Source organism: Pseudarthrobacter oxydans, from assembly GCF_013314975.1.
Classification (GTDB): Bacteria; Actinomycetota; Actinomycetes; order Actinomycetales; family Micrococcaceae; genus Arthrobacter; species Arthrobacter oxydans.
The window spans coordinates 1-57,007 of sequence record NZ_JABTYH010000023.1; the positions used below are offsets into that span (position 1 = coordinate 1).

50 protein-coding genes, 1 pseudogene and 2 riboswitches (1 of these 53 cut by a window edge) are annotated in these 57,007 nt (G+C 64.1%); of the genes and pseudogenes, 18 read left to right on the forward strand and 33 right to left on the reverse strand.

The window, feature by feature from the left end:
* Positions 1-1,508: 1,508 nt before the first annotated feature.
* From HTS88_RS14625 to HTS88_RS14640, 5 genes are all read right to left on the reverse strand, one after another.
* Positions 1,509-2,060 carry a recombinase family protein gene (locus HTS88_RS14625; RefSeq protein ID WP_174179584.1) on the reverse strand — a complete coding sequence of 184 codons (552 nt, stop codon included), beginning with the start codon at positions 2,058-2,060 and terminating at the stop codon, positions 1,509-1,511.
* Between the two features lie 278 nt (positions 2,061-2,338).
* Positions 2,339-4,135, reverse strand: a complete 1,797-nt coding sequence (locus tag HTS88_RS14630; protein WP_246256349.1) for a DUF2326 domain-containing protein — start codon at positions 4,133-4,135, stop codon at positions 2,339-2,341.
* Positions 4,135-4,371 carry an ABC-three component system middle component 8 gene (locus tag HTS88_RS22415; protein WP_343044978.1) on the reverse strand — a complete coding sequence of 79 codons (237 nt, stop codon included), beginning with the start codon at positions 4,369-4,371 and terminating at the stop codon, positions 4,135-4,137. The genes HTS88_RS14630 and HTS88_RS22415 overlap by 1 nt, the downstream gene beginning before the upstream one ends.
* Positions 4,355-5,320: an ABC-three component system protein gene (locus HTS88_RS14635; protein WP_174179588.1), complete on the reverse strand. Its 966-nt coding sequence runs from the start codon at positions 5,318-5,320 to the stop codon at positions 4,355-4,357. The genes HTS88_RS22415 and HTS88_RS14635 overlap by 17 nt, the downstream gene beginning before the upstream one ends.
* Positions 5,321-5,545: 225 nt before the next feature.
* Complete coding sequence (locus HTS88_RS14640) at positions 5,546-6,751, reverse strand: hypothetical protein (RefSeq protein WP_174179590.1); 1,206 nt, start codon at positions 6,749-6,751, stop codon at positions 5,546-5,548.
* Positions 6,752-6,968: 217 nt separating this feature from the next.
* Between HTS88_RS14640 and HTS88_RS14645 the strand changes: the two genes are divergently transcribed.
* Both HTS88_RS14645 and HTS88_RS14650 read left to right on the forward strand, forming a co-directional pair.
* Positions 6,969-8,018, forward strand: coding sequence for a hypothetical protein (locus HTS88_RS14645; protein WP_174179592.1), 1,050 nt, complete (start codon positions 6,969-6,971; stop codon positions 8,016-8,018).
* Positions 8,019-8,035: 17 nt separating this feature from the next.
* The gene (locus tag HTS88_RS14650; protein WP_174179593.1) at positions 8,036-8,596 is read left to right on the forward strand and encodes a hypothetical protein; all 561 of its coding nucleotides are present in this window, start codon (positions 8,036-8,038) and stop codon (positions 8,594-8,596) included.
* A gap of 94 nt (positions 8,597-8,690) precedes the next feature.
* On the opposite strand, the gene HTS88_RS14655 is transcribed toward HTS88_RS14650, so the two are convergent.
* Positions 8,691-10,589, reverse strand: coding sequence for an ABC transporter ATP-binding protein (locus tag HTS88_RS14655; RefSeq protein ID WP_174179595.1), 1,899 nt, complete (start codon positions 10,587-10,589; stop codon positions 8,691-8,693).
* On the reverse strand, positions 10,586-12,229 hold the full coding sequence (locus tag HTS88_RS14660) for an ABC-F family ATP-binding cassette domain-containing protein (protein ID WP_174179598.1): 1,644 nt from the start codon (positions 12,227-12,229) through the stop codon (positions 10,586-10,588). Before HTS88_RS14660 ends, HTS88_RS14655 begins: the two co-directional genes overlap by 4 nt.
* 250 nt (positions 12,230-12,479) lie before the next feature.
* Between HTS88_RS14660 and HTS88_RS14665 the strand changes: the two genes are divergently transcribed.
* A complete protein-coding gene (locus HTS88_RS14665; RefSeq protein WP_174179600.1) occupies positions 12,480-13,217 on the forward strand; it encodes a hypothetical protein in 738 nt (245 codons plus the stop codon).
* Positions 13,214-13,951: a hypothetical protein gene (locus tag HTS88_RS14670; protein ID WP_174179602.1), complete on the forward strand. Its 738-nt coding sequence runs from the start codon at positions 13,214-13,216 to the stop codon at positions 13,949-13,951. The genes HTS88_RS14665 and HTS88_RS14670 overlap by 4 nt, the downstream gene beginning before the upstream one ends.
* A 247-nt stretch (positions 13,952-14,198) precedes the next feature.
* Here the strand turns inward: HTS88_RS14670 and HTS88_RS14675 are convergent, their stop codons facing one another.
* From HTS88_RS14675 to HTS88_RS14715, 10 genes are all read right to left on the reverse strand, one after another.
* The gene (locus tag HTS88_RS14675) at positions 14,199-17,243 is read right to left on the reverse strand and encodes an alpha-mannosidase (protein ID WP_174179605.1); all 3,045 of its coding nucleotides are present in this window, start codon (positions 17,241-17,243) and stop codon (positions 14,199-14,201) included.
* 196 nt (positions 17,244-17,439) lie between these two features.
* Positions 17,440-18,315, reverse strand: a complete 876-nt coding sequence (fdhD, locus tag HTS88_RS14680; RefSeq protein ID WP_174179607.1) for a formate dehydrogenase accessory sulfurtransferase FdhD — start codon at positions 18,313-18,315, stop codon at positions 17,440-17,442.
* An 81-nt stretch (positions 18,316-18,396) separates the two neighbouring features.
* Positions 18,397-19,773 carry a molybdopterin molybdotransferase MoeA gene (locus HTS88_RS14685; RefSeq protein WP_174179609.1) on the reverse strand — a complete coding sequence of 459 codons (1,377 nt, stop codon included), beginning with the start codon at positions 19,771-19,773 and terminating at the stop codon, positions 18,397-18,399.
* A complete protein-coding gene (locus HTS88_RS22195) occupies positions 19,770-20,063 on the reverse strand; it encodes a DUF6457 domain-containing protein (protein ID WP_251423884.1) in 294 nt (97 codons plus the stop codon). Before HTS88_RS22195 ends, HTS88_RS14685 begins: the two co-directional genes overlap by 4 nt.
* A 16-nt stretch (positions 20,064-20,079) precedes the next feature.
* The gene (gene mobA / locus HTS88_RS14690; RefSeq protein ID WP_343044979.1) at positions 20,080-20,724 is read right to left on the reverse strand and encodes a molybdenum cofactor guanylyltransferase; all 645 of its coding nucleotides are present in this window, start codon (positions 20,722-20,724) and stop codon (positions 20,080-20,082) included.
* A gap of 40 nt (positions 20,725-20,764) precedes the next feature.
* Complete coding sequence (locus HTS88_RS14695) at positions 20,765-21,265, reverse strand: HNH endonuclease (RefSeq protein WP_174179610.1); 501 nt, start codon at positions 21,263-21,265, stop codon at positions 20,765-20,767.
* 273 nt (positions 21,266-21,538) lie between these two features.
* Positions 21,539-22,318 (reverse strand): NlpC/P60 family protein, encoded by a 780-nt coding sequence (locus HTS88_RS14700; RefSeq protein ID WP_174179612.1) that lies wholly within the window; start codon positions 22,316-22,318, stop codon positions 21,539-21,541.
* 159 nt (positions 22,319-22,477) lie between these two features.
* Positions 22,478-23,173, reverse strand: a complete 696-nt coding sequence (locus tag HTS88_RS14705; RefSeq protein WP_174179614.1) for a C40 family peptidase — start codon at positions 23,171-23,173, stop codon at positions 22,478-22,480.
* A gap of 70 nt (positions 23,174-23,243) precedes the next feature.
* A riboswitch (cyclic di-AMP (ydaO/yuaA leader) is annotated at positions 23,244-23,417 on the reverse strand.
* A gap of 136 nt (positions 23,418-23,553) precedes the next feature.
* Positions 23,554-24,378 (reverse strand): M23 family metallopeptidase, encoded by an 825-nt coding sequence (locus HTS88_RS14710; RefSeq protein ID WP_174179685.1) that lies wholly within the window; start codon positions 24,376-24,378, stop codon positions 23,554-23,556.
* A gap of 10 nt (positions 24,379-24,388) precedes the next feature.
* Positions 24,389-24,605: riboswitch (cyclic di-AMP (ydaO/yuaA leader) on the reverse strand.
* A gap of 131 nt (positions 24,606-24,736) precedes the next feature.
* Complete coding sequence (locus HTS88_RS14715; RefSeq protein ID WP_174179616.1) at positions 24,737-25,432, reverse strand: iron-dependent transcriptional repressor DtxR; 696 nt, start codon at positions 25,430-25,432, stop codon at positions 24,737-24,739.
* 280 nt (positions 25,433-25,712) lie between these two features.
* On the opposite strand from HTS88_RS14715, the gene serC reads away from it, so the two are divergent.
* A complete protein-coding gene (gene serC, locus HTS88_RS14720) occupies positions 25,713-26,843 on the forward strand; it encodes a phosphoserine transaminase (protein ID WP_174179618.1) in 1,131 nt (376 codons plus the stop codon).
* A gap of 154 nt (positions 26,844-26,997) precedes the next feature.
* Here the strand turns inward: serC and HTS88_RS14725 are convergent, their stop codons facing one another.
* On the reverse strand, positions 26,998-27,657 hold the full coding sequence (locus HTS88_RS14725) for a DUF3027 domain-containing protein (RefSeq protein WP_246256346.1): 660 nt from the start codon (positions 27,655-27,657) through the stop codon (positions 26,998-27,000).
* Between the two features lie 6 nt (positions 27,658-27,663).
* The gene (locus HTS88_RS14730) at positions 27,664-28,047 is read right to left on the reverse strand and encodes a cold-shock protein (RefSeq protein WP_066273868.1); all 384 of its coding nucleotides are present in this window, start codon (positions 28,045-28,047) and stop codon (positions 27,664-27,666) included.
* A 225-nt stretch (positions 28,048-28,272) separates the two neighbouring features.
* On the opposite strand from HTS88_RS14730, the gene HTS88_RS14735 reads away from it, so the two are divergent.
* The 5 genes from HTS88_RS14735 to HTS88_RS14755 all read left to right on the forward strand — a co-directional run bounded on the left by HTS88_RS14735 (position 28,273) and on the right by HTS88_RS14755 (position 35,323).
* A complete protein-coding gene (locus HTS88_RS14735) occupies positions 28,273-28,506 on the forward strand; it encodes a hypothetical protein (protein WP_174179620.1) in 234 nt (77 codons plus the stop codon).
* A 10-nt stretch (positions 28,507-28,516) separates the two neighbouring features.
* A complete protein-coding gene (locus tag HTS88_RS14740) occupies positions 28,517-31,021 on the forward strand; it encodes a helicase-associated domain-containing protein (protein ID WP_174179622.1) in 2,505 nt (834 codons plus the stop codon).
* A complete protein-coding gene (locus tag HTS88_RS14745; protein WP_174179623.1) occupies positions 31,018-32,664 on the forward strand; it encodes a DNA repair helicase XPB in 1,647 nt (548 codons plus the stop codon). The genes HTS88_RS14740 and HTS88_RS14745 overlap by 4 nt, the downstream gene beginning before the upstream one ends.
* A 170-nt stretch (positions 32,665-32,834) precedes the next feature.
* A complete protein-coding gene (locus tag HTS88_RS14750; RefSeq protein WP_174179625.1) occupies positions 32,835-33,296 on the forward strand; it encodes a hypothetical protein in 462 nt (153 codons plus the stop codon).
* Positions 33,297-33,304: 8 nt separating this feature from the next.
* On the forward strand, positions 33,305-35,323 hold the full coding sequence (locus HTS88_RS14755) for a multicopper oxidase domain-containing protein (RefSeq protein ID WP_174179627.1): 2,019 nt from the start codon (positions 33,305-33,307) through the stop codon (positions 35,321-35,323).
* 12 nt (positions 35,324-35,335) lie between these two features.
* Here HTS88_RS14755 and HTS88_RS14760 read toward each other — a convergent pair whose 3' ends face one another.
* Positions 35,336-36,205 (reverse strand): FHA domain-containing protein, encoded by an 870-nt coding sequence (locus tag HTS88_RS14760; protein ID WP_174179629.1) that lies wholly within the window; start codon positions 36,203-36,205, stop codon positions 35,336-35,338.
* A 5-nt stretch (positions 36,206-36,210) separates the two neighbouring features.
* Positions 36,211-36,468 (reverse strand): hypothetical protein, encoded by a 258-nt coding sequence (locus tag HTS88_RS14765; protein WP_066273863.1) that lies wholly within the window; start codon positions 36,466-36,468, stop codon positions 36,211-36,213.
* Positions 36,469-36,676: 208 nt separating this feature from the next.
* On the opposite strand from HTS88_RS14765, the gene HTS88_RS14770 reads away from it, so the two are divergent.
* The 4 genes from HTS88_RS14770 to HTS88_RS14785 all read left to right on the forward strand — a co-directional run bounded on the left by HTS88_RS14770 (position 36,677) and on the right by HTS88_RS14785 (position 39,865).
* A complete protein-coding gene (locus HTS88_RS14770) occupies positions 36,677-37,177 on the forward strand; it encodes a DUF427 domain-containing protein (protein ID WP_174179631.1) in 501 nt (166 codons plus the stop codon).
* 72 nt (positions 37,178-37,249) lie between these two features.
* On the forward strand, positions 37,250-37,960 hold the full coding sequence (locus HTS88_RS14775; protein ID WP_104186151.1) for a response regulator transcription factor: 711 nt from the start codon (positions 37,250-37,252) through the stop codon (positions 37,958-37,960).
* Between the two features lie 2 nt (positions 37,961-37,962).
* Entirely contained in the window at positions 37,963-39,471 is a 1,509-nt protein-coding gene (locus HTS88_RS14780) for a sensor histidine kinase (RefSeq protein ID WP_174179633.1), read from the forward strand.
* 106 nt (positions 39,472-39,577) lie between these two features.
* Complete coding sequence (locus HTS88_RS14785; protein WP_174179635.1) at positions 39,578-39,865, forward strand: WXG100 family type VII secretion target; 288 nt, start codon at positions 39,578-39,580, stop codon at positions 39,863-39,865.
* A 5-nt stretch (positions 39,866-39,870) separates the two neighbouring features.
* Here HTS88_RS14785 and HTS88_RS14790 read toward each other — a convergent pair whose 3' ends face one another.
* Positions 39,871-40,833 (reverse strand): ribonuclease HI family protein, encoded by a 963-nt coding sequence (locus tag HTS88_RS14790; protein ID WP_174179636.1) that lies wholly within the window; start codon positions 40,831-40,833, stop codon positions 39,871-39,873.
* 204 nt (positions 40,834-41,037) lie between these two features.
* On the opposite strand from HTS88_RS14790, the gene HTS88_RS14795 reads away from it, so the two are divergent.
* Positions 41,038-42,345 (forward strand): ABC transporter substrate-binding protein, encoded by a 1,308-nt coding sequence (locus tag HTS88_RS14795; protein WP_174179637.1) that lies wholly within the window; start codon positions 41,038-41,040, stop codon positions 42,343-42,345.
* An 84-nt stretch (positions 42,346-42,429) separates the two neighbouring features.
* Here HTS88_RS14795 and groL read toward each other — a convergent pair whose 3' ends face one another.
* The 5 genes from groL to HTS88_RS14820 form a co-directional block, all read right to left on the reverse strand.
* Entirely contained in the window at positions 42,430-44,064 is a 1,635-nt protein-coding gene (gene groL, locus HTS88_RS14800) for a chaperonin GroEL (RefSeq protein ID WP_066273856.1), read from the reverse strand.
* A gap of 287 nt (positions 44,065-44,351) precedes the next feature.
* Positions 44,352-45,626 carry an ABC transporter substrate-binding protein gene (locus HTS88_RS14805; protein WP_174179638.1) on the reverse strand — a complete coding sequence of 425 codons (1,275 nt, stop codon included), beginning with the start codon at positions 45,624-45,626 and terminating at the stop codon, positions 44,352-44,354.
* The gene (locus HTS88_RS14810; protein ID WP_139028133.1) at positions 45,623-45,829 is read right to left on the reverse strand and encodes a cold-shock protein; all 207 of its coding nucleotides are present in this window, start codon (positions 45,827-45,829) and stop codon (positions 45,623-45,625) included. The genes HTS88_RS14805 and HTS88_RS14810 overlap by 4 nt, the downstream gene beginning before the upstream one ends.
* A gap of 192 nt (positions 45,830-46,021) precedes the next feature.
* Positions 46,022-46,669, reverse strand: coding sequence for a LytR C-terminal domain-containing protein (locus HTS88_RS14815; protein WP_174179639.1), 648 nt, complete (start codon positions 46,667-46,669; stop codon positions 46,022-46,024).
* A gap of 50 nt (positions 46,670-46,719) precedes the next feature.
* Entirely contained in the window at positions 46,720-47,049 is a 330-nt protein-coding gene (locus HTS88_RS14820; protein WP_174179640.1) for a DUF3263 domain-containing protein, read from the reverse strand.
* A 141-nt stretch (positions 47,050-47,190) separates the two neighbouring features.
* On the opposite strand from HTS88_RS14820, the gene HTS88_RS14825 reads away from it, so the two are divergent.
* Both HTS88_RS14825 and HTS88_RS14830 read left to right on the forward strand, forming a co-directional pair.
* Positions 47,191-47,961, forward strand: coding sequence for a uracil-DNA glycosylase (locus HTS88_RS14825; RefSeq protein WP_174179641.1), 771 nt, complete (start codon positions 47,191-47,193; stop codon positions 47,959-47,961).
* A 14-nt stretch (positions 47,962-47,975) separates the two neighbouring features.
* Positions 47,976-48,815: a siderophore-interacting protein gene (locus HTS88_RS14830; protein ID WP_174179643.1), complete on the forward strand. Its 840-nt coding sequence runs from the start codon at positions 47,976-47,978 to the stop codon at positions 48,813-48,815.
* A gap of 24 nt (positions 48,816-48,839) precedes the next feature.
* Here the strand turns inward: HTS88_RS14830 and HTS88_RS14835 are convergent, their stop codons facing one another.
* The 3 genes from HTS88_RS14835 to HTS88_RS14845 form a co-directional block, all read right to left on the reverse strand.
* Positions 48,840-50,360 carry a threonine/serine exporter family protein gene (locus HTS88_RS14835; protein ID WP_246256347.1) on the reverse strand — a complete coding sequence of 507 codons (1,521 nt, stop codon included), beginning with the start codon at positions 50,358-50,360 and terminating at the stop codon, positions 48,840-48,842.
* Positions 50,361-50,411: 51 nt separating this feature from the next.
* Positions 50,412-51,689, reverse strand: a complete 1,278-nt coding sequence (locus HTS88_RS14840; protein WP_425515560.1) for a peptidoglycan bridge formation glycyltransferase FemA/FemB family protein — start codon at positions 51,687-51,689, stop codon at positions 50,412-50,414.
* A 134-nt stretch (positions 51,690-51,823) separates the two neighbouring features.
* Entirely contained in the window at positions 51,824-52,957 is a 1,134-nt protein-coding gene (locus tag HTS88_RS14845; protein ID WP_174179648.1) for a lipid II:glycine glycyltransferase FemX, read from the reverse strand.
* 109 nt (positions 52,958-53,066) lie between these two features.
* Between HTS88_RS14845 and HTS88_RS14850 the strand changes: the two genes are divergently transcribed.
* Complete coding sequence (locus HTS88_RS14850) at positions 53,067-53,612, forward strand: TspO/MBR family protein (protein ID WP_174179650.1); 546 nt, start codon at positions 53,067-53,069, stop codon at positions 53,610-53,612.
* Positions 53,613-53,625: 13 nt separating this feature from the next.
* Here the strand turns inward: HTS88_RS14850 and HTS88_RS14855 are convergent, their stop codons facing one another.
* From HTS88_RS14855 to gcvP, 3 genes and pseudogenes are all read right to left on the reverse strand, one after another.
* Complete coding sequence (locus tag HTS88_RS14855; protein ID WP_174179652.1) at positions 53,626-55,065, reverse strand: L-serine ammonia-lyase; 1,440 nt, start codon at positions 55,063-55,065, stop codon at positions 53,626-53,628.
* A 318-nt stretch (positions 55,066-55,383) separates the two neighbouring features.
* Positions 55,384-56,543: pseudogene (gene gcvT, locus HTS88_RS14860) on the reverse strand (glycine cleavage system aminomethyltransferase GcvT).
* 11 nt (positions 56,544-56,554) lie between these two features.
* A protein-coding gene (gcvP, locus tag HTS88_RS14865) for an aminomethyl-transferring glycine dehydrogenase (protein ID WP_217432626.1) crosses the window boundary here: on the reverse strand, positions 56,555-57,007 show its end. It continues 2,484 nt past the right edge of the window; only the last 453 of its 2,937 coding nucleotides appear in the window; its start codon lies off the right edge, out of view; it ends in the stop codon at positions 56,555-56,557.

The window sequence follows — 57,007 nt, forward strand, 5'->3', positions numbered from 1 at the left end:
TCTGAACCTGGCCAAGACGCTTTAGTCAGCAAACGTCCAATGGAACTTCATTGGAAGATCCTTGGAAGGCACTACGAGGAGAATCTCCTCTACATGCAAGGAATTGGAACTTTGGAACTTTAGATCGACCTGCTTAGCAGCACTAGAGGCAGCTCTTAGATAGAGCTGCCTGACACTGCATCTCTGTACCGATCCAAGCTGTCAATCCAAAAGTTCCAAAGTTCCAGTTCCCTTGCCGCACCACCAAACGACGCAGCGACGTATTGACGATCCCCAAAACCGATAGCTAACAAAAGGATCGCATCATGCGAGAAGCAATCATCTATTCCCTACTCGACCAGACTAAGCTCCATATCCACCTTCCCGATGGTGGCAAGTGGGTTCGTTCGTACCTCAAGGAAATCTTGGGCGAAAGAGCTGTACTTGACTGGTTCGAGGACAGCAACAACACAGTATGGTGGGAGGTTTCCAAAACCCACCGTGAGAAGCTCACAAACGCCCTTCTAACGCGCTATCAAGGTGTGTGGGTAGTCCAGGACCACCGAATAGCTCAGGCCTGCACAGGGTCCTGCAGGAGGGCCAAGACCGCCGATTGCGAATGTTCGTGCGGAGGCCAATTCCATGGCGGAACACCAGACGGTGGGACCGTTGCCGCTGACTTTCTTGTAGATTCTGCCACCAGACGAGTCGGGAGATACTACGTCGGAACATAGGATCTGCTCAGCGAGGCCAAATGCCGCCCATAACGGCGATACTTCCAAGAGCCTACTTCCAACGGCGATACTTCCAAGAGGGAAGGTTCCATGAGTAGACGGTTCCATGAAATGGAGCAAAAGTTGACAACTGGTTATGTTAGGAATTATCCACACTAGTCCGAAAAACACCCTAGTGCTGGTCTCCTAAAAGCGACCCTAAAAGTTTCCAAAACCTACCCGCATGAAGCCAGGTGGCCACGCGAAGTCAGAGGTACTCAGTGGGAATGGCTTCATACGTCGGTCGGTTTTGGTAAATCGGGTCGTTCTCGTTGTGGCGGCTAATACCACACACCTGACACACCAATGTGCAGTCCTCAGAGCAGTCCCTCACCTGGCTTCCTGAGGAGAATAACGAGCTGGCGTGGTTATGACAACGGGCAGTTTCTGGCGTCGGGGTTTTCTGATCTGTTACGACTGCAAACATTTTCATTTTGGCCTCTCCAGAGGTTTTTTGTGGACAGGGAACACGTAGGTCACCTGTCCACTGTGAAGATCAGCCTATCCATACCGAGCAAGACAGACATCTTGTGTTTCTGGAAGAAACTTTTGTAAGTCACGGCCCCTGCTTTGGGCCAGTTTTACAAAACTTTCTCCGGTAACGCGGCCCTTGCAGGTTCAGACTGCAGGACTAAGAAAACAGGCGTAGGATCCCGAAGCAATCAACCAACAGCTTCATTACCGAGAAAGTCCCGGCCCTAAGAGATGCCCAGGGCCGGGACGTTCAGCCGGACTCGCCGGTCAAACCGGCCTCTGCTAGCCCGCTAAGTAGCGATAAACCGTTGCTCGCGAAACGCCAAGCATCTTACCGATGTCACTCGCACTGAGACCCTTTGCCTTAAGGCTGGCGGCCCGAGCAGCGGCTGCGTCGTCCACTTTCCTCGGGCGGCCACCATGTCGATTGTTCAAAGCAGCGACTGCAAGCCCAGCGCGCGTTCGTTCTACCATGGTGTCCCGCTCCAACTGAGCAAATGCCGCCATTATCGTTAGCATCGCCGTTCCCATAGGCCCATTCGTATCAAGGCCTTCGGTCACTGAGCGAAAACCGACTTCTCGCTTCCGCAGCTCCTCGACGACTTCGAGAACGTGGCGGGTGTTCCGCCCGAGCCGGTCCAACTTCCACACGGTCAGGACGTCCCCGCTCTCCAGACGGTCGAGAGCTCTTGTTAGCTCTGGACGTTCGGTTGCCGTGCCACTTACGCCCTGGTCAGCATAAGTCCGAACAGCGCCGGCCTCCTTCAGGGCAGAAAGTTGCAAATCGAGATTCTGCTCGACTGTCGAAACTCTCGCGTAACCAATGACTGCCATATGCCGCCCTATCTAAGAATGCCGTATCAAACAGTGTTTTGAGACTACCTGTTTTGAGACGGCATTTCAAGATTACAAAATTGGCTAGAACGCAACATCCACGACTTTGGATACTCCAGCCCCTGATCGTCTTAAAAAACGATCGTTTTTAAGACTCCTCCTGTGAGCCGTCGAATTCCCGAATTTGCTTTGAGGAGGGAATCAACCTCTCTTACTTGCGGGCGAGCGCGTACGCGAGCCCGTAGTTTGAGGCTCTCTGACCAGCACGCTCACAAGCCTCACCAGGAAGGTATTTTGAATAGCCTGCCGGAAGTTCCTTCGTCGTGAAGCGTAAGAACAATCTCGTCCGGATTGAGGAGATGAACACCAGAAGTTGATGATGGCGGTAAGTCAGAATCGATGGCAGTCATGATGATCTGTATACCGAGGGCGGCATGCTCCCGGTAGACCTCCACAAGTTTTTCCTTTTTTCTCGAATCGAGAGATTCGAAAGCGCCGTCGTGATACACAAATCTGGGGAACCCCGAGCCCAAGTGTGCAGACAGAACGGCCAGGTCAAATGCCATACACATCAATTTCTTGTAAGTGTTCCCGCGCCCCTGCGACGTGGCGGTGTCCTTCTGATTAAGAATTTCCGCGCTGAAGTCCACATGACCTTCCCCGTTCAGCCGGGCCGACAGGAGCGCATGAGAACCGGTAACGGTGTAAATGATGTCGTTGAACCTGTCCTGAATCTGCCAAAAGAGACTGTCTGTGTCTTCAATTTGCGCCTTTAGTTCGTCACTCAAGACACCCTTCTTGCGAGTCACCTCCGCTTCAGCTGCTTGACGATCAGCGCTCAACTCGTCAATTCGGCTCAAAGCCTCTTTCTTCTGGTTTAGTACGGCAATCTCAGATGTAAGGCCGACTAGTTGCTGAGAAACTTCACGGTACTTAGCCAGCGAGTCACTGTTGCTCAGAAATGAAAGGAGCTCAGTCCTGCGTGCCCCCAATATCTCTAGCTCAGATTCAACGTTGGCCAGGGCAGCAACAAGATCCGCCTGCTCCTCTTCAAGATAGCCCCGTCGCTCAGTGCCGATCTGCTGGTTGAAGCGAATGAGGGACTCAAAGTCCCGCACTATCTGCCCTTCAAAGATGACACTCGCCTCCTCAAACAGGGCAGAGACTTCGGCCACGTCAAAATTGATTTCGCGCTCAACTAGCGCGAGTTCAACCTTTTTTAGTCTTTTCGTAAGGCCGTATCGCTCTTCGTTAAGGTTTGCGGTCCGCAAGTCGATGTCATCAACGAGTTCGGTAGTTCTGTCAGCGTCCTCGGCACCGAAGTCAAACTCGGCCAGAAGCAGCTCACGCTTGCGAAGGTCCTGAGTCTTGATCCGGAGTAAGCCTTCAATATCCGCCAAGCCCGAGGAGTTCAGGCTGCTCTCAGCATGGATAACGGCAACCTGGCCGTTCTTCTGGTCTAAGGCAACTTCGGCTTCGTAGACATCGCGGATGGACGCTGCTTCGAAACCTAGGATATGAGCAAGAAAGGGTTTCCAGACGACGTCCCGCGTGCTGGCGTTCTGTACCTTGAAGACGCTTCTATAGCTATCTTGGGATCGGAGGAGGTAGGGCATCTCCTTGCGGTAATCGAACGGTGCAAGGGCGCCCAGATCAAGAATTCCATCCAGGATCGTCTTTGCCTTCGCGAGAGGTAGATTCCAGTGGTCCCACTCCTCTTGTTGCAGGGCCGAATAATCTTCCCGTCGTTGCGAGTGACGTTTGATACCGATACGAGTATGTGTAGAAGCCGAACGGCGCACCGTAACGAAGCTGCCATTTTCTAACGCAATCTCAATAAAAAAGACGAACGGACTAAATGTTGTTGCATGACGGAACAGGAAGAACTCTGATGAACGACCCTTGAGCAAACAAAAGTCGATCAGTCCCCCGAGAGTTGTCTTTCCCAGGTTATGAGTATCACGATCTTTGTTTTCAGGTAGACGGATCTCGCCCAGGACGACGTTGAGTCCGTCCCGGAAGTCGATGCGCGTCAGTTCGGCTGGCCTATTGGAATATAAGGAAGAGAGTTTCATCACGGGCCCACATATTCAAGAGTATCGTTTTTTCGCCTGTATTCGATGAGACCAAAGAGATAGAGCAGGTTAAGTGCCGGGATCACTAAGGAGGCAAGGGATTGATCTTGTCCCAATGCCCGAGCCCTAGCATCCTCGAAAGAGACGGATCTCTTACTGCGCAAATACTTAAGTAGTATCGCCGCCACTGCTACCACCGTCTTGTCCGGATGGGAATGTTTAGTCGGCCTCAGCATCACTGGTTTCTCCAATGTCGCAGTGCCAGTACATGTAAAAGACTATGACCCTCGTAAGCCTCTTGAACCTACGCAGCAGAGGATTGCGACTGAATAGTAGCTCGAGGAGGTACTCAAGTACGTCATCGAAGTTCTCGAACAGCGAGCGCTTCGAAAGGATCCGCGCTTGGAACTCATCGACCACAGACTCGTATAGCCTCATTACATCGGCATTGTCTGGGGACTCTAGGAATTCTTGGATTCTGAAGCAATCAGCAAGATACCTTCGTCTCCGATCCTTGGCATACGAATCAGTCAGTCTGTTCAAACGATTTTTTTCTGCATAGCTGACACGGTCCACTGGAATATCATCCACGGCGGCCAATGCAGCCGGTGGCAGATCTCCATGCAGTGCCTCAATTATCTCAGCTAGCTCGTTGGAGTCGACCAAGAGCGGTGCGTCCAAGGCAGCGATCTCACCTACACGCGCAACATCCGGCCAGGTCTTAAGATGCATATCTAGCTGATCGCGGCCGCATAGATATATGGACTCTTCGGCAAGACCGGTTTTTAAAGAGATGTACGTTCGGATTTCACTCTCAGCGTTGCCGCTGAGTATCCGATTCGCAAAAACCATGTAATTATCCAGATTGCCACTCTCAATAAGTTTGCTTACCCGGACAACTTCTTCAGTGAGAGTGGCCGACTGGCCGCTTGCACTAAAAAAATCCGGCTCACTGAAGTACTTATTGTTCCCATTCGTATGCTTTGCCTGAACTATGGTCTTACCCGACCAAGGCGAGCGTGCGCTGGGATGCAGGTCAGCAGTACCATGGAACTTGGCGTCACGTCCGCCGTCCGGCCCAGGCGCGAACCCGATCACCCCGTAACCAAGCAGGCGCTGGCATATGGCAATCACGAGATTTTCAAACCCCGTCGGGGACATATCTTCGTAGTCGTACCATTTCATAGCCGCCCCCAAATACTCTTCTCGTGGTGCCTAGGTCCACACCGATAAGACTACCGACACTGGCCCTCGCTCTAGCTACCGGCACCCCGGAGGATGGAAATGCGACAGACGGAGTCCGAGTAAGTTACCCGTACTCGGACTACTTGGAGACGCTTTCGTCGGCCGATGAGGGCGGTCCCCAAGGCCAGCAAGCAACTAAACGTGCAGACCCAGAATCGTCGACTGTTACTCCAGGGGATCCAACAACCTTGGGTGTAGGTCTGAGATAATACCGAAGTCTCTACGAGCGCTTTTCAGCTTCGCCGATGTCACCTGCAGCAAATTTGCGGCGGCGTCAAAGCCTAGTTTCGTCATAGACGGATCCTTCGAGTTCCGCACAAGGTATAAACGTTCAGGGTCAGTCCAAGGATCGGCGTAGAACTTGGCGTCTTTGAGCATGCTCTTTACTGTTTCAAACGAACAGCCCATCTTGGATGCAATTTGGTTCCGCGTGTAGCCTCCTTCTTGGAGTCGAAGGGCCTGCTGAGAACGCGCCAAGCGCTCGTCCTTGGCGACCTGATTCTGTTGCGGCAACGCGTTCAGCCCGTTCGCTGCAAGTACACTCTTGATCCTGCGATCCGAACAGCCAAGTTCGCGGCGCATCCTTGCTAGGGAAGCTCCATTGGCGTGAAGGTTCAAAACGCGTTCAGCGAATACTTCTTGCGCAGCTGCCACTACGGCACGTTTTTCTTCTTCCAGGCGCTCACGTTCAAGTCTTGCTTCTTGGCGTGCTGCCTGTTTTTCCTCCCGAATGCGTTGGCGTTCCTGCTGGTCAACGTCTATAAGACGACGATAGAGGGCCGTCGGATACCGGTCCTCCAAACGCGATCCCCGGCTTTTGTGCCAATTTAGGCTCGGTGCCAGGTGTTTTTTGGACCTCAGGAGCCGCACATCTGCCGCGCTCAAACCATAACGTTCTGACTCTAATATGCGACTGCGTGCCTCGCTTGGGAGGGCTGCGATGACAGCATCACATTCTTTGAACAGGCCCAGGTCTTCCATTAGCCGTTCTGCATCTTCAAATCCCGGCAGTAGCACGGTCAGTCCGATCGTTCCCTCACCATAGGTGTGAACGAATCCGTCAGCATAGACAGCCGAGCCCGCCCGGTTGTAAGCAAAAACGACGTCGTGCCACAGGCCGGAGTCTTCCGCGGAAATGTAACCAACCCTTTTGCCTTCGAGGTGAAGCGCTACGGCCCATCGGTCGTAAGGATTTCCCGGCTCAGGAACTAGTTCAAACTCAATCTGATCCCCGTTCTTATGACCGGAAAAATTTTGAACGTGATAACTGGCTCCACGAACATAGTGATTATCTATATACGTCTTCGGCTTCAATTGAGTCCTACCGCCCGGACGAACATACTCGTCTGCTGGCGGCTTATAGCTTCCCATTGGGAGACGCTCCCCTATCCCCTCGCACTTTTTGCTGGCACATCTGTATCCAGCCACTTCCGACGAGATTATCCGAACAAAGCGCAAATAATGAGGCGGCAGCGCCGAGGAGAATTACTGGAGTTGCACAGCCCTGAGGACGACTCGGTCTTAGCGTTGTCCACGGAGCCCCGTTCTTCGGCTTGGCCCGCTTGCAACAGGATCTATGCTGACATCCATGGCGATTAACGAATGGTGGAAGTCCGACAGCCGCGAGCGCTTTTGGATGGAGATTACTAACCGTGACCCTATCGGTGAGAATCTGATCGCCCCGCAAGTGAACGATGCAGGCCGAGAAGAATGGTCGTACGAGACTGTTCGTCATGTTCGCCCAGGCGACATCGTCCTTCATTGGCGGAAGAACCATGGCCCCGCCTTGACCGGCTACTCACATTGCAGCACTGAACACTTCGCCTCTTCACTGGAGTGGCATAGCAGGGGTAGCTACGGGCGTCAGCGTCCGTCAACTGGACAAGAGGACGCCTGGGAGGCATTGCTACAAGGATACCGGGAACTTGAAGTCTCAGTGCCCCTTGAAAGAGTTCGAGCCCTGGAACCCACTCTGAGAACCGTCCGTGACGAGCTCATTTCCATATATGGCAAGGAGCCACTCTATTTTCCTTTCGCAATATCGGACAAGCGCCCGATTCGTGCAGCCCAGGCATACCTAGTGAAGTTCCCTGCGGCCCTGGTAGACGCCATTCCAGAACTCAGAGAGCTCGCACAAATTGCTGTAGACGAGCCCGCTGACGAGCCGAGGCCGAGAACGCCCCGAAGCCGCTCGAAGAATAATTCTTCCGGGTACGGACGCCAGACAGATCCCGAGCGTCGTAAAGCCGTTGAAAGGTACTCAGTGGGGCAAGTTATCGAGCACTACCAGAGTCTCGGCTTCGCCACCACGGATGTGGGCGCAACAGAAGCGTGGGACGTAACCGCCACGCTGGGGGAAGTAGAGGTGCATATAGAGGTGAAGGGCAGCACAACAGACAGGCTAGCCATAGACATTACGGAAGGTGAAGTGCGTCATGCTGAAGGGCAACCAACCATGCTCATCGTCATCGACCAGATACAGATGGATTCTTCATTGAATTGTTCGGGAGGCCGCTGGCGCCACTGGTCGAACTGGGTTCCTGACCGGGCCGCGCTCGTTCCCACGGCCTACAGACACCCTTTGATCAACAGTGGAAGAAACGGAAAGCCGTCGATCGCTGCACAGATCGAGCTGTAGTGATGTTTCCTGCCCTAATGGATGCAGAAACCTCGCGGCTGGTACTAGTCGCCGCAATATCGGCCACTGCAGCCCTGGTGGCCGGATTGGGTGGAGCGACGCTTACGGCGATGATCCACCGTAAGAACACAAAGGACACCCTTGCGGCTGCCCGTGAGGACGATGAAAGGCGATGGCACCGTCAGGTAGACCGCGAGCATCGCCTTTGGCTTCGAGACACCAAACAGCAGGCCTACGCAAAGTTTGTCTCCGCCGCGACAGCCGCTGCTAGCCATGCCTACAGCCTTGACCCTTCCTACGCTCGTAACGCGTTGGTGACCTTCGACGAGGTGAGACTCGTTGGCCCCAGCGAGGTCCGAAGTGCCGGGAAGAAGGTGATCGACCAGATTCTGGAAATTGGCCGGCTGATCTCAGCCAAACATTCGATGGACCCGGAGCCGGACGCTAACGCACATGTGCTACAGCAATTAGCAGAAGAAATCAGTGCAACCATCGACGAGCTTGGAAGGCTTATACGAGAGTTTGTTTCTCTTGCCCGAAAGGATACGGGAGCCGAACCAGAGGCATCGGAAGCTTGACTAAGGACTTTGGCGCCGTGACCTCCAGCTAGACCAAAGAAGGATCTCACTTAAACAGGTGAGGTCCTTCTTGTTTTCAGCGTTTAAGAGACTGTCAGCCTTCTAGAACAGGGTCTTCAGACTTGTAGGCCGTTCGGTACAGCTCGGCGTACCGCCCCTCGGCAGCGAGGAGTTCGGTGTGGGTCCCGCGTTCCACAATCCGGCCGTCCTCCACCACCAGGATGGCGTCCGCGGCGCGGACGGTGGAGAGGCGGTGCGCAATCACGACGGCGGTGCGCCCCTCGAGTGCAGCCCCCAGGGCAGCCTGCACGGCAGCTTCGTTGGTGGAGTCGAGCGCTGCCGTTGCCTCATCGAGGATGACCACCCGGGGCTGGGCGATCAGCAACCGGGCAATGGTGAGCCGCTGGCGTTCACCGCCGGAAAGCCGGTAGCCGCGCTCCCCCACCACGGTGTCCAGCCCGTCCGGGAGTGACCGGATCATGGACTCCAGCCGGGCCTGCCGGATGACCTCCCACATGTCGGCCTCGGTGGCGTCCGGGCGGGCAAGCCGCAGGTTCGAGGCGATGGTTTCGTGGAAGAGGTGGCCGTCCTGGGTCACCATGCCCAGTGTGTCCCGGAGCGAGTCGAAGGTGATGTCCCGCAGGTCCACCCCGGTTCCGGGAGTAGTGCCGCCCAGCCGCACTGCGCCGGAGTCCACGTCGTAGAGCCGGGACAGCAGCTGGGCAATGGTCGACTTGCCGGCGCCCGATGAGCCCACCAGCGCCACTGTTTGTCCCGGTTCCACGCGGAAGCTGATGCCGTGCAGCACTTCTTCCCCGCCGCGGGTGTCCAGCGTGGACACCTCCTCCAGGGAAGCAAGCGAGACTTTGTCTGCCGAGGGGTAGGCGAACCGGACGTCGTCGAACTCCACGGCCACCGGGCCGGCAGGAACGGTTACGGCGTCCGGCTTCTGCTGGATGAGCGGTTTGAGGTCAAGGATTTCAAAGACGCGTTCGAAGCTGACCAGGGCACTCATGATCTCCACCCGCGCGTTGGAGAGCGCCGTAAGCGGGGCGTACAGCCTGGTGAGCAGCAACGCCAGGACCACCACGTCGCCCGCCGCCAGCTGGCCAGTGATCGCCAGCCAGCCGCCCATTCCATAGACCAGTGCGAGCGCGAGCGCAGAAACGAGGGTCAGGGCCGTGACGAAAGTGAACTGCAGCATCGCGGTCCGTACTCCGATGTCACGGACACGTCCGGCGCGGACGGCGAATTCCCGGGATTCCTCGTCGGGGCGCCCAAAAAGCTTGACCAGGGTGGCTCCGGGGGCGGAGAAGCGTTCGGTCATCTGCGTGCCCATGGCGGCATTGTGCTCCGCCGCTTCGCGCCGCAGGTCCGCGAGTTTGGAGCCCATGCGCCGGGCAGGGATGAGGAAGACCGGCAGCAGGATCATCGCCAGGACCGTCACCTGCCAGGAGGTTCCCATCATCACGATAAGGGTCAGGACCAGGGCCACCACGTTGCTCACCACACCGGACAGGGTGCCGGCGAACGCGGACTGGGCACCGATCACGTCGTTGTTCAGCCTGCTGACCAACGCCCCGGTCCTGGTGCGGGTGAAGAAGGCGATGGGCATCTTCTGCACGTGGTCAAAGACCCTGGTGCGCAGGTCCACGATCACGCCTTCGCCGATCGTGGACGAAAGCCAGCGGCTTACCAGGCCCAGGCCTGCCTCAGCTACGGCCACGACGGCGATCAGTACGGCCAGCCTGACCACTTCCCCGGCGGCGGCCTTCGCCACGATGGCGTCCACCACCTGTCCGGCGAGGACAGGAGTGGCTACGGCGAGGAACGCCATCACCACGGACAGGGCCACGAAGGCGATCAGCTTTCCGCGGTGCGGCCGGGCAAAGCCCAGGACACGCTTCAGGGTGGCCTTCGAGAATGGCTGGGACCCGCTCTTTGACCGGGTGATCTTGTACAGGGAGCTCCAGGCCACTCCTTCCATGCTCATTGCTGCTGCTCCTCTACCATTCCGTTGTCCACATTCCAACGTACATCCAGCCGTACGTTTTCCAGCAGCCTGCGGTCGTGGGTGACCAGCAGCAGCGCGCCCTCGTAGCTTTCCAGGGCTTCTTCGAGCTGTTCAATGGCCGGCAGGTCCAAGTGGTTGGTTGGTTCGTCCAGGACAAGGAGGTTCACGCCCCTGGCCTGCAGGAGGGCCAGGGCCGCCCTCGTCCGCTCGCCAGGTGACAGGGATTCCACAGTCCGGGTCGTATGGTCGGCTTTGAGTCCGAACTTCGCCAGGAGCGTGCGGACCTCGGCCGGGTTCAGGTCCACCAGGACTGCCTCCACGGCGTCGGCCAGGGTCAGGTTGCCCCCGAGCAGTCCGCGGGCCTGGTCGATCTCGCCAATGGCCACGGAAGCACCCATCGCAGCACTGCCTGAGTCAGGCTCGACGCCGCCCAGCAGCAGGCGCAGCAGGGTGGACTTACCGGCACCATTGGGGCCTGTGATTCCGATGCGTTCGCCGGCGTTGAGCTGCAGGTTGACGGGCCCAAGGGTGAAGCCGCCCTGCCGGACCACGGCGTCGCGGAGCGTTGCCACCACCGAGCTGGAGCGCGGCGCTTTTCCGATCGAGAACTGCAGCTGCCACTCCTTCCGCGGCTCCTCCACCACGTCCAGCCGTGAAATCCGGGATTCCATCTGCCGCACCTTTTGGGCCTGTTTCTCTGAGGATTCCGTGCTGGCTGCGCGGCGGATCTTGTCATTGTCCGGGCTCTTCTTCATCGCGTTCCGGACGCCCTGGGAACTCCATTCCCGCTGGGTCCGCGCCCGGGACACCAGGTCGGCCTTGGTGGCCGCAAATTCCTCGTATTTCTCCCGGGCGTGCCGCCTGGCAACGGCCCGTTCCTCCAGGAAGGCGTCGTAGCCGCCGTCGTACACGGCCACGGCGTTCTGCGCCAGGTCAAGTTCCACCACAGTGGTGACGCAGCGGGCAAGGAACTCGCGGTCATGGCTGACCAGCACAACGCCGCCGCGCAGGCCGGTGACAAAGTCCTCCAGCTTGGCGAGGCCTTCGAGGTCAAGATCGTTGGTGGGCTCGTCGAGCAGCACCACGTCGAACCGGCTCAGCAGCAGCGCCGCCAGCGCCACCCGCGCTGCCTGCCCGCCGGAAAGGCCGGTCATGGCCGCTTCCGGACCGGTCTCCAGCCCAAGGTCTGCCAGGACAGCGGGAAGCCGGTCATCAAGGTCGGCAGCACCGGAGGCCATCCACCTGTCGAAGGCCAGCGCATAGGCGTCGTCCGCGCCGGGAGCGCCGCTGCCAAGGGCCTCAGCGGTGGATTCCATCTCGGCGGTGGCCTGGGCACAGCCGGTGCGGCGGGCAATGTAGCCTGCCACTGTTTCACCTGGCACGCGTTCGTGTTCCTGGGGAAGCCAGCCAACGAAGGCGTCGGAGGGGGCCAGGCTGACAGAACCTTCCTGCGGCTGGTCCACACCGGCGAGGAGCCGCAGCAGCGTGGATTTCCCGGCTCCGTTGGCACCCACCACGCCCACCACGTCCCCGGGGGCCACTGTCAGGGAGAGCCCGGAGAAAAGCTGCCGGTGGTCGTGGCCGCCGGAAACGTCCTTCGCTACGAGGGTTGCAGTCATGGTTCTATCCTTTCGCCACTGCGTCCGCAGCGGGTTTCCTGCCCGAACACTGGCTGGCAGGGCCCTGACATTTACCCGGGAGGAAGGAGCGCGGGCCGCAGGACATGAAAGAACCCGCTGGTCCGGACTTGGGGGGTGTACGGACCAACGGGCTCGACCATCAAGCATAGTCGAAACGGCAGCACGGGTAAAACCGCCGGGATGCGGCGCGCTAAAATCGACACACCATCCGTTCTGCAGAGAGCCGTCCATGACCCTCCCCGCCAAGGCGTTCCAGCGCTGGCTGCAAGGCATTGCGCCCGACGCCAGCACGGCTGACGTCTGCAGGATCTCAGGGATCAAGCGGACCACCCTGGCCCAGCAGCTGGTCCGTGGGAAAGTCTCGGTCAGCACTGTGGTCAGCATCAGCCGCGCGTACAACGTAAATCCGCTTTCGGCCCTGGCCACCTTTGAGGCCTACCAGGACCTGGCCGGTCCCCAGGTTCCGCCCAGCCGTTGCGAACTTGTCAGCCAGGTTTCCACCCCCGACCTCCTGCGCGCTGTCCTTGCCCGCCCGGCGATGGAGCAGGCCGGCGCCTCCGGGACTGCGTCCCCGCCTCTTTCCGCTGCCCCGCACGCCACCTCGGTAAAAAACTGGGTTGACGCAATCGACGACGGCGAAGTGCGGCACCGTGTTTCCGCGGCCACCGGGGTGGCGCCGCAGAACTATTCAGCGCAGCTGACCGCCAACCGGCTGTCGCCGGAGCTGGCGCTTGCCACCGCGCTGGCTGCCGGCGTTGGACCGGCCGGCGGCCTGGTGGCCACCGGCCTGATCACCGAAGAGGAAGCGGGCTGGCCGCCGGGTGCGCGGCAGGCCGCCCTGGACAGCCTGTCCGACGGCGACCTCACCGCCCTGGCGGGCGACAGGCTGCAGGCATTGGGGAAGGTGCTGCGCCGCCAGGAGCAGGACCAGGCACAAACGGAAAAGATCTGGGAGAACCTGGGATGATCGAAATCCTTCAGTGGTCCACGCTTGCCACCTGCGGACTCATCGCTGCAGCCCGGGTGCCCAGCGCCGTCCGGGGAGAGAACAGGTCGCTGTTCTACATCTTCGGACTGATGACCGTCGCCATCCTCCTGAGCATCGAGAAGCCCTACGTGGCCATCGACCAGGCCCTGGGCGGCATCAACCTGGCCAACCTCCTGCTGCGCTTCATCATCTTCGCAGCCATCTACTTTGTCGGAATCCGGGTCACCCGCGGATTCGGTGCAGACAGCGCGTACCGGCGCATCACGGGAAAAGCCGGCATGGTGGTGCTGCTGGTCATTTCCCTCGCCCTGGTGGTCCTGTTCTTCATGATGGACACGGTCGGCTCTTCGGCAGGGCTTGCAGCTGTGTCAGAAAAGAGCGAACGGAACTTTGTTCTTGTGGAGTACTACGGAGCAGCGGGAAGGGCGTATCCCGCTTACATATCCTTGGTGCTGCTGCCCGCCATGGTCCGTGCTGTCCGGGGCCGCCTGCCCATCCTCGTGCGGATCGCTGCCGCGCTCCTGGCAACGGGTGGAGTGGCTATCGCCTTGACACTGCTGTTTCCCGTGGTGCCTCCGGAGTGGGGGGCGGTGGAGTTCGTCATCAATTACACGGCCGTACTGTGCTTCGTCCTTGGCCTGGCGCTGATCTGGGCAGCAAGGGTTAAAAATAGCCGGGTCTCACCCGCCAAAAGGACATATACCGAAAAGTAACCATGCTGGCTTTCACAAATTCATTAGAATGTGAAACAATCATGAATGTGTGAAGGTGGAGCGCAGGTCGTTTTCGAACGGGGATAAATTCCAAAACGTTGGCCGCTCCGGGGGCCTTCACACCTATTGGGGGGATGAGTGGTGGCGGCCGTTGGGGACCGCCCCCACTCAGCCTAGTTAAAGCCCGTTTTGGCCCGTCCTGCAGGTGCGGGCAGCACGGAGCGCCCAGACCCGCACAGCGGTTGAGCTACGTGGTGGTTGCCCCGCGGGCGAACCGCAGGGTCACCAGCTGGAATGGCCGCAGGCCCAGTTCCGCTCCGTCAGCGCAGGTCCTCACACCCGCGGCCTCGAGGGGACGCTCCAATAAATCGACCGACGTGACGCCCTCTACGGCGAAGTTCGCGGTCAGCTTTCCTGCCGACCGCTGGCCCAAGGACTCGTAGAGGCGGACAACCACGTCCCCGGACCCATCCTCCGCCAGCTTGACGGCTTCAATCACCAGGGCAGGGTTGGTCACGGAGAACAGCGGTTCCACCGGGGAACCGCCGCGGACCACCCGGGGATCAAGGTTCGTTCGGTAGCCTTCCTCAACGGCGTCGGCAATATCCGCGCCCGGACGGATGGTGACGGTCAGCTCATGCAGCCCGCGGTCCGCCTCCGGGTCGGGGAACTTGGGAGCGCGCAACAGGGACAGGCGCACCGTCGTGGTGGTGCCGCCGTCGTCGTCCCTGATGGTCCGCGCCACGTCGTGGCCGTAGGTGGAGGCGTTGGAAATCGCCACACCATACCCCGGCTCCGCCACATGGATCCACCGGTGCGCACAAATCTCGAACTTTGCCGTTTCCCACGACGTATTCGTGTGGGTGGGCCGGAACACGTGGCCAAACTGTGTCTCTGCAGCAGACCTGTCTGCCCGGACGTCCAGCGCGAAGCCCAGCTTCAGCAGCTTCTCGCGTTCCTGCCAGTCCACCGACGTGGTGATGGAGAGGGACGGGCTGCCCGGTGCAAGTGCGATCCGTTGGGTGATGGTGGACGCGCCAGCCAGCCGCTCCACCAGCACGACGGCGGCTGCCCCTTCGTGAACCAGCCGGACGGAAGAGGCCCGGGTCAGTGGCCTAACGTTGCGCCGGTAGAACTCGTCGATGTCCCAGGCGTCCCATTCGTTGGGAGTGTCGCGGTGCAGTTCAAGGAGGTTGCCCCTCTGGCCGGGAGCGATCGCTTCCCGGCCGCTGGCGTAATCCACCAGCGAGGCGAGAAGCCCTTCCGCGTCCAGGACGGCGCGGATGACGCCGTTGTCCAGGACAAAGCCCCCATTCTCGGGGTTGGCCTGGACCACACCCCCGGCTGCAGCCGGCTCGCCTGCGGCCAGTGCAGGCACGCCGTCCCGGGCGTGTGGGGCAGCGTTCAGCAGGAATGTCCGCTCGCCGCTGCCCAGCACGGCGGCGGCAGCCCCGCCGATGATGGCCTCAAGGGCATCGCGGACAGCCTGGTAGTTGCGCTCGGCGTCGTGGTGGACCCAGGCGATGGAGCTGCCGGGAAGGATGTCGTGGAACTGCTGCAGGAGGACCAGCCGCCACAAGCGCTTGAGTTCCGCAGCCGGGTAGGCGAACCTTCCGCCGGTCCGCACGGAAGCCGTTGCGCACCACAGTTCTGCCTCCCTCAGCAGGTGCTCACTGCGGCGGTTACCCTTCTTGGTCCTGGCCTGGCTGGTGTAGGTTCCGCGGTGCAGCTCGAGGTACATCTCGCCCACCCAGACGGGCAGGACCGGGTAGTCAGCCTCGGCCTGCTCGAAGAAGCTTTCCGCAGAGCCGATCCGGACCTTTGGGGAACCTTCCAGGTCCGCGGCTCGTGCGGCAGCCGCCAGCATTTCCCGCGTGGGTCCGCCTCCGCCGTCGCCATAACCAAACGGCACCAGCGACACGGTGCCGTGGCCGTGGTCGCGGTAGTTCCGCTCCGCGTGGGCAAGTTCGCGTCCGCTCAGCTCCGAGTTGTAGGTGTCCACGGGCGGGAAGTGGGTGAAGAGCCGGGTTCCGTCGATGCCCTCCCAGTTGAAGGTATGGTGCGGCATCCTGTTGACCTGGTTCCAGGAGATCTTCTGGGTCAGGAACCAGCGGCTGCCCGCGGACTTGACGATCTGCGGCAGCGCAGCGGAGTATCCAAAGGAATCCGGCAGCCAGGCCTCATGGCAGTCCACACCGAATTCCGCGAGGAAGAAGCCCTTGCCCTCCACGAACTGCCGGGCCATTGCCTCACCACCGGGCATGTTGGTGTCCGATTCGACCCACATCCCGCCGACCGGAACGAACTGGCCGGCGCTGATCTTCTCGCGGATGCGGCCGAAGAGTTCGGGATAGAACTCCTTGATCCACGCGAACTGCTGGGCCGAGGAGCAGGAAAACACAAAGTCCGGGTTCTCGTCCATCAGCGCAACAACGTTGGAAAACGTCCGGGCGCATTTCCGGACAGTCTCCCGGACCGGCCAGAGCCAGGCGGAATCTATGTGGGCATGGCCGGTGGCTACCAGTTGGTGCGCAGAGGCATATGCCGGCCGGGCAAGTACGTCCGCGAGCACTTCGCGTCCTGCGGCAGCGGTCCCGGCTACATCGTCCGGATCCATGATGTCCATCATGCGCTCGAGGGCCCTGAGGATCTCGTGCCGCCTGGGCAGTTCCAGGGGCAGTACCGCCATGAGGCCTGAAAGAGTCGAAATATCCTGCTGCAGTTCCCAGACGTTCTGGTTCAGTTCGGCGATGGCAATGCTTCCGAGCCTGTACTGCGGCGCCGTACCGGCCGTTGACTTGTCCCCATAGGGCGTGGGGGCGAACGTCCAGCCCTGGGCCACGTCCGGATTCGCCGCAGCTTCAACGTAGAAGTCCACTGCCATGCCGCCACCCAGGAGCTTCAACGGGATGTACTGGTTCCGGGGTGAGACGGCCTTGATGATGGTACCGTCCGGGCGCCAAACGATGCCCTCGCACTGGAAGCCGGGAATTTCAACGGTGAACCCAAGGTCCACGAGCACTTCAACGGTGGTGTCCGGTTCCGTGCCCCACGATTCGGGGACCTCACCCTGGAGACGGAGCCACTTGGTGCCCCAGGGTTTCCCCCACAGCGCGCCCTGTTCCTGCGGCTGGAACTCCTGCCGCATAGCTTCCAGCGCAGGGACCGGTTCATCCGGGACGTCCCAGCTGCTCAGCGTGAGGGGAAGGGTCCGGCTGTAGACCGCAGGGGTGATGCGCTCCCGCACGAACCTGTGCAGGCGCACTTCCGTGATCCGGCGGTCGTCATGCAATGTGTGCCCTCTTTAGCGTTTGGGACTGGATCCTGGTGTCCATTCGATGGATAAATCTACCCGGTGGCAAGTCTTTTACCAACCCTTTCGAAACCGTTTCCCGGGACTGTTGCCGGGGCAACAGACAGGCTGGATGGGTGGGCGGTGAAACGGCAGGGCGGCTGGGTTGGCAGGCCGGCTGGGCCGGACTACGAGACTACGACGGCGCAGCCGCCACCGGCCGCCGTATCCTCCCGTCGCCTGCGTAGATGTTTAGGCTGGTTCCCCTGCTGAAGCCGGCAAGTGTCAGGCCGCTGGCCTCGGCCAGTTCCACTGCAAGGCTGGATGGCGCACTGACGGCAGCAAGGACGGGTATTCCGGCCAGCGCAGCCTTCTGGACAAGCTCGAACGAGGCCCGTCCCGAGACCTGGAGGACCGTGCCGCTGAGAGGCAGCAGGCCCTCACGCAGGGCCCATCCCACCACTTTGTCCACGGCGTTGTGCCGCCCCACGTCCTCCCGAAGGCACAGAAGGTTCGCGCCGCCGTCGTCCTCAATCCGGAACAGCCCGGCAGCATGGACGCCGCCGGTGTCGTCGAAGAGGCGCTGGGACTTCCGAAGGATGTCCGGGAGCGAGGCGAGCACTTCGGCGGAAACGCTCAGCGGATCTGCGGCGGGACTGTAGTGCGAGGACTTGCTGACGGATTCGATGGAATCGGTGCCGCAAATGCCGCACGAACTGGAGGTGTACACGTGCCGGCCCATGGACGGAGCCTCTACATCCGGCCGTAACTGGGCCTCGACCACGTTGAAGGTCTGCACGCCGTTTTCGTCTTCCCCTGCGCAGAAGCGCAGCGAGACAAGTTGCCCGGAATCCCAGATGACGCCCTCGGACACCAGGAACCCGGCCACCAGGTCGAAGTCGTGGCCGGGGGTCCGCATGGTGACGGAGAAGGACATGCTGCCCAGCCGTATCTCCAGCGGCTCCTCCACCGCAAGGACGTCCTCCCGGTACCGGACCGGAAACTCAAGGGCATTCGGCGAGCCATCCAGCACATACTTGTGCACCTTGCGGCGCTGGGTTACGCGTCCCATGTCCCACCGTTCCTGTTCATGATTCCATCATCGCAACCGCCCCGTGGTGATGCCAGCGCAGCCGGCCGTTCCCGGGCTTGGTCAGCCAAGGAGTTCACTCCAGTCCACCGGGCCGGTGGCCGCCGGCTTGGCAGCTGTCCTGCCTGTCCTTCCGGCGCTGCGCGTCTTTGGCTTGGCATTGGGGTCAGGGGGCGCCGGGATGGGCGGCCCCCAGGGCAGGGCGAAGGCTGGCACCAGCTCACCGAGCTTCACCCCGTGGGGAGGAACAACCATGACGCCGTCGGCGGAGGCCAGCCCCCGCATCATGCCCGGCCCGGTGTGCTGGGCCGGCGAAGCCATCCCGTACAGCAGCCGGAACGGCATGAGGCGGGTGCGTCCCGGCTCGGGCTCGAGGGTGGTTCCGCACGGCACCTCCTGTACCGTCGGCATGCTGCCGTGCCCCAGCGCCGCCAGCAGCGGGGCCCCTACCGTGGACAGCGCAATCATGGCGGCGAGGGGGTTGCCCGGCAGGCCCAGCACGAAGCGCCCGTCCGGAAGTTCAGCCAGGACGGCCGGATGCCCCGGACGCATGGCTACGCCGTCGATGATCAGCCGCCCGCCCAGCTCAGCTACGGCCCGGCGAAGGTGGTCGGTGCCGGATTTTCCGGTCCCGCCTGTTGTGATGACGACGTCGGCAGGCAGGTCCGGTGCCCCCGGCACCTCCGGGACCACGTCCTCCAGCGCGCCCAGCCACTCCGCATAGGAATCGCCGATTCTCTGCTGCCCGCCGGGGATCCCGCCCAGCATGCCCACCACTGCCGGCAGCTGCGGGCCGAAGGTGTCCCGCACCTTGCCGGGGACGGGCACGCCGCGGCCAACCACCTCGGAGCCGGTCAGCAGAAGCCGGACCAGGGGCTTTCCCTGGACCACAAGTTCGTCATATCCCGCCAGGGCGGCCAATGCCAGGTGGGCGGGGTTGAGCACCACCCCGGCCTTGACCAGGACGTCGCCCTCGGAAGCCTCCTCCCCCGCCTTCCGTACGTGCTGGCCGTTGCGGGGCTCGCCGGGGCGGGCCGTCCCGCCCGTCACCAGGATGGGCAGTCCGTCCTCGTCCCTGTCCAGCCGGGCGCTTTCGCTGCGCAGAACAGACTTGCCACCCGCGGGGATAAGTCCTCCCGTGGCGATGGGACTGGCCTGGTGCGGGGCGAGGGGCGTTCCGGGCTCAACCAGGATCCACGGTCCGGTGCCGTTGACCGCCCAGCCGTCCATCGCCGACGACGCATAGTGGGGCATGTCCTGCAGCGCAACGATGTCCTGGTCCAGTTTTCGTCCGAGGGCAAGCTCCAGCGCAACCGGCCCGGCGGGAATAGGCTGGGCAGCGTCAAAGGCGGCCCGCCGGGCTTCGTCCCACGTGTGGTCGAGGTGCCGTGGATGGTCGGCTTCGGGTTTGCTCGGTTCCTCCTTGGCGTCGCTGGTCATTCGCCGGGAGTCCCGGCGGCTTCAGCATCGTAGTCGGTGGCCAGGGTACGGGCCACGGCCAGCGCGGATTCCATGGAAGCGGCGTTCGTTGCCTCCCCGGTTCCCGATGCCAGCCCTGCGGCATAACCCGCAATAAAGGTGGTCAGCGGGGCAGCCGGACGGACCACCGAGTGGGCGGCCACACCGGCCAAGGCAAGGATGGCGTTGACGTCCACCTGGACATCCTCAAGCTCATAGGCCTGGAGCAGGGACCTGCACCACTCCTCCAGCGTTTCATCCTGACTTTTCACGAACGTGCCTCCCAAGTTAACTGCGGCTGCGCCGGCCCTGGCCCTTGTCCTGGTTTCCGGCGGCAATCCCTAGTGCGGCGGCATCATCCCACGTGTCCACGTCTGCCGTGGAACCTGCGGGGACGGTGACAGGCTGCACCTCCAGCGTAGCAAGGAGGGAGCGCACGGAGCCGTTGATTAAGGCACCGCGCGACGACAGTTCCGCCGCTGACTTTATTAACCCGGCCGTGCGGTAAATGCCGGCCAGCGGCTGGAGGACACCGTCACCCGAACGGGCCATGACGCCGTCATTTTCCCCCGGGGTCAGCGCGTCCTTCAGTGCCGCCACGGCGTCCTGGACCAGCGGCATATCGCACGCCAGCACCAGGGTGTACTCCGATGTGCTGGTGCCGTGCCGGGCAAGGGCGTCCAGTCCGGCCGCGATGGCTGCAGCCGGACCCGCGAATTCCGGCTCTTCACGGCACCAGATCACCCCGGGAGCGGAAGATTCCGGCCGGGGACCCACTATCACGGTGCTGGAGGCACCTGCGGCAGCAGCAAGCGCACGCTGCAGGAGAGTGGCGTGGTGGAAGACAAGGTCCTGTTTAGGCTCTCCGCCCAGCCGGGACGACCGGCCGCCGGCCAGGATGAGGGCATCGAAGGGCAACAGGTTCTCTTCCACTCCCCCAGCCTAGTCACCAAGGGCATGGCGCGGGGTGGGGTCAGGCGGCGCGCTCGGGCAGCAGGAACGGGTCCCAGGCAGGGGTGGGTTTTTCGAGTTCCTTGATTTGCCAGATGGTTCCGTGCGGAGGCTCCGGGACGAAGCGCAGCTGCCATCCCATCTCGGCCGGAGTGTGGTCGCCCTTGACGTTGTTGCAGCGCAGGCAGGCCGCCACCAGGTTCTCCCAGGAGTCGGCACCGCCGCGGGACTTGGGCTGGACATGGTCGATGGTGTGGGCCGCTTTTCCGCAGTAGGCGCACCTGTGGCCATCACGCCTCAGCACTCCGCGGCGGCTGACAGCCGTGGCCTGGTTGTATCTGGGACGGATATAGCGGTTGAGGAGGATAACGGACGGCCGCCCCAATATCTCCTGGGGTCCCACCACGGGATCGTCACCCTCGGCAACCACACTGGCTTTGCCTGTGAGCACAAGCACCAGCGCCCGGCGGAACGTGATGACCGCCAGCGGTTCATATCCAGCATTCAGAACGAGAGTGCGCATGCACGTACCTCTTCACGGCCGCACCCGTCAGGGGCACGAGGGCCGGCTGCCCTCGGCATGTCCGGGCTATGGATCGACACCACAAGAGTAAACATAGAAGCGCACTATCAGCTAATCGCTGTTTTCCAAAACTGCCGTGTCGGGTCCCTTGGCAGGCTTTACCCGTGCGTCTGCGGGCTGCACTCCGCCGGCGTCATCCTTAAAGGGAAGAACCCCTGCCGCGGGGCAGGGGTTCTTCGTGCCGTCCATAGGGGACGGCGAATGTGAGGCTCGTTAGTTCACGCGGATGAAAACGGGGCCGGAGCCAACGTTGGCGCTGAATACCACCGTCTGGTTTCCGTTGTATCCACCGTGGACCGCCTGGCCATTGCCGGCATAGACAGCGATGTGGGCCATGCCCGCGCCACCGTCGGCGTAGTAGATAAGGTCGCCCGGCTGGGCTTCCGCGGCGCTTACGGTGCGGCCCAGGGAGAGGTACCCTGCAGGCCAGTCGTGGAAGTTGATGCCCACTGCGGCCAGGGAGTTGGTCACCAGCATGGTGCAGTCCTGGGTGACGCCCAGCTGGGCGTATGCAGCGGAGAGGATGGCTGCGCCCTTGCCGCTGGCGGAAGCGGCAGGAGCTGCAGCGGGTGCAGAGGCGGTGGTCACCTTGGCGGTCACCTTGGGGGCTGCAGCAGGCTGGACGACGGCGGGAGCCGCCGGCTCGGCTTCCTCGACCTCAACAGGAGCGGGCTCTTCTTCGACAACAGGCGCAGGCGTGGTGGTGACGGCCGGCTTTTCGAAGGTGATGGCGATGGTGGAAGCGGCGGAGATCGGCGCCTCGACGGAGGACTCAACTTCCAGGGTGGACGCCGGAGCGGAGTCGCGCTGGACGCTGGAGTCTGCCGCGTTTGCGGCGATGCCGCTGGTCAGCACCAGGCCGGAAGCGGCAGCAATAACCGCTGCCTGGCGGCCCATGCCACCGGCGTTGCCGCCGACAGCCTTGGCGATTACTGCGATTGAGTTGGTCTTGGTGACTTCGGCGCGATGCCGTGCGGTGGCACGAGTAGTCATCAGTTCTCTCTTTCGTTTTCCTCAGGCCGTTGTGGGCACCAAGGGGTTTGGGCGTGCCGGCATCTTGGGGGTACGCCGGCACGCCCCGAACGGGGATGTGGTGTTTGCGGAACGCGTGATGGAGCAAAGAAATAGTTCTTGGGCCCGAAGGCCCAAGAACTATTTGTTAATGGTGAAGAAGGCGGAGCTTCCGGTGGCGGCCACCGAGTGAAGCAGCGTGCCCTGGGACGGGTTGAGAGCGCTGATCATCATGCCGTTGCCGACGTAGATGCCTACGTGCGCGCCACCGTTCTGCATGACCAGGTCACCCGGCTGCGGGGTGGAGGTGGGCGTCATTGCCGTCCAGGCGTTGACGCGCGGGATGCTGATGCCGGCCTGGGCGTACACCCACTGCGTGAAGCCGGAGCAGTCCCAGCCGTTGGGGGTGGTGCCACCCCAGACGTAGGGACGGCCGATGCCAGTGTACGCAAGTGCGGCAATGCCGGAGGTGGAGGCCGAGGAAACCGTTTCGGCAAGCTTCTCAGCTTCAGCTTCGGGAGCTGATGCGGTGGAGGCCGTCCGGGTTCCGGCAGCAGTCCGGCTCTCGGAATCGGTCGACTGTACCCGCACAGGTGCCGGCTTCGGAGCGGCGGTGGTCTTCACCACGGGACGCTCGAAGGAGACGGTGGCGGTGGGTGCTGCAGTCACCGCGAGGGCGGACTGGGCAGACCCGGACTCGGTGGAAGCGGAAACGCCAGCGGTAGTGTCCGCGGCGCTGGCAGGCAGGCCCATGCTGAGGATGAGACCGGAAGCGGCTGCGATAACGGCAGCCTGGCGACCTACTGTCCCGGCATTGGCACTAACAGCCTTGGACACGGTGTCCAAGGGGTTGGTACGAACCGTTTGCGCACGGTGGCGCGCAGAATGATGGCGTGAAGACACGAAGGTAGCCTCTCCCAATGCCTGCGAGGTGAGCTGTCGGATTCGGATGGGAGTCACCCGGCCACTCCGCTTCCAAGGAAGCTTTGCGACTTAACCCCAAGGCCTTCGCTGAAGCAAAGACCAAAATTGGTTCCCCCGCCCCTGCCAGACGATGAAATGCGAACGGACCTTGAGCGGTGGCAGAGCTAGGCAATCCGCACAAGAGCGTCAACTTCGGAAAAGTTGACGCGAGTTAGACGGTACAGCAGTTTTCGTTGAATGTCACATTCAGGTCACGGCGGGTCATGATGATTCGATAGCCGTCCCTCATTTGACTACAGCCAACCCGTGGGATCGACGACTTCGCCGTTGACCTGGACCTCGAAGTGGAGGTGGCAGCCTGTTGAAGCACCCGTGGTACCGCTGAGCGCCAGGACATCGCCGCGGGAGACCGTCTGGCCCTCGGTGACACTGAAGGACGAGAGGTGGTTGTAGGTGGTCTCCAGGCCGTTGCCGTGGTCCACGACAACGCGGTTTCCACCGCCGTACTGGTGCCACCCGACGAACGTCACGGTGCCGGCTGCGGCTGCCAGGACCGAGGTGCCGCACTGGGCCACGTAGTCCTGGCCGCGGTGGAAGTCACCGGAGCCGCCGGTGATCGGGCTGACCCGGTAGCCGAACGGGGAGGCAGTGGACAGCGCGGCCAACGGGGCTCCGAGGCTTCCGGCCGAGGCTGCGCGGGACACGGAACCGGCGGACTGCGCGCTGAGCAGCTGCTTCAGCTTGCCGTCGGGATCCGCCTGGGTCACCACGGCAGAGCGGCTGAAGTCGATCTGCGCGCCGGCCTCGGCGGATACCTGTGGCTGCGGGGTAACAGCCGAGGCTGCCACGGGGGTGACGCTGCCTGCATTGTCGGTGGCCATGACGGGGCTGGTTGCCGGAACGGTCACGGTCAGCACCAGCCCGGTGGCAGCCAGCGCGATTCCGGCTTTCTGGCCAATGCCGCTGGCGGAGGCAAATTCTGTGATCTGCCGGAAGGGACCTCGACGGCGGCGTGCATCACGGTGCGGATCGCGGGGGCGTTCCGTGGTGATGACCTCGACAACGCGCGGCGTTGGAACGGGGGCGGCCGCGCGGCGGCGCCCCTTGGGGGTCTGCATGGACAAGAAGGGTTCCTCTCTGGAAAGCCTGCGAAGTTAGCTGTCGGATTCGGGTCAGAGAGTTCACAGACCCGGTCCGCCTGGGCAAGCTCGGCACAGAGGTATCCCCGGAAGGATCCAACGCTGGAAGAGGCTTGCTGCTGACGGACTTCACCCCAAGGCAGTCCCCCGTCTGCCGGTTGTGGTTCCCCCGCCTCTGCCAGTAATGACTCGTGCACCTGATCCGCTGGCAGAGCTCGGCTCCGGATCAGGTAACGCTTTAGTATCTACGCTTGGGTCTAACTATAGGGCCAGAAGTCCCAAAGTAACAATTCCGTTATCTTTGGCTAATCCGTCCCGGCCGGGGTAGTACGCGGGTTTACCGGACGGCAACGAAGACGTGGGCTGCGACTTCGGGCGGCAACTCCAGGGCGCCCTCTATGCCGGGCACGCGGACCGAAATGTAGTCTCCCACCCGCTCCAGCGAGACCGCGGCCCCGGGACGGATGCCGCCCTCGTCGAGCTGGACCAGCAGTTCCGGCTCCACCTGGATCGGCTCAGCCAGGCGGCTTACGGTTACCTCCGACGCCGGGCCATAGGACTTCATTGCCTCCAGCAGGCTGACGGCCCCGTCCGCGAATCCTTGCGATGCCTGGCCGCCGAGGGCCGCCAGGCCGGGGATGGGATTGCCGTACGGGGACTCCGTGGGGTGGTCAAGCAGCTCGTAGATGCGCCGCTCCACGCGTTCGCTCATGACATGCTCCCAGCGGCAGGCCTCGTCATGGACGTAGGCCCAGTCCAGGCCGATCACGTCTGCCAGAAGCCGCTCCGCCAGCCGGTGCTTCCGCATCACCTCGGTAGCGCGCTTCCGGCCCACTTCGGTGAGTTCGAGGTGCCGGTCGCCCGAGACAACCACCAGGCCGTCCCGCTCCATCCTGCCTATGGTCTGGGAAACCGTGGGGCCTGAGTGCCGCAGGCGCTCGGCGATCCGGGCGCGGAGGGCCACGATGTTCTCTTCCTCAAGCTCCAAGATGGTCCGAAGGTACATCTCCGTAGTGTCGATCAGATCCGTCATCCAGCTCAGCTCCTCGAGCGCAGTACCTTGCGTTGTCCCACCGTATCGCCTTCCGCGCGACGTAGTCCGTTGGAAAGCTTAGCCTATTTTGACTTTGTCCGAATAGTTGGCGGCCGTCACAACAGGCCGTCTCAATGTCTGGACTATGACGGTGCCGGTTCCCGCACCAACGCCGGTTCAGGCAGAATGAGGAGGGCCGGAGTTGCAGTCACAGCCGACTGTCCGCCAAGCAACCACCCGTCCGGACCCTAGCCGCGTCCACGCCGAAATTGGAGCACCTGTGAGCGAAAACAGCATCACTATTCCCGCCGACCTCCTGCCCAAGGACGGACGGTTCGGCGCCGGCCCGTCAAAGGTCCGGCAGGAGCAGATCGATGCGCTGTCCGCTGCGTCGAAAACCATCCTGGGAACCTCGCACCGGCAGGCTCCGGTGAAGAACCTGGTGGGGTCGGTGCGCGAGGGCCTCAGCCAGTTCTTCCGGGCACCCGAGGGCTATGAGGTGGTTCTTGGCGTCGGCGGTTCCACTGCGTTCTGGGACATCGCCAGCTTCGGCCTGGTGGAGAAGAAGGCCCAGCACCTCTCCTTCGGTGAGTTCGGGTCCAAATTCGCGGCCGCCACCAACAAGGCGCCCTTCCTGGACGCCTCCTCCATCATCAAGTCCGAACCAGGTACCCGCCCGGCCGCCCAGGCCGAAGCGGGCGTTGATACCTACGCCTGGCCCCAGAACGAGACCTCCACGGGCGTCTCCGCCCCCGTGAAGCGCGTGGCAGGTGCGGACGAGGGCGCACTGGTGCTGGTTGACGCGACGTCAGCAGCCGGCGGCCTGGACGTGGACGTGGCGGAGAGCGACGTCTACTACTTCGCCCCGCAGAAAAACTTTGCCTCCGACGGTGGACTCTGGCTTGGCCTGTTCTCCCCCGCCGCGCTTGACCGCGCGGCCCGCATCAAGGCCACCGGCCGCTGGATCCCCGATTTCCTCGACCTGCAGACCGCAATCGACAACTCACGGCTAAACCAGACCTACAACACGCCGTCGCTGTCCACCCTGGTGACCCTGGATGCGCAGGTCCAGTGGCTGAACGCCAACGGCGGCCTGGACTTTGCCTCGGCACGCACTGCCGATTCCGCCGGCCGGATCTACAGCTGGGCCGAATCTTCCGAGTTCGCCACCCCGTTCGTCACCAACCCGGATGAGCGCTCCAACGTCATTGCCACCATCGATTTTGACGAGTCTGTGGACGCAGCCATGGTGGCAAAGGTGCTGCGGGCCAACGGCGTCGTGGACACCGAGCCCTACCGCAAGCTCGGCCGCAACCAGCTGCGCATCGCCACTTTCGTGGCCATCGAACCGGACGACGTTTCCGCACTGCTGGCCAGCATCGACTTCGTGGTGGGCAAGCTGCGCAAGTAGCGGGCTCCAGCACCAGTCCGCGCTGCGGCTCAGTGGCCCAAAGCAGCGCACCCAGAAGCAAAGAGCGTTAATTACGACGGCGCCGCCCGGGGTTAGTTCCGGGCGGCGCCTTTGTGTATGTCGTGGGGAAGTGTGCCGTGGGGTGCGGCGTACCCTAAGGCGTGGCGGCGTCGTCTTCTGCGGGCTCCGAGGACGGACCAGGGGCAACCTCAGGGGCCTCGACGGCGGGCTCTGAAACGGCAGGCCCTGATACGGCATCCCGGGCGGCGTCATCCGCTTCGCCTTCTGCGGGCACAGCCACCTGCCCGCCAGCTTCCGGTTCCGCTGCCAGGACCTGGTCCTGCTCCGGCTCCGGCTCCTGGTCCTGCTCATCCTCGGGCCGGACTCGTTCAGCCCACGGCACCCATTCCGGGGCAAGGATCGAATCTTCCGACGGCAGCAGGCCGAGCTCGCTGACGGTCACAACCTTCGAGCGGGAGTTGCGGGTCAGCACCGCGTACCACTGCCAGCCCAGGTAGCCGGGCAGCCTGGATTCGAACAGGTGCGTCACCAGGCGGTCGCCTTCGCTTTTAGCCGCCAGGTGGCGGCCAATGGTAGGTGCAGGCGTGATGTCCTCCACAGCGGCACGCGCGGTGTCCACTGCGGCAGCGAGGAAGGCATCAGGCTTCCCTGTCCGCCATACCGGGACACCCGCGCGGCGCTTGGACGCCGCCTTGGCCACCGCAGCGGCGGGGCCGGCAGCGGCCGTGCCACCCGCCGTCGTGCCGTCCTGTTCCGGCACAGCTGGGACCGGCTGTTCAGCTTCCGGGTTCATAAGTGCCTAAACGTCCAGCTCGTCGGCAACCTTACGCAGGGCAGCGGCGATGGCCTTGCCCTTGTTGCCTTCCGGGTACTTGCCTGCCGAGAGCGTCCCGGACAGGTTGTCCAGGACAGTCACCAGGTCCTGGACAAGGGGGGCGAGGTCCTTGGCGCTGGGCCGCTTTGCCTTGGCGATGGAAGGTGTCTTGTCCAGCACACGCAGGCCCAGGGCCTGCGCGCCCTTCCGGCCGTCAGCCACACCGAACTCAACCCGGGTGCCGGCCTTAAGCTCTGTTACGCCCTCGGGCAGCGACGATTTGGGCAGGAATACCTCCTGGCCGTCCTCGCCCGCGAGGAAACCAAAGCCCTTGTCCTTGTCATACCACTTGACCTTGCCGGTAGGCACGTAATCAACCTTCTTCGTTCTGCGTCTTCTGACACGGCCGCCCGCCACCGCATCCGCATTGCTGTGCGGGTTTAGGGTATGGCGGCTGCAGGCCGTGTTGGTCTATCCCCCAAGGTTATCCTGCCCACTGCCCTATTCCCGCTTTTACCTGCCTTGCGGAGGCATTCCAGGGCTCCGTGCGGCAGCGTTCACGCCCGGGGCTGCGGGAGCTGTAGCGTTACGTTTATGACTCCCTCGCGTTACCGGCGTGCCCTGATGATCACCGCCGCAGCTGTCGCCGTGCTCTCTTTGGTGGCAGTAGGCACCGTGATGGCTTTGGCCTTCGCCGGGTCAGTGGCCCCCGCCTGGGTCACGTACTCGGCGCTGTACGGCCTGCCGGTCGCGTTCCTCCTGATGCTTTTCCTGGTTCTGGACAGCGTTGCAGGGCGGCGCCGGGCAGGAAAGGCTGACCGGCGGTAACGTTGGACTGATGTCCCTCATTCGCGCGTTGAGCAAGGAGCTGGAGGCACGCAGCGACGATTCACTGCGTGCGCTGTTCGACGCCCGGCCGGACCTCATCTCACCCCCCGTCCCCGACTTCGGCGCCCTCGCGGCGCGGGCCAGTGCCAGGCTCAGCGTGCAGCGTGCTCTGGAACGGCTCAACAGGCCGCAGATGCAGGTCCTCGAAACACTCCACCTGTGCACCAACACGGATACCGGGCACAGCGCCTCCGCGGCCGGACTCCGCAAAATGATTCCGGGATCGTCGGGGGCCGCGGTTGAACGGATCCTGCATTCGCTGCAGGAACTGGCGCTGGTGCACCGTGCTGAACCTCCCCACGGCACCCCCGAGTCCGCGGCAAAACAGCGCCACTACCTCCCGGTGGGCTCCTTGAAGGACGTGGTGGGGATCTATCCCGCCGGGCTGGGCAGGAGCTACACGGAACTGGTCCGGCTCCAGCCCGCCTTCGCGCAGCGCGTGGTGCAGCTTGTCTCCGAGCTGCACCGCAGCGGCGTGGCCATCCATGACGCCACCACTCCCATGGAGGCGGCGCTGGCGCTGCAGCACTGGACCTCCTCCCCTGAGTCCCTCAACAGCATCCTGTCCACGGCGCCGGAGCGGACGACGGCGTTGCTCGCCAGGTTCCGCAACTGGGCCATGGGGGCGGTCCCCCAGGCGCAACGCAAGGCCTCCATCACCACGGAGGGGTCCGACGTCGGGCCTGTGGACTGGCTGCTGGCTCGCGGACTGCTGGTGCCCCTGGACGCCGCGCACGTGGAACTGCCCCACAGCGTAGGGCTCTCACTTCGCGGCGGCGCGATCATCAACGATTTCACCCTCGAGCCCCCTGTCCCCGAGCTCGGCCGGACCTCAGCTGTCCTGCGCAGGAATGCTGCGCTCAGCGCAATATCGGAGACGCTGCGGCTGATGGGCGAGCTCTTGCATGCGGTACGGGAGCAACCCTTGGCCACGCTCCGCAGCGGTGGCGTCGGGGTGCGCGAGATGAGGCGTCTGGCCGAGTTGCTGCGGATCGACCAGCAGCAAGCGGGAATTCTGTTGGAACTGGCTGCCCTGGCCGGCCTGATCCGCCTGGACGTTGATTCCTCGTCCTGGGTCCAGCCTCCCCAGCTTGAATGGCTGGTCCTGCCGCGCCAGGAACAATGGCTCTGGCTGGTAAATGCCTGGCTGGCCAGCGAGCGCGTGCCGTCCTTGGTGGGCCAGCCCATCAACGGGACGCGCGGCGTGCCGGCGGCGCACCGCTCAGCGTCCGGCAGCACCATCATCGCCTTGTCAGCGGAAGCCCAACGGCCAGACGCTCCCCTGGTCCGCAAACGCATCCTCGAGATTCTGCACGAACTGACCGTGGAGGCCGGCTCCGCAGACGGCACCGCTCCGGTGCTTGATGCCGAAGCCGTCCTCCAGCGTGCGGAATGGGCCCAGCCGCGGATGGCCCGCCGCTTCAGCTCGATGATCCGCGGTGTACTCGCCGAAGCTGAACTCCTGGGCCTCGTGGGGTCCGGAGCCCTCAGCCAACTCGGCAGCGCCCTGGCGGAGGACCAGCCCGAAGCCGCGATTGCCATCCTTGGCGAACACCTGCCGGCAGCTTTGAGCCATGTCCTGCTCCAGGCAGACCTCACAGCCGTCGCCCCGGGGTACCTCGACCCCGGGCTGACCGGAAAACTACTGGTGATGGCAGACGCCGAAGGCCAGGGGCCGGCCACCATCTACCGCTTCTCGGAAGGCTCCATCAAGCGGGCCCTGGACACGGGATACGATGCTGCCGGCATCCTGGAGTTCCTCCGCGAGCACTCCGCCACCGCTGTGCCCCAGCCCCTCCAATACCTCGTGGAGGACACAGCCCTGCGGCACGGAAGGCTGCGGGTGGGACCGGCGGCGAGCTTCGTCCACAGCGACGACGAGGACGCCCTGCTGGAGCTTCTGTCCGGGCCGAAGGCAGCCCACCTGAAGCTGGAGAAGATCGCCCCAACTGTCCTGGTGTCCGCCGCGCCGCCGCGGGAAACCGCACAGGTCCTCCGCAACCTGGGCCTCTCCCCCTCCGTGGACGGCGCGGATGAGCCCGTGGTCCGGCTGCGCGGAAGCCAGGCCGCCCAGGACACCCACCGCCCGGTGTACACCGCACCGCGGACGGCGCCCGGGACGGAGGAGGTGGAAGCCCAGCTGGCGGTCCTGCGGCAGGGGGGCTCCGCCGTCGGACACCGCGGTGTTTCCGGAGACCACGCCGGCGAAACGGGGACCCAGCTGGGGCTTGAAGCCCTGCAGCGCGCCATCAGGCTCAAGCAGCGGATCAGCATGAACGTGGTGGACGGCCTGGGGAATGCCAACCTGGAAACGGTTGTTCCGCTCTCTGTAAGCGGCGGACGCGTCCGGGTGTTTGATCCCGCCAGGGAAACCGAACGCGTGCTGTCCATCCACCGCATCATCGACATTGAGGCTGCAGAGGAAACTGCGCCAGTGAAGGACTTCCCGGCGTGAACGACGGACCGTTGATCGTCCAAAGCGACAAGACCATTTTGCTTGAAGTGGACCATGAGCTGGCAACCGAAGCCCGCCATGCCATCGCACCTTTCGCGGAGCTCGAACGGGCACCGGAGCACATGCACAGTTACCGGCTGACGCCCCTGGGGCTCTGGAACGCCCGCGCGGCGGGACTGGATGCGGAGAAGGTCCTGGATACGTTGCTGAAGTACTCGCGCTTCCCCGTGCCGCATTCGCTGCTGATCGACGTCGAAGAAACCATGTCCCGCTACGGCCGGCTGCGCCTGGAGAAGGATCCCCAGCACGGGCTGGTCATGCGGACCGACGACTACCCGGTACTGGAGGAAGTAATCCGGGCCAAAAAAATCCAGCCCCTGCTCGGGCCAAGGATTGACGGCGAAACAGTGGTGGTGCACGCCTCCCAGCGGGGACAGCTCAAACAGCTGCTGCTGAAGATCGGGTGGCCGGCGGAAGACCTGGCGGGCTACGTGGACGGCACTCCGCACCTGATCGCGCTCAACGAGGACGGCTGGAAGCTGAGGCCCTACCAGCAGATGGCAAGCGACAACTTCTGGTCCGGCGGCAGCGGCGTGGTGGTGCTGCCCTGCGGCGCCGGGAAGACGCTCGTGGGGGCCGCCGCCATGGCAACCGGGTCCACCACCACCCTGATCCTGGTGACCAACACCGTGGCCGCGCGCCAGTGGAAGGACGAACTGCTGAAGCGCACGTCCCTTACCGAGGACGAGATCGGCGAGTACTCCGGGGCGGTCAAGGAAGTCCGCCCGGTGACCATCGCCACGTACCAGGTCCTCACCATGAAGCGCGGGGGCCTCTACCCCCACCTGGAGCTGGTGGACGGGCACGACTGGGGTTTGATCATCTACGACGAGGTGCATCTCCTGCCGGCGCCGATCTTCCGGATGACGGCGGACCTGCAGGCGCGGCGGCGCCTCGGACTGACGGCAACACTGGTGCGGGAGGACGGCCGCGAGGGCGAGGTGTTCAGCCTGATCGGGCCCAAACGGTACGACGCGCCCTGGAAGGACATCGAGTCCCAGGGCTACATCGCGCCCGCTGACTGCGTGGAAGTCCGCGTGGACCTGCCCAAGGACGAACGGGTCGCCTACGCCATGGCCGAGGACGCTGACAAGTACCGGCTCTGCGCCACCTCGGAGTCCAAGACACTGGTGGTGGAGCAGCTGGTCAGCCGGCACGCCGGTGAACAGCTGCTGGTCATCGGCCAGTACATCGACCAGCTGGATGAGCTCGGCGAGCGCCTCGACGCGCCCGTCATCAAGGGCGAGACGTCGGTGAAGGTGCGCCAGAAGCTGTTTGACGCCTTCCGTTCCGGGGAGATCCAGACGCTGGTGGTCTCCAAGGTGGCCAACTTTTCCATTGACCTCCCCGAGGCCTCGGTGGCGATCCAGGTGTCTGGCTCATTCGGTTCCCGGCAGGAGGAAGCCCAGCGGCTGGGCAGGCTCCTGCGGCCCAAGAAGGACGGCCGCTCGGCACGCTTTTACTCCCTCGTGGCCCGGGACACCCTGGACCAGGACTTCGCCGCCAAGCGCCAGCGGTTCCTGGCGGAGCAGGGCTACGCGTACCGGATCATGGACGCCAAGGACGTTGAGACGGCTGACTAGGCCGTACCTCCCCGGGTGGCACCTGTCAGGGCGAAAGAGGGGGCTGCCCTGTGGAAATAGGGGGCATTGCACCCTTGCGGACCTCATCCGCCCCTGCCACCATGATGCCGAAGCCCCCGCTCAGCACGTCGGGCTCCCTCACAACGATGCTGAGGCGAATAGGAACGATGATGCGCAAAGTGTTGTACGGTGTGTCCGCACTGCTGCTGGCATCCGGTGTACTCCAGCTGTTCTTTGCCGGGTATATGGTCTTCCAGAATTCCATCGAGGAAATCCATGACGCCGCCCTGTACCACTCCCTGAACGGGCAGTTTGTGCTCCGGGGCCTGGCGCTGCTGGCGATCATCCTGGCAGCCGTGGCCCGGGCCGGAAAGCGGATGGTCTGGCTGGCCGTGGGAATTTTCCTGATGTCCCTGGTCCAACTGCTGATCTTCATTGTCGGCGGTATGCTCACCGGCTCGTCCGAGGAACACATCACGCCCGAAGGCTCCTGGGTCGCCGCTGTCCATCCGGTGACGGGCATGCTCATGATCTTCATGTCCTACTGGTTCTTCCTCCGCTGCCGGGAATTGGCGAAGTCGAAGGCTCCTGCCCGTAGTGACGCCAAGGCCGGCAGCACCGCCCAAGTCTGACCTCTTCCGTGGGCGTTTCCCAGCTTCTCGGTCTGGACATCGTCCTTTCGGTCCTGGCAGCAGGAGCCTGGTGCGCGCTTGCCTGGTTGATGGTCGAGTCCGGCCGGCGCTCTTCCGGGGTCATGGGCAAGCGGAGCCGGTCAGCCAGGCTGCTCGCGCCGCTGCTGCTGGGCGCGGCACTGACCCTCACAGCTGCGAAGGTAGCGGCAGTGGCAACCCTCACCGCAGCAGGCTGGCTTTTCGCCAGCGAGCGGGCCGCCGTCGGACTCCCGTTGCTGGTCCTCCCGGCGGCAGTTGCCGGTGTTGCAGGCGTGGCGCACCTGCGGCCCCGGATACCGGACGCCGCGCTGCCAGCACCCCGCGTTCCGGCCGCCGTTTTTGTAGGATGGGCGGCCATAGGCGCGTCCTTCTCGATGCTGGCTCCGTTCATCCTCGGCTTTGATCCGTACCCGGCCGGCGCTGCCCTTTTCGTTGCCCTGGCGGTCTGCTGTGCACTGGTCTTTTGGATTCTGGCCGGCAACACCGCCGGCACCAGTGCCCGGCGTACAACGGCGGCTTCCGCGGTGGGAGCGCTGATCCTGGCTGCGGTGGCAGGCAGCGCCGGCATCGGCTGGTTAGGCAGCCGAAGCGCGGAGGGAGCTGCGATTGCCGCCGTCGGTCATCACGGGACCCCGGTGACGGCGGAATCTGGCGAAGAGGGCGGGATCCGTCCCATCACGGAACTCATCGAAGATCCGGCCCCCGGAGCCATGGTCCGTCGCTTTGAGCTGACCGCGCGGCAGGAACGTGTCACCTCGCCGGGCGGCAAGACCGTTGACGCGTGGACCTTCGGTTCGCTTCCAGGCCCGGCCCTGGAGGCAGAACTCGGTGACCTCCTTGAAGTGGTCCTTATCAACCGGGATGTCTCAGCCGGCGTGACGCTGCACTGGCACGGGTACGACGTCCCAAACGCAATGGACGGCGTAGCCGGCGCCACCCAGGACGCCGTCAGGCCAGGCCATTCAATGACATACCGCTTCCTCGCGGGCCAGAGCGGGACGTACTGGTACCACACCCATCAGGCGTCCTCCGAAGGTGTCCGGAAGGGGCTCTACGGCACTCTGGTGGTGCGTGATCCACGCGAGCCAAGGGCGCCTGCGGACCTGGTGGTCGCCGGGCATTCAATTGCATCACTGACATTGCTCGGAGGCTCCGACATGCCGCAGTCCCATAACGTCTACCCAGGTACCGCGGTCAGGTTGCGGCTGGTCAACACAGACTCACTGCCTCAGCGCTACCAGTTGCTGGGTTCGCACTACGCCGTTGCGGCCGTGGACGGGACGGAGCTGCCCACTCCCATCGAGGTTCCCGCGGGGCAGGCGTCAGAACCTGTACTCAGGCTGGGTGCAGGCGGCAGGATGGACCTCACCTTCGCCATGCCCGCTCATCCGGTGACCCTGCGGACTGAGGGCAGCGACAGCGCCGCCGTCGTGCTTGACCCGACGGGTTCAGGCGTCGAGCCGCCGGCGACAGCTGACTTCCGGGGTGGAAGGGAACTGGACATCTCTGCCGGAGCGGGCCCCGGGGATGCTGGCCCGGCTGGCACACCAGCCTGGTCCAGGACTGAAGTCATGGTTTTGGATCGGCAACTGCGTTTTGTGGACGGTGCGCCACGCTACGCCTACACGGTCAACGGAGCTGCGTATCCCAATATCAAACCGCTGGTGGTGATCGAGGGCGAGGCAGTGAAGGTGACAGTGGCAAACCGCACCTCCGAGCCCCACCCGATGCATCCCCACGGCCACCACGTGCTGGTCCTTTCACGGAACGGCCAAGCACCTGCGGCGTCACCCCTGTGGCTGGACACCTTTGATGTCCTTCCCGGTGATGTCTGGGAGGTGTTGCTCAGAGCGGACAACCCGGGAATCTGGATGGACCATTGCCATAACCTTGACCACGCTGCCCAAGGCATGATGATGCACCTGCAGTACCGCGGGTACTCGTCCCCGTTCGTTCACGGTGGCAGCTCCGGGAACCGGCCGGAGTGAAGCCGGACCTGCTCAGGTCACCCCGCGCGAACTGTCCCTTTCCATCGTGCCGGTCCGCGGATCAAACTGCGGGCGCTCGTACGCCAGTTCTCCACCGCTGCGGCCGCCGTACGGGCGCCCGTGGTCGGCAAATTCTTCCCGAAAGAAGGCGAGGCACCACTGCCCCATCTGGATCCTGGCTCCGGTGCGGAGCACTGAAGGACCGGCCTGCGCCACGCTGCCGCTGACCGTCCCGTGGGGGACCAGGACGTACTCGTCCAGCTCGTCATGCCTGATTTCGGCGTGGACCCCTTCTAGCCCCTCCAGGATGATGTCGCAGCCCGGGTCGCTTCCGATCGTGGTCTTCTCCCCGGCCAGCGTCACCTCCCGGGGGATCTGCCCGGTCCACGTGGCGGCGTCCTGGACGAAGATCAGCCGCGGCCGGCCGCTGCCCCGGGTGTAGTGCGTGGTGGTGATCCGGCGGCTGATTTTCCGCCGGACGGTGGGGAGCAGGGGCAATGGGGTGGACGGAGGCAGCAGCGGGACGGCTGCCGACTTGCGCCGCCCTTGCCTGACGATCGGCACCAGTGCTCCCAGCTTGCCCAGTTTGATATGGGGCGATCGGGTCACCAGGCGCTGGGAGGCGGGGCTGTTCACCGCCCCCAGGCTGACGATACTTCCGTCCGGGCCGGAGAGGGTGACACTGAGTCCCTTCCCGGCCAGCATCTCCGCCAGTGGCCTGATTTCGTCCAGTGACGGGATGCCGCCGCCTCCCAGGGGTGAAAGGCTGTCCATGGACACGGTGACGTCCGTGCCCGAGGACCGGGCGCTCCCCCTCGTAACCGATCCGGACTCATCTGTGTACGAGAAGTCCAGATCCACGTCCAGGCGGTAGTCAGCCATATCCGTCAGCCACGGTTCAGGTCGGAGCCGGCGGCGTCCTTGTCGCTGGTGGTGACGCGCAGGCTGCCGTTCAGCTTCCAGGTGGCCCGGGGAGCGTCGGGGCCGATGTCGCGCGGCACTTCGATGGTCATGTCAACGAACTGGTAGTTGATCGCGGCACCCTTGCCTGTGAGGTATGACCACATTTCCTCCGCCAGGTCCGCCCAGTCCCGGATGCTGCGTTCGTTGGATGCGGTGTTTTCGGATGCACTCAGGTCAGTCATGATGGTCTATCCCCTTCATTGGGCCGGAAATCATAGTGTGGAACAGCCAAGCGCGGGTCCGCAGGTGCCGCGAGGGCCCCGCGGTGCCGGATTCGGGACGTGCCCAAGCCCGGCACCATCACTGTATTCCCGTGCTGCACCCGGCGGAAGGCGTGAATCCCGGAACGTTCTCGCTCCGGTTTGGGTTCCCGTCCTGCACACTGGAGGCATGCGCCGAAAAGTTACTCCCGCCATCCCCCGTCCCGGACAGGAATCCGTCTGGGACTACCCCCGGCCGCCACGCGTGGAGCCGGGCACCGAAAGGATCCGGATCGTCCTGGGCGGCGAACTGATCCTGGATACCGCTGACTCGATCAGGGTGCTCGAGACCAGCCACCCGCCGGTCTACTACCTGCCCCGGTCGGCGTTCCGGCCGGGGGCGCTGGAACCGGCCCCCGGAAGCAGCTTCTGTGAGTTCAAAGGCGCAGCGCAGTACCTCACTGTCCACGGCGGCGGGTTGGTGGCTGAAGCAGCAGCGTGGTTCTACCCGGAGCCGGCCAAGGGGTACGAGGCCCTGGTTGACCGCGTTGCCGTGTACCCCGGCCGGATGGACTACTGCGAAGTGGAGGGCGAGCGTGTCCGTCCGCAGGCGGGAGGATTCTACGGCGGCTGGATCACTGGCCGCGTGGCTGGGCCGTTCAAGGGCGAACCCGGGACCATGGGTTGGTAAGCTCCCGTTTTCCCCACCTGGCTTCCAACGAATATCCAGACAACTCCCAGAGTCTGGGAGCATGATGGGAGCATGAACAAGAACGGTCCAGAAGCGAAGCTCCTCGTTGTCGACGACGAACCCAACATCCGCGAGCTGCTGTCCACCTCGCTGCGGTTTGCCGGATTCGACGTCGTCTCGGCCGCCAACGGACGTGACGCCCTTGCGGCCGCGGATGCCCACGCCCCGGACCTGGCCGTGCTGGACGTCATGCTCCCTGACATGGACGGCTTCACTGTCACCCGCCGCCTCCGCGCCGCCGGGAAGCATTTCCCGGTCCTCTTCCTCACCGCCAAGGACGACACGGAGGACAAGGTCACCGGGCTCACTGTCGGCGGAGACGATTACGTCACCAAACCGTTCAGCCTCGACGAGGTGGTGGCCCGGATCCGCGCCGTCCTGCGCCGCACGCAACCGATGATGGATGACGATGCCGTGATCCGTGTGGACGACCTGGAGCTCGACGACGACGCGCACGAAGTACGCCGCGGCGGCACCGTGATTGAGCTCTCCCCCACCGAGTTCAAGCTGCTCCGCTACCTCATGCTCAACCCCAACCGGGTGCTCTCCAAATCGCAGATCCTGGACCACGTCTGGGAATACAACTTCAACGGTGACGCCTCCATCGTGGAGTCGTACATTTCCTACCTCCGCCGGAAGGTGGACATCGACCCCGACGCCCCCGCACTGATCCAGACCAAACGCGGCGTGGGCTACGTGCTCCGGACGGCAGAAAAGCGCTGACCTTGCTGCAGCGATGGAAGTCCGCGTCCCTGAGGACGCAGCTGGTGGCCATGATCATGGCGCTGCTGATAGTTGCCCTGACAGTGACCGGGGCCGGAACGCTGGCGCTGCTGCACAGTTACCTCCAGGGGCAGGTGGACGGCAAACTGTATGCAGCTGTGGACCTGGCCCGGAAACAGCGCTCCTTCACTCCGCTGCAGGCTCCCACGAACCCGATGGTCCCCACGGACTATTCATTGATTCTCTTCGCCCCCGGCGAGGAGCCCTACCCGTTCGGCGGCGATCCGGATAACCGCCCGGACATCAGCTCCATCACCGTGGAGCAGGCCCAGGCGCGCGGGACAGTCCCCTACCAGGTGCGCGGCACGGACGGCGAAAACTGGCGGGTGGTCGCTGTGCCCGTGCAGAACGGCCAGACCACAGCTGTCGTGGCCATAGGGCTGCCCCTGCGGAGCGTCGACGATGTCCTCAAGCACGCCACCCTGGTGGTGACGGGGGTAGGGCTGCTGACCCTGCTGCTCGCGTCCCTCATTGCAAGCTGGACGGTCTCCCGGTCCTTCCGGCCGCTGGCCCGGGTGGAAAAGACCGCGGCCGCAATCGCTGCCGGCGATCTCTCCCGCCGCGTGGAGGTCGAAAACCCCGGCACCGAGCTCGGGCGGTTGAGCAGGTCGCTGAACGCCATGCTCGCCCATATCGAAACAGCCTTCGCGGCCCGCACCGCCTCGGAGGCGAGGATGCGCCGGTTCGCGGCCGACGCCTCCCATGAGCTGCGGACCCCGCTTGTGACCATCCGGGGGTTCTCCGAGCTGTACCGGCATGGCGCGCTGGCCACGAAGGAAGACGTGTCCACAGCCATGGGAAGGATCGAAAGCGAAGCCAAGCGCATGGGTTCTATGGTGGAGGACCTGCTGCTGCTGGCCCGCCTTGACGAGCAGCGGCCGCTGCAGCAAAAGCCCGTGGACCTCCAGCTCATTGCGAATGATGCCGTGGTGGACACCCAAGCCAGCGACCGGTCCCGCGTGATTTCGCTGACCGGCCTCGACGGCGGCCCGGCCACGCCTGCACCGGCGCTGGGCGACGAAGCCAAGCTCCGCCAGGTCGTGGGCAACCTCGTGGGCAACGCCCTGCGTTACACCCCGGAGGGCACCCCCATCGAGCTGGCGGTGGGGGTCCGCACGGCGGAAGACGGGCAGCTGCTCTCCGTAATAGAAGTTCGGGACCACGGGCCGGGCATCTCGGACGAAGACGCGTCCAAGGTTTTCGAGCGGTTCTACCGGGCGGACACCTCCCGGACGCGGGAAACGGGAGGCAGCGGGCTGGGACTCGCCATTGTTGCCGCGATCGTGGGCTCCCACGGCGGCAGCGTCCGGGTTGAAAAGACCGACGGCGGCGGCGCCACGCTCGTGGTCAGCCTTCCGCGGCGTGATGACGTTCCGGATGCGGGAATGCGCGGGGAAGAGAACCGTGCTGAAAAGAGCCAAGGCAGCGGCGGCGAGGTTATGCACATATAGCCACTGGCGGTGGCAGCGTGGCCGTGGAGTTTTCTACGCTCGAGGGCAAGGGGCCGGACCGGCCGGGCCCGCAGGCGCAAGCTGCTGTACAGCGAAAGGCACCACCATGAGCATTATCTCCGTCGATACCGAACTCCTCCAGCTGAAGTCCGCCACCGTCCAGGCCACCATGGACCGAATCAGCGCCGACGTGCAGGCCATGAAACGCGGACTGGACGAACTCCAGGGCTCCTGGCGGGGCTCTGCCGCCGCGAACTTCCAGGCGCTGATTACGGAATGGACCATGACTCAGGGAAGAGTGGAGGCATCACTGGCATCCATCAACACCGCACTTGCCTCAGCAGCAGCCACTTACGCGCAGGCGGAGCAGGGCAATACCCAGCGGTTCAGCTGAGGCGCCTAGGCTTCGGGCGTGCCCTGGTGGAACCGAAGCCGCCACCGGCCGCCATCCAGTACCCACAGCGAGCTTCTGAGGGTGGTGCCGGAGCGGGCATAACTGCGGTAGGTAAGGAGGACCGCCTCAGCGCCGACACGTTCGGCGCCCAGAATCTCGATGTCCGTCCGTTCGCCCGGGTCCTCCTCGAGCGCCATCATCATGGCGTCCCGGGTCCACATCCTGCCCGAGCTGCCGATCTCCACGAAATCAGGGTGGAGCAGGACGGCAGTCCGGCCGATGTCCCCGCGCACCAGCGGGCCCAGCAGTTCCCGCTCAAGTTCCTCCACCACGGCCTCAGCCGGTGCTTCAGCCGCCCTTGCGGCAGTCCCGGGCGCATCAAAACCACGGTTGTCCAGCTGGCTGAACAGATCCGGCTCCTCGTAGGCCCCTGCCGGTTTTCCTGGCTCCGCGGGCGCGTCCCTGGCTTCCTGTTTCACCGGCGCAGGGTGGGCGTGGTGGGCACCCGGAAAGCCTGGCCCGGAGCGGGCAGCCACGCCCTGCTGGTAGGCCGTTGCGGCCGCCCGCGCACGTTCGTCCGCGGCTTCGTTCAGGTCATGCCCTGCATGCCCCTTCACCCATTCGAAGGTGTATTTCCGGCCGGCAAGCTCACGGTCCAGTTCCTTGAGCAGGTCCACATTGAGGACCGGCTTCCCGTCTGCTTTACGCCAGCCTTTGCGCTTCCACCCCGGCATCCACTTGGTGATGGAATTAATGACGTACTGGCTGTCGCAGAGGATGCGGAGGTCCTCCTGAGGAAGGTGGGCTGTGGCCCGGAACAGATCCAGGACCGCCATCAGCTCGCCCTGGTTGTTGGTCCCATGGGGCCAACCGCCGGCACGCCAGCAGTCGTCATTCACGTACCAGGCCCAGCCGGCCGGACCCGGGTTTCCCAAGGCCGAACCGTCAGCCGCTGCAGTAATCGTCACCGGTCCATCCTGCCAGACGGGCACGACAAACCGGAGTCCGCCCGCGGCCATTGCTTGGAAAGCGGTTACCGAAAGTACTTGACGCGGAGAGAGCCGGGCAGGCACAATCGCTGTATTGAACCGAGAAAGCGTTTTCTCACCGGAGCCCGGCACTGTGCCGCGGCAGCCAACGGAAAGCGCCCTCAGCACCAGGAAGGCACATCAATGACGATCCCAACCCTCAGCCGGAGGAAGTTCCAGCTCGGCGCCGCAGCCGTTGCACTCTCCCTCCTCGCCACAGGCTGCGGCACCTCTTCAGGCTCTGAGAGCAACGAGCAAGTAACCCTCCGGTTTGCCTGGTGGGGCAACGAGTACCTCAACGCCCAGACTGAGAAGGTTATCGACGCCTTCGAGGCGGAACACCCGAACATCAAGATTGAATCCGAACCAGGCGAGTGGGGCAGCTATTGGGACAAGCTGGCAACCAAGACAGCCGCCAACGATGCGCCGGACGTCATCCAGATGGACCAGAAGTACATCGCGGAATACGGCGGGCGCGGGGCACTCCTTGACCTGTCCAAGCAAAGCGGTATCGACACGTCCAAGCTGGATGAGGAAGCCCTGGCTTCGGGACAGTACGACGGCGCCCAGTACGGACTCAGCACCGGCCAGAACGCCTATGTCATCATGGCGAATACCAAAGTCTTCGAAGCAGCCAATGTTCCCATCCCGGATGACACCACGTGGACGTGGGAGGAATTCATGGCAACAGCCTCGAAGATCAGCGCCGCCGGAGACGGCAAGAACTACGGCGCAGCCTACGGAAGCAATGAAGCCGACCTGATCATCTGGCTGCGCCAGCACGGGGAGAACCTGTACTCCCAGGACGGCAAGCTCGATTTCGACACCGCCACGGCCGCGTCCTTCTGGGAACGGCTTAAGGAGCAGCGCGACTCCAAGGCAAGCCCGCCGGCCACGGTGGCCACAGAGGACTCCGGCGCCGGACTCGAGGAGAGCCTCTTCGGAACCAACAGGGTGGGCATGGCATGGTGGTGGACCAACCAGCTCGGGTCCCTGGAGTCCACCACCGGGAGCAGCATCAAGATGCTCCGTGCACCCAGCGTCGACGGTTCAGCGGCTGAGAACGGGATGTACTACAAGCCCACCATGTTCTGGTCCGCCTCCTCACGCTCCAAGCACCCGGAAGCCGCGTCCACCTTCATCAACTACCTGGCCAACAGCCCGGAGGCCGGGGCCATCCTGATGACGGACCGCGGCGTTCCCACCAACACGGACATCGTTGAGAGCATCACGCCGTCCCTGAAGCCTGCCGACACCACGGTGGTGGGCTTCCTGAAGGACATCGCACCCGACATCAAGGATGCGCCGCCTGTTCCGCCGGTAGGCGCGGGCAGCGTGCAGAACGTCATCAAGCGCTACACCGATGAGGTGCTCTACGACCGCCTCACGCCCCAGGCGGCCGCTGACGCATTCAAGAAGGAAGTTGAGGGAATGCTGGCCAGCGCCAAGTAACACCCTGCGGTAAGACACGAATGTGGCCCCCTCCGAAGAGGGGGCCACATTCGTGTCTAGCGGGACTGGTCCCGGCAGGAGTGGCTAGAAGCCGCCCATACCGCCCATGCCACCCATGTCGTCGCCACCGGCAGGAGCAGCGTTCTTCTCCGGCTTGTCGGCAACAACTGCCTCGGTGGTGAGGAAGAGGCCAGCGATGGAAGCCGCGTTCTGCAGGGCAGAGCGGGTGACCTTGACGGGGTCGTTGACGCCGGCGGCCAGCAGGTCGACATACTCGCCGGTGGCTGCGTTCAGGCCGTGGCCGGCGGGCAGGCCGCGGACCTTGTCCACCACAACGCCCGGCTCCAGGCCGGCGTTGAAGGCGATCTGCTTGAGCGGAGCGTCGATGGCCACGCGGACGATGTTGGCGCCGGTTGCTTCGTCGCCGGACAGCTGCAGGTTGGCGAATGCCTTGGCGCCGGCCTGGATGAGGGCCACGCCGCCACCGGCGACGATGCCTTCCTCAACGGCAGCCTTGGCGTTGCGCACGGCGTCTTCGATGCGGTGCTTGCGCTCCTTGAGCTCAACTTCCGTTGCGGCACCGGCCTTGATGACTGCAACGCCGCCGGCCAGCTTGGCCAGGCGCTCCTGCAGCTTCTCGCGGTCGTAGTCCGAGTCGGAGTTTTCGATCTCGGCGCGGATCTGGGAAACGCGGCCGGCGATCTGGTCGGCGTCGCCGGCACCCTCGACGATGGTGGTCTCGTCCTTGGTGACAACAACCTTGCGTGCCTGGCCCAGGAGTTCCAGGCCGGCGTTTTCCAGCTTCAGGCCGACTTCCTCGGAGATGACCTGGCCGCCGGTGAGGACGGCGATGTCGGCAAGCTGTGCCTTGCGGCGGTCGCCGAAGCCCGGAGCCTTGACGGCGACGGACTTGAAGGTGCCGCGGATCTTGTTGACAATCAGGGTGGCCAGGGCCTCGCCCTCGATGTCCTCAGCGATGATCAGCAGCGGCTTGTTGGACTGCATGACCTTTTCCAGGACAGCAACCAGTTCCTTGACGTTGGAGATCTTGGAGTTGACGATCAGGATGTACGGATCCTCGAGGACCGTTTCCTGGCGCTCAGCGTCGGTAACGAAGTAAGCCGAGATGTAGCCCTTGTCGAAGCGCATGCCTTCGGTGAGCTCAAGCTCCAGGCCGAAGGTGTTGGACTCCTCGACCGTGATGACGCCTTCCTTGCCCACCTTGTCCAGGGCTTCGGCGATGAGTGCACCGATTTCCTCGTCACCGGCGGAGATGGACGCCGTGGCGGCGATCTCTTCCTTGGTTTCGATCTCCTTGGCGGAGTTCAGCAGTTCGGCGGTGACGGCCTCAACGGCCTTCTCGATGCCGCGCTTGAGGGACAGCGGGTCGGCGCCGGCAGCAACGTTGCGCAGGCCTTCCTTTACCAGTGCCTGCGCCAGGACAGTGGCGGTGGTGGTGCCGTCGCCGGCGACGTCGTCCGTCTTCTTGGCAACTTCCTTGACCAGCTCGGCGCCGATCTTCTCGTAAGGATCGTCCAGCTCGATCTCCTTGGCGATGGAAACACCATCGTTGGTGATCGTGGGGGCGCCCCACTTCTTCTCGAGGACGACGTTGCGTCCACGCGGGCCGAGGGTGACCTTAACGGCGTCGGCGAGGATGTTCAGGCCCCGCTCAAGGCCGCGGCGTGCCTCTTCATCAAATGCAATGATCTTGGCCATAACGGCAGTAGTCCTTTCGGGACAGTCGTTAAGAATGAACCTTCGCTGCAGTGCCCGCGACGGACGACCCGTTTCCGGCGGCCTCTGTATGCCTTCGGGTGTGGGTCTCACTCCAGTTAGGTGTTTCTTCGCTCCTCGACCGCTGCCGGCGCCGCCGGCCGAAGCCACGCTTTGCTTAGCAGTCGGTACGTCAGAGTGCTAACTCAATAATTAGCACTCCCCACGTGAGAGTGCAAGCGAATAACAAGCGGAAAGCGCCCTGGCGGGCGCGTCTTCGCCGAGGGCGATCAGCCGGCGGCGCGGCCTGCCGTTTCAACGCCGGTGGCCGCGGGATTGTTGTCGGCGCCGTATGTGAACACCGTGTAGGCGGCCGAGGTGATGTCACCGTTGGCATCGAAGGCAAGTGGGCCCGATTCGCCGTCGTAATTGATGTCCGCACCGGACGCCTTGCCTGCCAGGCATTCTTTATAGCTGGCGCATGGTGCCGTTCCAGCCGGGCCTGTTCCGCCAGCGGTCCCGCCGGATACCGAGACCAGGCTCGCGGCGATTGAACGCCCGGAGTCGTCCTCGGCCTTGGCCGCTGCGAGCGCGGCAAGGGTCACGGCGTCGTACGTCTCCGCTGCGAAGGACACGTCCTTCAGGGCCGGATCGATGCCCAGCAGCCGTTCCTGGAACCCTGCCGAGGGAAGCTGCCCCGGGACAACCGCACGTGCACCGTCCAGGGCCCTGGTTCCCAGCCGGGAGCCATACCGGCTGAAGGCGCCGTCGCTCAGGATAAGCCTTGAGCCTGCGAGGGCGGCGTTGTTGAGCTCAGCGAGGGCGCCCTGCGCGCCGTCACGGGCCACCAGGATCACGGCGTCGGGTTGCGCCTCGCGGATTGAGGCAGCCGCAGATCCCGCGTCACCCGGTGTGAAGCCCACCGCTGACAACACGTCCAGGCCCGCCTGTTCAGCGGACGCGGAGACGGCCGCGGAGACATCGCTGCCGTAGGAGCCTTCCTGGTACACCACGGAGATGGTTGCGGCGCCGGCGTCCTTGGCGAGCTTGGCAAGCACGGGTCCCTGCGCGACATCGGCGGCGGCCGTCCGGAAGTAGTATCCGCCGCTGGCTATGCTGCTGAGCCCGGCCGCGGTGTTGGCAGGCGAAATCAGTGGCGTCCGCGCCCTGGAGAGGATGTCGACGGCTGCGGAGGCGTGGCTGGAGTCGGTGGGGCCAATGACCACATCGGCTGTGGCCTGGACCAGGGACTGCGCCTGGGACGCTGTGTCCTGGCCTGTTTCAACGGGGAGAAGTTCCACCGGCCGGCCCTTGTGCCCGCCGGCAGCGTTGATTTCCTTGACGGCAAGCTTGGCGGCAGCAAGTTGGGGACCGTTCAGGAAGCTGTTGGCACCGGTGTTGTCCAGGATGAGGCCGACCCGCAGCGTGCCGTCACCTGAGGCCTCCGCCGGTTCCGTGCGCGCGTTTCCGGTCACCCCGGAACAGCCGGTGAGGGCGAGAGTGCCGCAGAGGGCTGCGGCGAACAACGGACGGATGGGTGCAGCGGAGGAAAACGGGTGCTTCACTCGGCCGGCCGGACGCTTTCGGCCTGCGGGCCTTTCTCGCCTTCGCCAACTTCGAGTTCCACGCGCTGGCCCTCGTCCAGTGCGCGGTAGCCCTCGCCCTGGATGGCGGACCAGTGGACAAAAACGTCGTCCCCGGAGCCGTCAACGGTGATGAAGCCGTAGCCTTTTTCCGCGTTGAACCATTTGACGGTTCCTCGTGCCATGATGACCACTCTTTCCGTTAGGTCCGGGATGCTGCGCCGGTGCCGCCGTGGCTCGAAGCCCGGAATTCACTCTAGCCAATGCTCGCCGGCAGCGCCGGGGCACAGCATGGCCGGCCGCAAACGTTATTCAGGCGTGACCCCGGCCTTCACCTGTGCGGATGTGGCGTGAGGCGCCCTGTTGGGAACCCCGGCCTACCGGTATCCGGGGCCGAGCACCACCACCAGGGGAACCTGGAATTCGGTGCTCTCCACCACGGTGGGGATGCCCACAAGTTCCGCGAGGGCCTGCGCGTTGGCCTCCTGCGCCGCTCCCGCGTAGAAGATGATGGAGCCCTGCTGGGGTGCCCCTGCCCAGTTGCCTACCTGGCCCAGTGTCCACCCGTCCGCCTGCAGGGTTCCGCCCACGCGGCTGGCCAGCCCGGCAGTTCCGGCAGCGTTGTAGACCGCCACGGCCTGGGCCTTATCCACTGTTGCGGCCTGCGCAGTGCTCTGGGGGCTGGACGATGTCCCGTTTCCTGCCGCGCCGGCAGGTTCGGAGGAAGGCGACGGCTCAGGCTCGGTGGAGGGGACGTCTGACGGGTCCGGCGCGGCGGACGGAGTCGATCCGGTTCCGGCCAGCGGTGCTGCTTCCAGGCTCGACGACGCCTGGGTTGCCGGACCGTCGAATCCGAGCCTGGGCAGGATCAGGAAAGAAACCACGCCGATGGCCAGCGCAACAATCCCCGCAGTCAGGATGGGCCAGAGACGGACCCGCGCCGGAGCGGAGGCTGTGCGGTGTACACCTTGTCGCGACGCGGTCTCCGGGACCTTGTCGAATTCATCGCGGGCGTATTTGGTCATGGGAGAGAGACATCCTTGTGTGTAGCTGCTGAGGACTCAGCGTGAGCGTCTTATGCGTCGGACCCCAGTCGGCGTGCAGTGCGTGCACGGTGACGCGAAGTACGTAGTCTACGCAATCTCTTGACCAGCATGGGGTCATGCGCCAGCGCATCCTCGGTGTCGATCAGGGCGTTGAGGAGTTGGTAATAGTGCGTGGCGGACAGATCGAACAGTTCCCTGATGGCCTGCTCCTTGGCGCCCGCATACTTCCACCACTGCCGCTCCAGGGCGAGCATCTGCTGGTCCCGCTCGCTCAGCGGCGACTCCCGCAGGGTGAAATCCGCCAGCAGGGCGTTCCGTTGTTCCTGCGCCGGCAGGTGCTCCCGAGCTGGCTCCGCCACGGCGCACTCTCCTTAGCTGGTTACGTAAAATGTCTGACCCCCATGCTACGGACGAACAACACCATTGTCATTTGCGCATAGCCCCGCCGCACACACCGTACGGTCCGGCCGGCGCCTCCCGCCGCCTGCAAGAATGGACTGATGTTTGAATCGGACGCCTTGTTTGAGCTGGAGCAGGAACCTGCAGGCAGCACCGGCTTCGCCGGGCTGGCGCAGCTGCCGCTGGCAGAGCTGATGGCCCCGGACTGGGCCGCCGCACTCTCCGGCGTGGACGCCCAACTTCGCGCCGTTCTTCGCTTCGCGGCAGGCGAAGTGGCGGACGGTCACCGGGTCCTGCCGGCGCCGTCGAACGTCCTGCGGGCCTTCCGCCAGCCCCTTGCGGACGTGAAGGTGCTGATTGTGGGACAGGACCCCTACCCCACGCCGGGGCACGCCGTCGGGCTGTCCTTCGCCGTTGACCCGCACGTCCGGCCCATTCCCAGGAGCCTCGCGAACATCTACCGGGAGCTGGAGGCCGACCTGGGAATCCCGCCGAGGGTGCATGGTGACCTCTCCGCATGGGCCGGGCAGGGGGTACTGCTCCTGAACCGGGTGATGACGGTACGGGCGGGATCTGCGGGATCCCACCGGAGGAAGGGCTGGGAAGACATTACGACGGCGGCCGTCGAGGCGCTGGGCGCGCGGCGGGCACCGGACGGGTCACCCCTGCCGCTGGTCGCGGTTCTGTGGGGGAAGGACGCCGAGAGCGTGCGCACGCTGCTGCCCGGGGTCCCGGCAGTGTCCAGCGCGCACCCCAGCCCCTTGTCCGCGTCACGGGGTTTCTTTGGCTCCCGCCCGTTCAGCCGCGTCAACAAGCTCCTGCGGGAGCAGGGGGCCGCGGACGTAACCTGGGAGCTTCCGGCGGTGCCCTAGCTTAGGCTTGCCTTATGAGCATTGTTCCCGCCTCCACCAGCGCCAGCAAGAAAAGCCGCCCCCAGGTCAACCTCACGGTGGTCCGCCGGGAACAGCTGGCGCCGCAGATGGTCCGGATTGTCGCGGGCGGGGACGGTTTCGCCGATTTCGTCAATAACGGCTTTGTTGACCGGTACGTCAAGATCGTCTTTCCGCAGCCGGGGGTCCGGTATCCCTCACCCCTGGATCTGTGGAGCATCCGGGAGACCATGCCCCGGGAACAATGGCCTTTCACGCGCACATACACCCTCCGCTGGGTGGATACCGCGGCCCGGCAACTTGCCATCGACTTTGTGGTCCACGGCGACGAGGGGCTGGCTGGCCCCTGGGCGGCCAGGGCCGAGCCAGGCGACACCCTGACTTTCACCGGCCCGGGGGGTGCGTACAACCCGGACCCCAAAGCCGACTGGTACCTGTTCGCCGGAGATGAGGCGGCCCTGCCCGCCATCGCCGCCTGCATTGAATCCCTGCCGGCGGAAGCGGCCGGCGTCGCGTTCCTCGAGGTCGATTCCGACGCCGACATCCAGCCGATTGCCGCACCGGCCGGGCTGGAACTGCACTGGCTCTTCCGCCGCGGTGTCCCCGCCGGCCAAAGCAACCTCCTGGTGCAGGCCGTTGCGGAGGCTGACTGGCCCGCGGGGAGGGTGGACGTTTTTGCCCACGGCGAGCGGGGGTACATGAAGGCACTCCGGGATGTCCTGTTCGTCCAGCGCGGACTGGACCGCAAGCAGGTGTCCCTGTCCGGCTACTGGGCCAGGGGCCGCGTCGAGGACGTCTTCCAGGCCGAGAAGAAGTTGCCCATAGGTCAGATCTAGGAGGACAGATCCAGGCCGGCCCGGTCAGCGGCGGCGGGCCCGCCGCCGCTCGTTGCTGGCCAGGCTGCGGGTCAGCGGCCTCGCGAGGGTATCGCCCAGCACGATCCCCCCGGCAGTTCCCAGGACGATGGCACCGGCGTTGAGCATCCCGCCGGCGCCGAGCAGGATCTCGGCTTCCTCGATGGTCAGGACGTACATGGAGCGGAAAATGGTGAGGCCGGGCAGCAGGATGAGTGCCGCCGGCACCGCCACCACCAGCTGTGGTGCGCCCATGCGCAGAGCGACCACCCGTGCGAGCAGGCCGATCACCACGGCAGCCAGGGCCGGCGAGAACCGGTCGCCAATGCCCAGCAGGCCGCCGCCCAGCAGGACCAGGTACCCCGCGACGCCCACCGCCGCGGTGGGCAGCAGGAGCTGCCAGGTTGTCTGCTCGGTCACCCCGATGGCCATCACCGCCACGGCAACCAGGATCACCAGCACCCACAGGTCGTAGGCGGGCGGGAAGGTCTGCGTCACGTCGATTGCCTGCATGCTGGTCAGCTGGCCCACCACAAAAGCGACGGCGATGCCCGCTACCAGCGCACCAAAGGTCAGCAGGGTGGAAAGGAACCGCCCCGCCGCGGTCACGGGGAAGCCGTTGATGGCGTCCTGCACGGAGGAGACCAGCCGGCCTGTGGGCAGGAGCAGGAGGATTCCGCCCACCACCACGATCGCCGGAGAGGTGGTCAGCCCAAACTGCCACAACAGCAGAGCCAGCAGGGTCACCGCGAAGGAGCAGCTGGCGGTGGTGAAGAAGTCCGGCACGCGCCAGCGGCCCAGCTGGCGGGCCAGCAGGCTCACGCCGATGTTGACGGCGAACGCAATGGCGGAGGACACCGGCCCGCCGCCCAGCACAGCAACGAACGCTGCGGCAAAGACCCCGAACGCCGCCGTCACCATCCAGCGGGGGAACGGCTTGGGACTGGTGATGGCCTCATCCAGCCTGCGGATCGCCTCGTCACGCCCCACTCCCCCCGCAACGATGTCCGTCACCAGCTGGTGGACCTTGGCCAGGCCTGCGTAGTTGTTGGTCCAGGACCGGACCACCCGCAGCAGCGCAATGGGGGTTTGGTCCTTGGGCGCGTAGTTGATGCCCACCGACTGGTTGGTGATGTCCACTTCGATGTTCTTCAGGCCCAGCGCCGCCGTGACGGCAATGATGCTGGTTTCAACCTCCAGGGCACCAGCACCGTAGCGGAACATGGTTTCGGCCAGGTGCAGCGCGAAGTCCAGGGTCTTCCGGGCGGACGTGTCCACGCCGCCCACCTGGATCATGGGGTTCGCATAGGGGCTGCCGGTGAGCCTGTCCACGATGCTCATGGGAGCAGTGGGCGGGTTCTCGCCCTGGACCAGGCGCCGCAGCATCCTTTTCGCCGCAGCATTCTGCCGCAGCTGGGAGGGGGTCAGAGGCTCGGTTTTGGGCAGGCCGTCCGTGCGCGGCGGTGCCTTCGGTGATGGCGTTGCCTTTGGTGATCCGCCGCCGGGATAGTCAGGCCGGTCGGTCATGGGTCCCTCCTCCCGTTGTGGTGGTGTGCAGCGTGTGTGCTGCGGAGCGCGTCAGGCGGAGCGCCGCAGGGGCAGCTTGCCCAGCAGGAGGCGGGCGGCCCCCGCTGCGGCGCGGGCAAGCCTGTTGGCGCGGAACACGGCAGGGCGGACAGGCATCACAAAGTCGCCCACGAGCTGGAACACTTCGCCGCCGAAGCCCTTCTTGAACTCGTAGCCGCCGTGGCCTTCCTCGTCCTGGCCGGAGATGCCGAACGTACCGTAGAAGTTGTACCGCGGGTAACCCTTCTCAAGGGCGTGGAGCATCATCCCCCAGTACAGCGAGGTGGCTCCGTTGAAGTAGATGTAGTCCTGCACGGTGCCGCCGATGACGCAGACCACTTCGTCGCCGTAGCAGACGAAGTGGATGGCGGCCACCGTGGCAACGCCAACCGAATCCGGAAAACGTTCGATGTCCTTCAGGCTTCGCTCGTAGCTGTCCACCAGGTCCTGGACCACTTTGAGCCGGTTGGCCTTTTTCTTGCTGCCGGTCTCCTCCACCTCGCGGCGGAGCTCTGCCGCGGTTTCCGATTCCGCGGCCAGCCGCTCCGTAATGGATTTCCGGTAGGCAGGAATGTCAATCTTGGCCATCATGAGCTTGGTGAACTCGGCCGACGTGGTGCGGAGCAGCTGTTCATAATAGGCGCGTTCGCGGTAGACGAAACCCTTTTCGTCGCCGGCCCGGCTCAGGGCGCCGTAGAACTCATCAAGGGTCTCCAGCGTTGCCTGCTCCAGGAAAACACCGTTCTTTTCCGCTTTGCGGATGGCCTTCCGGGTGCGGTAGCTGGTTCCCATGATCAGTTCCTCCGCGTCCTGGATGCCTTCCAGGCTCTTGATGAACATCCAGTTCACGTTCACGAAGTTCATGTCCAGCCCCTGGTGCTGGAACCCCAGCCCGCCGAGCTGTGCCACCAGCGGCCTGTTGTCCTCCACTTCGGGGTGTTCCGCGCCGTCGGCATCGCGGGCCATGTACCTGAGGTTCGGGGAGATCCGGAGCTCGGCGGCTTTCCGCTCCGCTGCGCGTTTGCGGAGGAGTTCGACGACGGCGCGCACCAGTCCAGGGTCCGTGTAGTCCATCAGGGGGCCCTTGGCGCATTCGCACACCGTGTAGCCGAGGCGCGTGGTGGTGTAATTCAGTTTGCCGGCCGCCACCAGTTCGCCGTCGCGGCGCACTCCGAAAAGTTCAACCTGCTGTCCCCGGGCACGCTGGAACCGGGCGAAGTCGAGGGACTGGAGGAAGCTGTTCTGTGGGTGCTTCAGCGCGAACTGCTCGAATTCGGCGTCGCTGAGCATGGCGAACTCCAGGTCGGCGGCGGATATTGCAGTCAAGGGGTTACCTTCTTCACGGATGGGGGCTGGCATAGGCAGGATGTGGGCGGGGCCCGGCGGCGGGTGGCTGGGCAGTCAGCTGCGGCCGGTCTTCCGGGTCAGTAGAACTGCTGGCCGGTGCGGGCAGTTTCGATCCGGCGGAACACCTTCTCTGCTCCCTTGACCCAGAGCCGGTGCTTCAGGGGCGAGAGAACGTAGTCGTGGCAGCCGACAAAATCGGTGACAGTCTTGGTGAAGCTGGTCTTGAACATGCCCATCCCGTAGAGATTGTGGCTCTTGTCCTTGATCCGTGAGGCCGGCGGGGTGCCGCAGAAATCGTATTCAGTGCAGCCGAGCTCCTGCATGCGCCGGATGGCAGCCCACTGGACGAGGTGCGAATCGCCGTACTGTTTGCGGTTCTGGGTGGAGCCGCCGTCCTTGTAGGTGGCTTTGGCACCGTAGTTGATGACGAAGGCTCCCACACTGGGTTTCCCGTCTTCATAGGTGAAGAAGAAGTTGCCTTGGCCGCGGTTGCAGAATTCGTCCCAGAACGCAGCGTAATACGCGTAGCTGCGCAGGGGCATGGAGCCCTTGGCATTGACGGTGTCCGCCATCAGGTCATAGAGGGCCCGGTAGGTTTCCGGACCGTGTTCCTTGCGGACCACTTCGCAGCCTTCCCGCTCGGCCCGTCGGATGGCGTTACGCGCCCGGGAGGAGATGGCCTTGAACACCACTTCTTCGGGGCCGGAGATATCCAGCAGCGCAGTGGAGTCGTTGGACTGGATGTTGGGCGCCTTGGCCAGGCCCGCCACCTTCAGGTGTGCCTGGGCTTCCTCCGAGTCAAGGATGTCCGGCTCGATCTTGATGGTGAAGACGTTGAGCTTCCGGCTGCGCACGAAAGCCGCGCAGGCCTCCAGCGCCGCTCTGAGGTCCGCCGCCGCCGCCAGGTCAGGTCCCTTGATGAGGTACCACAGCCGGCCCAGCACGGGGAAGTTCTTTTCGAGCACCAGGTTGTAGCTGGCCGATCCACCGTTTTCGAGGACCAGGAACCGGACTTTCCAGCCACTGCCGTTCTTTACCGAAGCGTAAGCGGCGGACTGCAGCATGTTGCCGCCGTTGGGGTTGGCCGTGACGTGCTTGTCCCAGTTTTCAATCTCTTCGGCTGTGGCAAAACGTGCGGTAAATTCTCGCAAGGGGGCCGTGTCCAATCGGTTTCGTGCGCGGTTTCGGTACTCGTGTCTGCGTGCGGACATGCAGCCTCAAGTCTAAAGCCTGAAGCCCCCACGGCTTTTCAGCAGCCGGCCCGTGCCTGCCGCGGCCCGTGCCCTTGACTCGGGTGGACCGGTTGGCAAGGGTGGAGGCATGCAGCCTAACCGTGAAGAGTTGTCATCCCCGCCGGATGGAAGCGGCCAGCCGTACAGCGCGCGGGTCCAGGCAGCGGTGCTGGCCGGATTCCTGGTGGCATCCTTCCTGGTGGCCGGGCTCGGCGGATTCTCCACCGTTGACAATGTGGACGGGTGGTATGCCACGGCTGACAAGGCGCCCTGGTCGCCGCCCAACTGGCTCTTCGGCCCGGTATGGACACTGCTCTACACAGCCATGGCGGTGGCTGCCTGGCTTGTGTGGCGGAAGAGGGCTCCCAAGACCAGGCCGGCGTTGACGGCGTACGCGGTCCAGTTGGGCCTGAACCTCGCCTGGACTCCGGTGTTCTTCGGCCTCTATCCCGCTATGGGTACGGCTGCCCTGTGGCTGGCCATGGCCATTATCGTGGCCCTGATCGCCGCGGTCACGGTGACGGTCCTCTACTTCGGCCCCATCAGCCGGACCGCGGGACTGCTGCTGCTCCCCTACATTGCGTGGCTGGTCTTTGCGTCCACCTTGAACTGGTGGGCTGCCGTCCACAACTGAAGGTTTAACGCTGTCAGCATTCGACGACGTTGACGGCGAGGCCGCCCATGGCCGTTTCCTTGTATTTGGAGCTCATGTCCTTGCCGGTCTCGCGCATGGTCACGATCACCTCATCCAGCGACACCCGGTGGGACCCGTCGCCCCAGAGCGCCATCTTCGCGGCGTTGATCGCCTTCGCCGCCGCGATCGCGTTCCGCTCGATACACGGGACCTGGACCAGCCCGCCGATCGGATCACACGTCAACCCCAGGTTGTGCTCCATCGCGATCTCCGCCGCGTTCTCCACCTGCGCCGGAGACCCGCCCATCACCTCAGCCAGGCCCGCAGCAGCCATCGACGACGCCGACCCCACCTCACCCTGGCACCCCACCTCAGCACCAGAAATCGACGCCTGCTCCTTGTACAGCACCCCCACCGCACCCGCGGCCAGCAGGAAACGCACCACGACGTCGTCCAGGTCTTCCTGGCTTGCGTTTTCCATGCCGGGTGCGAAATGCAGCGCGTAATACAGCACCGCCGGAATAATCCCCGCAGCACCGTTCGTCGGCGCCGTCACCACCCGCCCGCCAGAGGCGTTCTCCTCATTCACCGCAAGAGCAATCAAATTAACCCACTCCTGCCAATACTTCGGATCATGGAACTCCCCCGCCCCGGCGTTATCGTTTTCGGCGCCGCCGGGCCGGGCGCTTTCCTTCCGCAGCCGGTCATACCAGTCCGGGGCACGGCGCCGGACCTTCAACCCGCCCGGCAGCACACCCTCCCGCTTCAGGGACGTCGCCACACAGTCCTCCATCACCGACCAGATATGCAGCAGCCCCGCCCGGATCTCCCCCGGGGTGCGGCTGTCCTCCTCGTTCACCCGCATCACATCACTGATGCCCAGGCCCGTTTCCCGGCAGTGCTCCAGCAGCTCCGCCGCGGTCCGGAACGGCAGCGGCAGCTCCTTCTTCGACTCCTCCAGCTCCTGCAGCGCCGCGTCCTCCTCACCCTCACGGACGATGAACCCGCCGCCCACCGAAAAGAACGTCGCCGCATGCAGTACCTCACCGGCCGCGTCGGAGACCGTGAACGTCATCCCGTTCGTATGCCTGGGCAGGACCGTCAAGGGCCGCAGCACCATGTCCTTCACCCCGTACGGCAACGCCACCGCACCAGCGAGCTGGAGGGTCCCGGTCTCAGCGATCGCGGCCAGCCGCTCCTCCACCTCATCGGGCAGGATCAGCTCCGGATGGAACCCCTCCAACCCCAGCAAAATGGCCGTCATCGTCCCATGCCCATGACCCGTCGCCGCCAACGACCCATACAAATCCACCCGCAACGACGCCACCCCCGCCAGCACCCCCGAAGCCTTCAACTCCTCCGCAAACACAGCAGCAGCCCGCATCGGCCCCACAGTATGAGAAGACGAAGGTCCGATCCCGATCGAAAAAAGATCAAAGACGCCAACAGCCATGGTGGTTCCTAACCAAAGAGTTCGTGGTGGGTTGGGTGCGACCGGCCGAATTCCTCCGCGGGCTCGGTCGCGAAGACGCCCGCTAAGCGGACGTGACGCCCCCTTAAACGCCCGCCTCCGGAATCCGCCCAGCCGCCTACGCCGTCACCTAAGGTGACAGGACCGCGAGGGGCCGGCGGAGCCGGACTTTTCGATAACGTGCTCCCCACCGTCTCCCTAACCTCGCAAGCTCGGCCAGGGAACCCTGACGGCGTGGGCCCAGGGCACGCGGAAAATGTCCGGTCCGGCGTCCCCGGACGTAAGTCAGGCCGGGTGCACCTACGTGGCGCGCTTGTAGAACGGGAGATCGACGACGACGAACGGCTCCGCCTTGCCCCGGAGGTCGATGTCCAATGCCGTGCCGGCCTGGGTGAACTCAACGTCAACGTACGCCATGGCGATCGGGTACCCGAGCGTGGGTGAGGGCTGCCCGGAGGTGACTTCGCCTACGGGTTTGCCGTCCTTGAGCACGGGGTAGTGTGCTCAAGGACGGCGCGCCGGCCCAGTCCTTTGAGTCCCACAAGCCTGCGGCCTGCGGAGGAGCCGGCCCCGGCCTCCTTTTTGGCGGCCAGGGCGGCCTTTCCCACGAAGTCGCCTTCCTTGTAGAGGGCGACGACGGGTCCCAGGCCTGCGGCGAAGGGGTCACCCTGCAGTGAGAGCTCGTTCCCGTACAGCGGCATCCCCGCTTCAAGGCGGAGGGAGTCGCGCGAAGCCAGCCCGGCCGGCGTCAGCTCCCCGTCCTCCGCGATGGCGGCGAGTGCCTGCCACAGGGCGGGGGCGTCGTTGTTCGCCACAAAGATCTCGAAGCCGTCCTCACCGGTATAGCCGGTACGTGCAAGCAGGAGCTCCTGCCCGGCGCCTCCCACCAGGAACGGAACCTCCACGGCGGCGTAGTACTTCAGCTCCGTGACCAGGCCGTGCCGGGCAGCCGGTACAAGGCGCAGCAGCAGCTCCTGTGCCTTGGGACCCTGAACGGCGATCAGCGAGGTGGACGCGGAGGCGTCGTCCACGGTGACATCGAAGCCGGCGGCCCGTTCGGCCAGGGCCGCGGCCACCAGCTTGGCGTTGCCTGCGTTGGGAACCACCAGGAAGCGGTCGGTCCCGTCTCCTGCGGTGTCCGCCGCAGGGCGGCGGTAGGTGATGAGGTCGTCGATGATGCCGCCGTCCTCAGTGCAGATCAGCGAGTACTTGGCCTTGCCCACGGCCATGGCCGAGATCTTACCCACCAGCGCGTAGTCCAGGAACGCGGCGGCCTCCGGCCCGGTGACCCAGACCTCGCCCATGTGGGACAGGTCGAACAGGCCGGCGGCGTTACGGACGGCGTGGTGCTCGGCCAGTTCGGAGCTGTACTTCAGGGGCATCTGCCAGCCGCCGAAGTCGGTGAAGGAGGCACCGAGCTTGGCATGCTCGTCATAGAGGGCGGTGCGCTTCTCAGCCATGGCAGGCGTCCTCAGTTTTCGAATTCGGAGAGCGGCGGGCAGGAGCAAATCAGGTTCCGGTCTCCGGCGGCGCCGTCAATGCGGCCAACCGGTGGGAAGTACTTGTCCTGCTTGAGTGACTTCACCGGGAACACGGCCTGCTCGCGCGGGTACGCCCGGTCCCAGTCGCTGCTGATGGCGGCAGCAGCGGTGTGCGGTGCGTTCCGTAGCGGGCTGTCCGCCACAGTGAAGTCACCGTTCGCCACCTGGTCGATCTCGGCGCGGATGGCGATCATGGCTTCGATAAAGCGGTCGATCTCCCCCAGGTCCTCGGACTCGGTGGGCTCCACCATGAGCGTGCCGGCCACGGGGAAAGCCAGCGTGGGGGCGTGGAAACCGTAGTCGATGAGCCGCTTGGCCACGTCCTCCGCGGTGACGCCGGTGCGGGCGGTGAGTTCGCGCAGGTCCAGGATGCACTCGTGCGC

Bases quoted from the DNA above. Each gene is read 5' to 3' on its own strand.
- HTS88_RS14625 (WP_174179584.1), bottom strand. From the start codon at position 2,060: ATGGCAGTCATTGGTTACGCGAGAGTTTCGACAGTCGAGCAGAATCTC.
- HTS88_RS14630 (WP_246256349.1), bottom strand. From the start codon at position 4,135: ATGAAACTCTCTTCCTTATATTCCAATAGGCCAGCCGAACTGACGCGC.
- HTS88_RS22415 (WP_343044978.1), bottom strand. From the start codon at position 4,371: ATGCTGAGGCCGACTAAACATTCCCATCCGGACAAGACGGTGGTAGCA.
- HTS88_RS14635 (WP_174179588.1), bottom strand. From the start codon at position 5,320: ATGAAATGGTACGACTACGAAGATATGTCCCCGACGGGGTTTGAAAAT.
- HTS88_RS14640 (WP_174179590.1), bottom strand. From the start codon at position 6,751: ATGGGAAGCTATAAGCCGCCAGCAGACGAGTATGTTCGTCCGGGCGGT.
- HTS88_RS14645 (WP_174179592.1), top strand. From the start codon at position 6,969: ATGGCGATTAACGAATGGTGGAAGTCCGACAGCCGCGAGCGCTTTTGG.
- HTS88_RS14650 (WP_174179593.1), top strand. From the start codon at position 8,036: ATGGATGCAGAAACCTCGCGGCTGGTACTAGTCGCCGCAATATCGGCC.
- HTS88_RS14655 (WP_174179595.1), bottom strand. From the start codon at position 10,589: ATGAGCATGGAAGGAGTGGCCTGGAGCTCCCTGTACAAGATCACCCGG.
- HTS88_RS14660 (WP_174179598.1), bottom strand. From the start codon at position 12,229: ATGACTGCAACCCTCGTAGCGAAGGACGTTTCCGGCGGCCACGACCAC.
- HTS88_RS14665 (WP_174179600.1), top strand. From the start codon at position 12,480: ATGACCCTCCCCGCCAAGGCGTTCCAGCGCTGGCTGCAAGGCATTGCG.
- HTS88_RS14670 (WP_174179602.1), top strand. From the start codon at position 13,214: ATGATCGAAATCCTTCAGTGGTCCACGCTTGCCACCTGCGGACTCATC.
- fdhD (WP_174179607.1), bottom strand. From the start codon at position 18,315: ATGGGACGCGTAACCCAGCGCCGCAAGGTGCACAAGTATGTGCTGGAT.
- HTS88_RS14685 (WP_174179609.1), bottom strand. From the start codon at position 19,773: ATGACCAGCGACGCCAAGGAGGAACCGAGCAAACCCGAAGCCGACCAT.
- HTS88_RS14695 (WP_174179610.1), bottom strand. From the start codon at position 21,265: ATGCGCACTCTCGTTCTGAATGCTGGATATGAACCGCTGGCGGTCATC.
- HTS88_RS14700 (WP_174179612.1), bottom strand. From the start codon at position 22,318: ATGACTACTCGTGCCACCGCACGGCATCGCGCCGAAGTCACCAAGACC.
- HTS88_RS14710 (WP_174179685.1), bottom strand. From the start codon at position 24,378: ATGCAGACCCCCAAGGGGCGCCGCCGCGCGGCCGCCCCCGTTCCAACG.
- HTS88_RS14715 (WP_174179616.1), bottom strand. From the start codon at position 25,432: ATGACGGATCTGATCGACACTACGGAGATGTACCTTCGGACCATCTTG.
- HTS88_RS14725 (WP_246256346.1), bottom strand. From the start codon at position 27,657: ATGAACCCGGAAGCTGAACAGCCGGTCCCAGCTGTGCCGGAACAGGAC.
- HTS88_RS14735 (WP_174179620.1), top strand. From the start codon at position 28,273: ATGACTCCCTCGCGTTACCGGCGTGCCCTGATGATCACCGCCGCAGCT.
- HTS88_RS14740 (WP_174179622.1), top strand. From the start codon at position 28,517: ATGTCCCTCATTCGCGCGTTGAGCAAGGAGCTGGAGGCACGCAGCGAC.
- HTS88_RS14750 (WP_174179625.1), top strand. From the start codon at position 32,835: ATGCGCAAAGTGTTGTACGGTGTGTCCGCACTGCTGCTGGCATCCGGT.
- HTS88_RS14760 (WP_174179629.1), bottom strand. From the start codon at position 36,205: ATGGCTGACTACCGCCTGGACGTGGATCTGGACTTCTCGTACACAGAT.
- HTS88_RS14765 (WP_066273863.1), bottom strand. From the start codon at position 36,468: ATGACTGACCTGAGTGCATCCGAAAACACCGCATCCAACGAACGCAGC.
- HTS88_RS14770 (WP_174179631.1), top strand. From the start codon at position 36,677: ATGCGCCGAAAAGTTACTCCCGCCATCCCCCGTCCCGGACAGGAATCC.
- HTS88_RS14775 (WP_104186151.1), top strand. From the start codon at position 37,250: ATGAACAAGAACGGTCCAGAAGCGAAGCTCCTCGTTGTCGACGACGAA.
- HTS88_RS14785 (WP_174179635.1), top strand. From the start codon at position 39,578: ATGAGCATTATCTCCGTCGATACCGAACTCCTCCAGCTGAAGTCCGCC.
- HTS88_RS14795 (WP_174179637.1), top strand. From the start codon at position 41,038: ATGACGATCCCAACCCTCAGCCGGAGGAAGTTCCAGCTCGGCGCCGCA.
- groL (WP_066273856.1), bottom strand. From the start codon at position 44,064: ATGGCCAAGATCATTGCATTTGATGAAGAGGCACGCCGCGGCCTTGAG.
- HTS88_RS14810 (WP_139028133.1), bottom strand. From the start codon at position 45,829: ATGGCACGAGGAACCGTCAAATGGTTCAACGCGGAAAAAGGCTACGGC.
- HTS88_RS14815 (WP_174179639.1), bottom strand. From the start codon at position 46,669: ATGACCAAATACGCCCGCGATGAATTCGACAAGGTCCCGGAGACCGCG.
- HTS88_RS14825 (WP_174179641.1), top strand. From the start codon at position 47,191: ATGTTTGAATCGGACGCCTTGTTTGAGCTGGAGCAGGAACCTGCAGGC.
- HTS88_RS14830 (WP_174179643.1), top strand. From the start codon at position 47,976: ATGAGCATTGTTCCCGCCTCCACCAGCGCCAGCAAGAAAAGCCGCCCC.
- HTS88_RS14835 (WP_246256347.1), bottom strand. From the start codon at position 50,360: ATGACCGACCGGCCTGACTATCCCGGCGGCGGATCACCAAAGGCAACG.
- HTS88_RS14840 (WP_425515560.1), bottom strand. From the start codon at position 51,689: ATGCTCAGCGACGCCGAATTCGAGCAGTTCGCGCTGAAGCACCCACAG.
- HTS88_RS14845 (WP_174179648.1), bottom strand. From the start codon at position 52,957: ATGTCCGCACGCAGACACGAGTACCGAAACCGCGCACGAAACCGATTG.
- HTS88_RS14850 (WP_174179650.1), top strand. From the start codon at position 53,067: ATGCAGCCTAACCGTGAAGAGTTGTCATCCCCGCCGGATGGAAGCGGC.
- HTS88_RS14855 (WP_174179652.1), bottom strand. From the start codon at position 55,065: ATGGCTGTTGGCGTCTTTGATCTTTTTTCGATCGGGATCGGACCTTCG.